At 72.1% G+C, this 54,993-nt stretch carries 57 protein-coding genes and 1 pseudogene (2 of these 58 cut by a window edge); 19 read left to right on the top strand and 39 right to left on the bottom strand.

Annotated elements, in window-relative coordinates; all coding sequences use genetic code 11:
* The 3 genes from AB0D01_RS02620 to AB0D01_RS02610 form a co-directional block, all read left to right on the top strand.
* Positions 1-599 carry the 3' portion of a TetR/AcrR family transcriptional regulator gene (locus AB0D01_RS02620; protein ID WP_363053151.1) on the top strand. It extends 55 nt beyond the left edge of the window, so only the last 599 of its 654 coding nucleotides appear in the window; its start codon lies beyond the left edge, outside the window; the stop codon is at positions 597-599.
* Positions 600-719: 120 nt separating this feature from the next.
* On the top strand, positions 720-947 hold the full coding sequence (locus tag AB0D01_RS02615) for a DUF3107 domain-containing protein (protein ID WP_363053150.1): 228 nt from the start codon (positions 720-722) through the stop codon (positions 945-947).
* Positions 948-1,063: 116 nt separating this feature from the next.
* Positions 1,064-1,366, top strand: coding sequence for a hypothetical protein (locus tag AB0D01_RS02610; protein WP_363053149.1), 303 nt, complete (start codon positions 1,064-1,066; stop codon positions 1,364-1,366).
* A gap of 119 nt (positions 1,367-1,485) precedes the next feature.
* Here the strand turns inward: AB0D01_RS02610 and AB0D01_RS02605 are convergent, their stop codons facing one another.
* Complete coding sequence (locus AB0D01_RS02605; protein WP_363053148.1) at positions 1,486-2,244, bottom strand: ferritin-like fold-containing protein; 759 nt, start codon at positions 2,242-2,244, stop codon at positions 1,486-1,488.
* Positions 2,245-2,714: 470 nt separating this feature from the next.
* On the opposite strand from AB0D01_RS02605, the gene AB0D01_RS02600 reads away from it, so the two are divergent.
* The 3 genes from AB0D01_RS02600 (at position 2,715) to AB0D01_RS02590 (ending at position 5,899) form a co-directional block, all read left to right on the top strand.
* Positions 2,715-4,691 carry a DEAD/DEAH box helicase gene (locus tag AB0D01_RS02600; protein ID WP_363053147.1) on the top strand — a complete coding sequence of 659 codons (1,977 nt, stop codon included), beginning with the start codon at positions 2,715-2,717 and terminating at the stop codon, positions 4,689-4,691.
* 99 nt (positions 4,692-4,790) lie between these two features.
* Complete coding sequence (locus AB0D01_RS02595; protein ID WP_363053146.1) at positions 4,791-5,651, top strand: alpha/beta fold hydrolase; 861 nt, start codon at positions 4,791-4,793, stop codon at positions 5,649-5,651.
* A 95-nt stretch (positions 5,652-5,746) separates the two neighbouring features.
* Positions 5,747-5,899, top strand: a complete 153-nt coding sequence (locus AB0D01_RS02590; protein WP_249767672.1) for a hypothetical protein — start codon at positions 5,747-5,749, stop codon at positions 5,897-5,899.
* Between the two features lie 68 nt (positions 5,900-5,967).
* On the opposite strand, the gene AB0D01_RS02585 is transcribed toward AB0D01_RS02590, so the two are convergent.
* The 4 genes from AB0D01_RS02585 to AB0D01_RS02570 form a co-directional block, all read right to left on the bottom strand.
* Positions 5,968-6,573 (bottom strand): MarC family protein, encoded by a 606-nt coding sequence (locus tag AB0D01_RS02585; protein WP_363053145.1) that lies wholly within the window; start codon positions 6,571-6,573, stop codon positions 5,968-5,970.
* Positions 6,574-6,660: 87 nt separating this feature from the next.
* Positions 6,661-7,527 (bottom strand): PHP domain-containing protein, encoded by an 867-nt coding sequence (locus tag AB0D01_RS02580; RefSeq protein WP_363053144.1) that lies wholly within the window; start codon positions 7,525-7,527, stop codon positions 6,661-6,663.
* Positions 7,528-7,630: 103 nt separating this feature from the next.
* Positions 7,631-8,287, bottom strand: coding sequence for a DUF6758 family protein (locus AB0D01_RS02575; RefSeq protein ID WP_363053143.1), 657 nt, complete (start codon positions 8,285-8,287; stop codon positions 7,631-7,633).
* A gap of 83 nt (positions 8,288-8,370) precedes the next feature.
* Positions 8,371-8,955: a suppressor of fused domain protein gene (locus AB0D01_RS02570; RefSeq protein ID WP_363053142.1), complete on the bottom strand. Its 585-nt coding sequence runs from the start codon at positions 8,953-8,955 to the stop codon at positions 8,371-8,373.
* 387 nt (positions 8,956-9,342) lie between these two features.
* On the opposite strand from AB0D01_RS02570, the gene AB0D01_RS02565 reads away from it, so the two are divergent.
* Positions 9,343-10,458 carry a magnesium and cobalt transport protein CorA gene (locus tag AB0D01_RS02565; protein ID WP_363053141.1) on the top strand — a complete coding sequence of 372 codons (1,116 nt, stop codon included), beginning with the start codon at positions 9,343-9,345 and terminating at the stop codon, positions 10,456-10,458.
* 32 nt (positions 10,459-10,490) lie between these two features.
* A complete protein-coding gene (locus tag AB0D01_RS02560; protein ID WP_363053140.1) occupies positions 10,491-11,003 on the top strand; it encodes a hypothetical protein in 513 nt (170 codons plus the stop codon).
* A 15-nt stretch (positions 11,004-11,018) separates the two neighbouring features.
* Here the strand turns inward: AB0D01_RS02560 and AB0D01_RS02555 are convergent, their stop codons facing one another.
* Entirely contained in the window at positions 11,019-11,894 is an 876-nt protein-coding gene (locus tag AB0D01_RS02555) for a hypothetical protein (RefSeq protein ID WP_363053139.1), read from the bottom strand.
* A 199-nt stretch (positions 11,895-12,093) separates the two neighbouring features.
* On the opposite strand from AB0D01_RS02555, the gene AB0D01_RS02550 reads away from it, so the two are divergent.
* From AB0D01_RS02550 to AB0D01_RS02540, 3 genes are all read left to right on the top strand, one after another.
* Positions 12,094-13,365, top strand: coding sequence for a CBS domain-containing protein (locus AB0D01_RS02550; RefSeq protein WP_363053138.1), 1,272 nt, complete (start codon positions 12,094-12,096; stop codon positions 13,363-13,365).
* Between the two features lie 166 nt (positions 13,366-13,531).
* Entirely contained in the window at positions 13,532-14,038 is a 507-nt protein-coding gene (locus tag AB0D01_RS02545) for a DUF1003 domain-containing protein (RefSeq protein ID WP_363053417.1), read from the top strand.
* 42 nt (positions 14,039-14,080) lie between these two features.
* Positions 14,081-15,241 carry an Mrp/NBP35 family ATP-binding protein gene (locus AB0D01_RS02540; protein WP_363053137.1) on the top strand — a complete coding sequence of 387 codons (1,161 nt, stop codon included), beginning with the start codon at positions 14,081-14,083 and terminating at the stop codon, positions 15,239-15,241.
* A gap of 90 nt (positions 15,242-15,331) precedes the next feature.
* On the opposite strand, the gene AB0D01_RS02535 is transcribed toward AB0D01_RS02540, so the two are convergent.
* The 5 genes and pseudogenes from AB0D01_RS02535 to sigE all read right to left on the bottom strand — a co-directional run bounded on the left by AB0D01_RS02535 (position 15,332) and on the right by sigE (position 19,868).
* Entirely contained in the window at positions 15,332-16,063 is a 732-nt protein-coding gene (locus AB0D01_RS02535) for a hypothetical protein (RefSeq protein WP_363053136.1), read from the bottom strand.
* A 140-nt stretch (positions 16,064-16,203) separates the two neighbouring features.
* Positions 16,204-16,662, bottom strand: coding sequence for a sec-independent translocase (locus AB0D01_RS02530; RefSeq protein ID WP_363053135.1), 459 nt, complete (start codon positions 16,660-16,662; stop codon positions 16,204-16,206).
* Between the two features lie 135 nt (positions 16,663-16,797).
* Positions 16,798-18,297 (bottom strand): trypsin-like peptidase domain-containing protein, encoded by a 1,500-nt coding sequence (locus tag AB0D01_RS02525; RefSeq protein WP_363053134.1) that lies wholly within the window; start codon positions 18,295-18,297, stop codon positions 16,798-16,800.
* A 375-nt stretch (positions 18,298-18,672) separates the two neighbouring features.
* A pseudogene (locus AB0D01_RS02520) lies at positions 18,673-19,092 on the bottom strand (zf-HC2 domain-containing protein); the annotation flags it as partial.
* On the bottom strand, positions 19,089-19,868 hold the full coding sequence (gene sigE, locus AB0D01_RS02515; protein ID WP_363053133.1) for an RNA polymerase sigma factor SigE: 780 nt from the start codon (positions 19,866-19,868) through the stop codon (positions 19,089-19,091). The gene sigE and the pseudogene AB0D01_RS02520, both read right to left, overlap by 4 nt.
* A gap of 167 nt (positions 19,869-20,035) precedes the next feature.
* On the opposite strand from sigE, the gene AB0D01_RS02510 reads away from it, so the two are divergent.
* Positions 20,036-20,698 (top strand): class I SAM-dependent methyltransferase, encoded by a 663-nt coding sequence (locus AB0D01_RS02510; RefSeq protein ID WP_363053132.1) that lies wholly within the window; start codon positions 20,036-20,038, stop codon positions 20,696-20,698.
* Between the two features lie 133 nt (positions 20,699-20,831).
* Here the strand turns inward: AB0D01_RS02510 and AB0D01_RS02505 are convergent, their stop codons facing one another.
* A complete protein-coding gene (locus AB0D01_RS02505) occupies positions 20,832-20,999 on the bottom strand; it encodes a DUF3117 domain-containing protein (protein WP_003966491.1) in 168 nt (55 codons plus the stop codon).
* A gap of 332 nt (positions 21,000-21,331) precedes the next feature.
* Here AB0D01_RS02505 and AB0D01_RS02500 point away from each other — a divergent pair, with 332 nt between their 5' ends.
* Positions 21,332-22,135, top strand: a complete 804-nt coding sequence (locus AB0D01_RS02500) for an enoyl-CoA hydratase-related protein (RefSeq protein ID WP_363053131.1) — start codon at positions 21,332-21,334, stop codon at positions 22,133-22,135.
* Here the strand turns inward: AB0D01_RS02500 and AB0D01_RS02495 are convergent.
* Positions 22,120-22,746 (bottom strand): DNA-3-methyladenine glycosylase I, encoded by a 627-nt coding sequence (locus tag AB0D01_RS02495; RefSeq protein ID WP_363053130.1) that lies wholly within the window; start codon positions 22,744-22,746, stop codon positions 22,120-22,122. The two genes, AB0D01_RS02500 and AB0D01_RS02495, sit on opposite strands and share 16 nt — an antisense overlap.
* Positions 22,743-23,126 (bottom strand): DivIVA domain-containing protein, encoded by a 384-nt coding sequence (locus AB0D01_RS02490; protein ID WP_363053129.1) that lies wholly within the window; start codon positions 23,124-23,126, stop codon positions 22,743-22,745. Before AB0D01_RS02490 ends, AB0D01_RS02495 begins: the two co-directional genes overlap by 4 nt.
* Before the next feature lie 76 nt (positions 23,127-23,202).
* Here AB0D01_RS02490 and folP point away from each other — a divergent pair, with 76 nt between their 5' ends.
* Entirely contained in the window at positions 23,203-24,063 is an 861-nt protein-coding gene (gene folP, locus AB0D01_RS02485; RefSeq protein ID WP_363053128.1) for a dihydropteroate synthase, read from the top strand.
* 55 nt (positions 24,064-24,118) lie between these two features.
* On the opposite strand, the gene AB0D01_RS02480 is transcribed toward folP, so the two are convergent.
* Both AB0D01_RS02480 and dapE read right to left on the bottom strand, forming a co-directional pair.
* Entirely contained in the window at positions 24,119-24,877 is a 759-nt protein-coding gene (locus tag AB0D01_RS02480) for a TIGR00730 family Rossman fold protein (RefSeq protein WP_363053127.1), read from the bottom strand.
* Between the two features lie 64 nt (positions 24,878-24,941).
* Positions 24,942-26,021: a succinyl-diaminopimelate desuccinylase gene (dapE, locus tag AB0D01_RS02475; RefSeq protein WP_363053126.1), complete on the bottom strand. Its 1,080-nt coding sequence runs from the start codon at positions 26,019-26,021 to the stop codon at positions 24,942-24,944.
* An 87-nt stretch (positions 26,022-26,108) separates the two neighbouring features.
* Here dapE and AB0D01_RS02470 point away from each other — a divergent pair, with 87 nt between their 5' ends.
* Both AB0D01_RS02470 and AB0D01_RS02465 read left to right on the top strand, forming a co-directional pair.
* Entirely contained in the window at positions 26,109-27,107 is a 999-nt protein-coding gene (locus AB0D01_RS02470; protein ID WP_363053125.1) for a hypothetical protein, read from the top strand.
* 250 nt (positions 27,108-27,357) lie between these two features.
* A complete protein-coding gene (locus AB0D01_RS02465) occupies positions 27,358-27,696 on the top strand; it encodes an ATP-binding protein (RefSeq protein ID WP_363053124.1) in 339 nt (112 codons plus the stop codon).
* A 92-nt stretch (positions 27,697-27,788) separates the two neighbouring features.
* Here the strand turns inward: AB0D01_RS02465 and dapC are convergent, their stop codons facing one another.
* Positions 27,789-28,883 carry a succinyldiaminopimelate transaminase gene (dapC, locus tag AB0D01_RS02460; RefSeq protein WP_363053123.1) on the bottom strand — a complete coding sequence of 365 codons (1,095 nt, stop codon included), beginning with the start codon at positions 28,881-28,883 and terminating at the stop codon, positions 27,789-27,791.
* Between the two features lie 96 nt (positions 28,884-28,979).
* On the bottom strand, positions 28,980-29,309 hold the full coding sequence (gene fdxA, locus AB0D01_RS02455) for a ferredoxin (RefSeq protein WP_249767649.1): 330 nt from the start codon (positions 29,307-29,309) through the stop codon (positions 28,980-28,982).
* Between the two features lie 116 nt (positions 29,310-29,425).
* On the opposite strand from fdxA, the gene AB0D01_RS02450 reads away from it, so the two are divergent.
* Together AB0D01_RS02450 and AB0D01_RS02445 are read left to right on the top strand one after the other, a co-directional pair.
* Positions 29,426-30,409, top strand: coding sequence for a GNAT family N-acetyltransferase (locus AB0D01_RS02450; protein ID WP_363053122.1), 984 nt, complete (start codon positions 29,426-29,428; stop codon positions 30,407-30,409).
* Positions 30,406-31,200 (top strand): transglutaminase-like domain-containing protein, encoded by a 795-nt coding sequence (locus AB0D01_RS02445; RefSeq protein ID WP_363053121.1) that lies wholly within the window; start codon positions 30,406-30,408, stop codon positions 31,198-31,200. Before AB0D01_RS02450 ends, AB0D01_RS02445 begins: the two co-directional genes overlap by 4 nt.
* 159 nt (positions 31,201-31,359) lie before the next feature.
* On the opposite strand, the gene AB0D01_RS02440 is transcribed toward AB0D01_RS02445, so the two are convergent.
* The 8 genes from AB0D01_RS02440 to AB0D01_RS02405 all read right to left on the bottom strand — a co-directional run bounded on the left by AB0D01_RS02440 (position 31,360) and on the right by AB0D01_RS02405 (position 38,822).
* The gene (locus tag AB0D01_RS02440; protein ID WP_363053120.1) at positions 31,360-31,980 is read right to left on the bottom strand and encodes a response regulator transcription factor; all 621 of its coding nucleotides are present in this window, start codon (positions 31,978-31,980) and stop codon (positions 31,360-31,362) included.
* A complete protein-coding gene (locus tag AB0D01_RS02435) occupies positions 31,977-33,140 on the bottom strand; it encodes a sensor histidine kinase (protein ID WP_363053416.1) in 1,164 nt (387 codons plus the stop codon). Before AB0D01_RS02435 ends, AB0D01_RS02440 begins: the two co-directional genes overlap by 4 nt.
* Positions 33,141-33,159: 19 nt before the next feature.
* Positions 33,160-33,924, bottom strand: coding sequence for an ABC transporter permease (locus AB0D01_RS02430; RefSeq protein WP_363053119.1), 765 nt, complete (start codon positions 33,922-33,924; stop codon positions 33,160-33,162).
* Positions 33,921-34,868: an ABC transporter ATP-binding protein gene (locus tag AB0D01_RS02425; protein WP_363053118.1), complete on the bottom strand. Its 948-nt coding sequence runs from the start codon at positions 34,866-34,868 to the stop codon at positions 33,921-33,923. The genes AB0D01_RS02430 and AB0D01_RS02425 overlap by 4 nt, the downstream gene beginning before the upstream one ends.
* Positions 34,869-35,034: 166 nt before the next feature.
* The gene (locus AB0D01_RS02420) at positions 35,035-36,963 is read right to left on the bottom strand and encodes a hypothetical protein (RefSeq protein WP_363053117.1); all 1,929 of its coding nucleotides are present in this window, start codon (positions 36,961-36,963) and stop codon (positions 35,035-35,037) included.
* Positions 36,964-37,333: 370 nt separating this feature from the next.
* Positions 37,334-37,705 carry a DUF6113 family protein gene (locus tag AB0D01_RS02415; RefSeq protein ID WP_363053116.1) on the bottom strand — a complete coding sequence of 124 codons (372 nt, stop codon included), beginning with the start codon at positions 37,703-37,705 and terminating at the stop codon, positions 37,334-37,336.
* Positions 37,702-38,604: an N-acetyl-1-D-myo-inositol-2-amino-2-deoxy-alpha-D-glucopyranoside deacetylase gene (gene mshB, locus AB0D01_RS02410; protein ID WP_363053115.1), complete on the bottom strand. Its 903-nt coding sequence runs from the start codon at positions 38,602-38,604 to the stop codon at positions 37,702-37,704. The genes AB0D01_RS02415 and mshB overlap by 4 nt, the downstream gene beginning before the upstream one ends.
* 23 nt (positions 38,605-38,627) lie before the next feature.
* Positions 38,628-38,822, bottom strand: a complete 195-nt coding sequence (locus tag AB0D01_RS02405) for a hypothetical protein (protein WP_045952243.1) — start codon at positions 38,820-38,822, stop codon at positions 38,628-38,630.
* A 335-nt stretch (positions 38,823-39,157) separates the two neighbouring features.
* On the opposite strand from AB0D01_RS02405, the gene AB0D01_RS02400 reads away from it, so the two are divergent.
* A complete protein-coding gene (locus tag AB0D01_RS02400; protein ID WP_363053114.1) occupies positions 39,158-39,685 on the top strand; it encodes a DinB family protein in 528 nt (175 codons plus the stop codon).
* On the opposite strand, the gene AB0D01_RS02395 is transcribed toward AB0D01_RS02400, so the two are convergent.
* The 13 genes from AB0D01_RS02395 to AB0D01_RS02335 form a co-directional block, all read right to left on the bottom strand.
* On the bottom strand, positions 39,682-40,719 hold the full coding sequence (locus AB0D01_RS02395) for a dipeptide ABC transporter ATP-binding protein (protein ID WP_363053113.1): 1,038 nt from the start codon (positions 40,717-40,719) through the stop codon (positions 39,682-39,684). The two genes, AB0D01_RS02400 and AB0D01_RS02395, sit on opposite strands and share 4 nt — an antisense overlap.
* Positions 40,712-41,686: an ABC transporter ATP-binding protein gene (locus tag AB0D01_RS02390; protein ID WP_363053112.1), complete on the bottom strand. Its 975-nt coding sequence runs from the start codon at positions 41,684-41,686 to the stop codon at positions 40,712-40,714. Before AB0D01_RS02390 ends, AB0D01_RS02395 begins: the two co-directional genes overlap by 8 nt.
* Positions 41,687-41,701: 15 nt before the next feature.
* Positions 41,702-42,715, bottom strand: a complete 1,014-nt coding sequence (locus AB0D01_RS02385; RefSeq protein ID WP_363053111.1) for an ABC transporter permease — start codon at positions 42,713-42,715, stop codon at positions 41,702-41,704.
* A complete protein-coding gene (locus AB0D01_RS02380) occupies positions 42,708-43,631 on the bottom strand; it encodes an ABC transporter permease (protein ID WP_363053110.1) in 924 nt (307 codons plus the stop codon). Before AB0D01_RS02380 ends, AB0D01_RS02385 begins: the two co-directional genes overlap by 8 nt.
* A gap of 31 nt (positions 43,632-43,662) precedes the next feature.
* Entirely contained in the window at positions 43,663-45,294 is a 1,632-nt protein-coding gene (locus AB0D01_RS02375) for an ABC transporter substrate-binding protein (protein WP_363053109.1), read from the bottom strand.
* Positions 45,295-45,399: 105 nt separating this feature from the next.
* Positions 45,400-46,338 (bottom strand): GNAT family N-acetyltransferase, encoded by a 939-nt coding sequence (locus AB0D01_RS02370; protein ID WP_363053108.1) that lies wholly within the window; start codon positions 46,336-46,338, stop codon positions 45,400-45,402.
* Positions 46,339-46,474: 136 nt separating this feature from the next.
* Positions 46,475-47,521: a dipeptide ABC transporter ATP-binding protein gene (locus tag AB0D01_RS02365; RefSeq protein ID WP_363053107.1), complete on the bottom strand. Its 1,047-nt coding sequence runs from the start codon at positions 47,519-47,521 to the stop codon at positions 46,475-46,477.
* Positions 47,514-48,569, bottom strand: coding sequence for an ABC transporter ATP-binding protein (locus AB0D01_RS02360; RefSeq protein ID WP_363053106.1), 1,056 nt, complete (start codon positions 48,567-48,569; stop codon positions 47,514-47,516). The genes AB0D01_RS02365 and AB0D01_RS02360 overlap by 8 nt, the downstream gene beginning before the upstream one ends.
* A 13-nt stretch (positions 48,570-48,582) precedes the next feature.
* The gene (locus AB0D01_RS02355) at positions 48,583-49,539 is read right to left on the bottom strand and encodes an ABC transporter permease (RefSeq protein ID WP_363053105.1); all 957 of its coding nucleotides are present in this window, start codon (positions 49,537-49,539) and stop codon (positions 48,583-48,585) included.
* A complete protein-coding gene (locus tag AB0D01_RS02350) occupies positions 49,532-50,479 on the bottom strand; it encodes an ABC transporter permease (protein ID WP_363053104.1) in 948 nt (315 codons plus the stop codon). The genes AB0D01_RS02355 and AB0D01_RS02350 overlap by 8 nt, the downstream gene beginning before the upstream one ends.
* 93 nt (positions 50,480-50,572) lie before the next feature.
* Positions 50,573-52,192: an ABC transporter substrate-binding protein gene (locus AB0D01_RS02345; RefSeq protein ID WP_363053103.1), complete on the bottom strand. Its 1,620-nt coding sequence runs from the start codon at positions 52,190-52,192 to the stop codon at positions 50,573-50,575.
* Positions 52,193-52,628: 436 nt separating this feature from the next.
* Entirely contained in the window at positions 52,629-54,533 is a 1,905-nt protein-coding gene (gene typA / locus AB0D01_RS02340; protein WP_363053102.1) for a translational GTPase TypA, read from the bottom strand.
* Positions 54,534-54,890: 357 nt separating this feature from the next.
* Positions 54,891-54,993: the 3' portion of an ABC transporter family substrate-binding protein gene (locus AB0D01_RS02335; RefSeq protein ID WP_363053101.1), read on the bottom strand. 2,327 nt of this gene lie beyond the right edge of the window; only the last 103 of its 2,430 coding nucleotides appear in the window; its start codon lies off the right edge, out of view; it ends in the stop codon at positions 54,891-54,893.

The following is a 54,993-nucleotide window of genomic DNA, read 5'->3' as shown; positions in this document are numbered from 1 at the left end:
GCCGTGCCCGGCGCAACCAGCTCCTGGGCGCGGCCCAGGAAGTCTTCGTGGCGCAGGGCTACCACGCGGCGGCGATGGACGACATCGCGGAGCGCGCCGGTGTCAGCAAGCCGGTGCTCTACCAGCACTTCCCGGGCAAGCTCGACCTCTACCTGGCCCTGCTGGACCAGCACTGCGAGGCCCTGCTGGTGGCGGTGCGCACGGCCCTGGAGTCGACCAACGACAACAAGCTCCGCGTGGCGGCGACGATGGACGCCTACTTCGCGTACGTCGAGGACGAGGGCGGCGCTTTCCGCCTGGTCTTCGAATCCGACCTCACGAACGAGCCGGCGGTGCGCGAGCGCGTCGACCGGGTCTCGCTCCAGTGCGCGGAGGCCATCTCGGACGTCATCGCCGAGGACACCGGCCTGTCGAAGGACGAGTCGATGCTGCTGGCCGTCGGTCTGGGCGGCGTCTCGCAGGTCGTGGCGCGGTACTGGCTCTCCAGCGAGAGCCCGGTGGCCCGGGACACGGCGGTGGGCCTGCTGACCTCGCTGGCCTGGCGCGGCATCGCGGGCTTCCCGCTGCACGGCACCGAGGGGCACGGCGCCGAGGCCTGAGGGAGCGCTGTTCGCTGCGAGCGTGTCCGCCGCGAGCCGATCGTGTCCCCTCTCCGGGCTAATGTGGACCGCGTACGGCGCGGCTGATCGCGCGAACCGGACCGTCGGAGGGACAAAGCCGTGGAGGTCAAGATCGGCGTGCAGCACGCACCCCGGGAGATCGTGCTGGAGAGCGACCTGAGCGCCGAGGAGCTGGAGAGCGTCGTCGCCGCCGCGCTGTCCGGCCAGTCGCCGCTGCTGAGCCTGACCGACAACAAGGGCCGCAAGGTCCTCGTGCCGTCGGACCGCCTGTCGTACGTCGACCTGGGCGAGCCGAGCGCGCGCAAGGTGGGCTTCGGGGCGCTCTGAGGCACCGAGAACGACGAGAAACGGCCCGGCGGTTGGTTCCGCCGGGCCGTTTCCCGTTCTTCCGCTTCGGGTAGGACGGCACTGACCCGGTTTGCCCGACGCATGGGAGTGACCAGATGGTGCTGATGGAGGCGCTCGGTTCCGGTCTGCTGGGCCTCGCTCTGGCGGGGGCCGCCGTCCGCGTACTCGCGAAGCGACTTCCGTCCACCAGAATCGTCCTGGTCAGCGGGGTGGTCGGCGCGTTGTTCGGGGCGTATCTGACCCACACGGCCCTCGGGCCGGGGCACAACACGCTCCTCGCGACCTTCCTCGGGAGCGTCGGCGTGTCGGCGGTGGTCCTGTCCCTGCTGCTGCGTCCGGCCGCCCGCTCCGGGAGGTCGCCCCGCCGCGCTCCGCTTTCGGTCGCGTCGCGGGGCTGAGTCCCGCTCGGGCGAGGCCGGAGCCGAACCCCCGTCGGGGTCCGGCCCCGAGCGCCCCGCCCGGTGACCGGCCGGCCCGCCTTCCGCCCCTCTCGGGCGCCGGGCGCGGGAGCCGTGGCTCAGGCGGCGAGGCCCAGTGCGGCCATCCGCTTGGTGTGCGCCTTCGTGATCCGGGTGAACATCTCGCCGACGGCGGCCAGGTCGAAGCCCGCGGCCATCCCGTCCACGCCGCCGACCAGCATCGTCGACAGGGCGTCGCGCTCGGCCACCACGCGCTGGGCCTGCGAGAGCGCCTCGCCCATCAGCCGGCGGGCCCACAGCGCGAGGCGACCGCCGACGCGCGGGTCGGCCTCGATCGCGGCGCGCACCTTCTCGACGGCGAAGCCGCCGTGGCCGGTGTCGTCGAGGACGCCGACGACCAGCGCGCGGGTGTCGGTGTCGAGGTGGGTGGCGACCTCGCGGTAGAAGTCACTGGCGATGGAGTCGCCGACGTAGGCCTTGACCAGGCCCTCCAGCCAGTCGGAGGGGGCGGTCTGGCGGTGGAAGTCGTCGACGCCCTTGGCGAAGGGCTCCATCGCGGCGGTGGGCTCGGCGTCGATCGCCGCGAGCCGGTCGCGCAGCCGCTCGAAGTGGTGGAACTCGGCGGAGGCCATTTTCGCGAGCTCCGCCTTGTCCCCGAGGGTGGGCGCGAGCTTGGCGTCCTCGGCGAGGCGCTCGAAGGCCGCGAGCTCTCCGTACGCCAGCGCGCCGAGCAGGTCCACGACGGCGGCCCGGTACTGCGGCGAGGCCGAGGCGGCGGCCCAGTCCTGGGCGGCGATACCGACCCCTTCGGCGGGGGTGTTGTCGTCGGCGGGAGATGCGTTTTCAACGGTCGACATGCTCCGCACAATAGCCGTCCGAAAGGCCGCGCCGACCACCCCACCTTTGCGCTGTCCGCGCACGTAAACACGCCTACCTGGTGAATTCACCCGACACACCTGCGCGATTCCGGGGTACAGTGGTAATGCGCCTGCCGAATACTCGGCGGGCCATCCGAATGAGGATGCCCGGTCGGTGGCCCGATCGGCTCCAACCCGACCGCCCTCGGTGTGGTGCGTACGTCCATGCGTACCGCCTCCGCACGAGGGGCCCCCTCAGCGGCATGAGCGCTTGAGCGAAGGCCAGTGGTCCCGCGCAGCTTCGCACGGCCCGCCCGAACCAGGGCGGGCGCACAACGGCAAGCCCGGCACGGTACGACCCCCCCTCGCCGCCTCGCGCCGCGTCTCACAGAAGAGGCAGCACCCTGACTACGTTCCGAGACCTCGGGATCTTTCCCGAGACGGCCGAGGCCCTTGAGGCCGTCGGCATCGTGTCCCCCTTCCCGATCCAGGAGATGACCCTCCCCGTCGCCCTTTCCGGCACGGACGTCATCGGCCAGGCCAAGACCGGAACCGGCAAGACCCTCGGTTTCGGCCTTCCCCTGCTGGAGCGGGTCGTCGTCCCCGCGGACGTCGAGGCCGGCCGGGCCCGCCCCGACCAGCTGACCGACTCCCCGCAGGCCCTCGTGGTGGTTCCGACCCGCGAGCTGTGCACCCAGGTCACCAACGACCTCCTGACCGCGGGCAAGGTCCGCAACGTCCGCGTCCTCGCCATATACGGCGGCCGCGCGTACGAGCCCCAGGTCGAGGCGCTCAAGAAGGGCGTCGACGTGATCGTCGGCACCCCGGGCCGTCTCCTGGACCTGGCCGGTCAGAAGAAGCTCGACCTGTCGCGCGTCAAGGCCCTCGTCCTGGACGAGGCCGACGAGATGCTCGACCTGGGCTTCCTGCCCGACGTCGAGAAGATCATCAACTACCTGCCGCCGAAGCGTCAGACCATGCTGTTCTCGGCGACCATGCCGGGCGCGGTCATCGGCCTGGCCCGCCGGTACATGTCCCAGCCGACGCACATCCGCGCCACCTCCCCCGAGGGCGAGGGCGTGACCGTCGCCAACATCAAGCAGCACGTCTTCCGTGCGCACAACATGGACAAGCCGGAGCTCGTGGCCCGCGTCCTGCAGGCCGAGGGCCGCGGACTCGCCATGATCTTCTGCCGCACCAAGCGCACCGCCGCCGACATCGCCGAGCAGCTGGAGCGGCGCGGCTTCGCCTCCGGCGCCGTCCACGGCGACCTCGGCCAGGGCGCGCGCGAGCAGGCGCTGCGCGCGTTCCGCAACGGCAAGGTCGACGTGCTGGTGTGCACCGACGTCGCCGCGCGCGGCATCGATGTCGAGGGCGTGACCCACGTCATCAACTACCAGACGCCGGAAGACGAGAAGACCTTCCTGCACCGCGTGGGCCGCACCGGCCGCGCGGGCAACAAGGGCACGGCCATCACCCTGGTCGACTGGGACGACATCCCGCGCTGGCAGCTGATCAACAAGGCGCTGGAGCTCGACTTCCACGAGCCCGAGGAGACGTACTCCACGTCCCCGCACCTGTACGAGCAGCTGAACATCCCCGCCGGCACCAAGGGCGTCCTGCCGCGCGCCGAACGCACGCGGGCCGGTCTGAAGGCCGAGGAGCTGGAGGACCTGGGCGAGACCGGCGGTCGCGGTGGCCGCGGCGGTCGTGGCCCGGCGCCCGCCGTCGCGACGGAGGAGCGTCCGGCCCGGACCCGTACGCCACGTCAGCGTCGTCGCACCCGCGGCGGCTCCGAGCTCGGCGCCCCGGCGGACGTGGCGGCGGCTCCGGTCGCCGAGGCCCCCGCCGTCGAGGCCCCCGCCGCCGACGAGCCGCGCAGGCCGCGCCGCCGCCGTACCCGCGTGGGTGCGCAGGCCGCGGCCGTGGTCGCCGAGGCGGCCGTGGTCGAGGCCCCGGTCGTGGTCGAGGCCCCCGCGGTCGAGGTCTCCGTGGTCGAGCCGGTGCAGGAGGCTCCGGTCGCCAAGCCGCGCCGGACCCGTACCCGCAAGGCCGCCGCCGCGCCGGTCGCCGAGGCCGTGGCCCCGGTCGTCGTGGTCGAGGCTCCCGCCGTGGTGGAGGAGGCTCCGGTCAAGCCGAAGCGGGCCCGCGTCCGCAGGGTCGTAGCGCCGGCCGTCGACGAGCCCGACTTCCAGACCCCGCCGCTGGTGGAGCCGGTCAGGGCCCGCCGGACCCGGCCTCGCAAGACGGTCGAGGCCGCCCCGGTGACCCCGGTCGCCGAGGCCCCGGTCGAGGCGGAGGCGCCGGCCAAGCCGAAGCGCACCCGGACCCGCAAGGCCGCCGCCGCCCCGGTGGCGGAGACCGCCGCTCCGGCCGAGGCCGAGGCCCCGGTCAAGCCGAAGCGCACCCGGACCCGCAAGGTCGCCGAGGCCGCGCCGGAGGCGTAGCCCGCGGGCATCGATCCCGTACGAGGACGGCCCCGATCCCCTGTTCAGGGGGTCGGGGCCGTTCTCGTGCGCGGGGCTACGGGCCGGTAGCCTCGGGGCATGAGCAAGCCGCCGCTTCTGGTCCTGCCGTCCGTGGCCCGCGCGTACCGCCTGAGCACCGCGCGCGGGGAGTTCGCCGTGCACGAGGCGGGGGAGGCCGCGCGCGGCACCGTCCTGCTGGTGCCCGGGTTCACCGGCAGCAAGGAGGACTTCATCGCCCTGCTGGAGCCGCTGGCCGCGGCCGGCTACCGGGTGGTGGCCGTCGACGGGCGGGGCCAGCACGAGAGCCCCGGGCCGCGCACGGAGGAGGCGTACGCGCTGGAGGAGCTGGCGGCCGACGTCCTGGCCCAGGCGGCGGCGGTCGACGGGGCCGGGCCCCTGCACCTGGTCGGGCACTCGCTGGGCGGTCTGGTGGCGCGGGCCGCCGTCCTGCGCGAGCCGGCGCGGTTCGCCTCCCTCACGCTGATGAGCAGTGGTCCGGCCGCGATCGCGCGGGCCCAGCAGGACCGTACGCGCCTGCTGGTCGCGGCGCTGGAGGAGCTGCGGGAGGACATGGCGACGGTCTGGGCGGCGATGCGCTCCCAGGACGCTCCGGACACCGAGCCGGACTCCCCCGAGCTGGCGCGGTTCCTGCGGGAGCGGTGGATGGCCACCGTCCCGGAGCAGCTGATCGCCACCGGGCGGGTGCTGGTCTCGGAGCCGGACCGGGTGGCGGAGCTGGCGGCGGTGCCGTTGCCGAAGCTGGTGCTGTCCGGCGAGGTGGACTACGCCTGGCCGGTGCCGTTGATGGACGACATGGCCGCGCGCTTGAGCGCGGCGCGGGTGGTCGTCGAGGGCGCGGAACACTCCCCCAACGCGGAGAATCCGCAGGTCACGGCGGGTGCTCTAGTGGCGTTCTGGGACGGCTCGACCGGGCAGTAGTTAGCTAAGGAAAAAATTTCCTTAGCGTAGGGAATGTTTGCGGTCTACACTTCGTTGATCCCTGTGCAAGGAGAACACTGACGAAGGGAGAAGCCATGCGCTTCGAGATTCTGCGCCTGGACGACGTCGACGGGACCGCCGTGGACAGCACCGTCGTGGACGCGGCCTCCGTCAACCGGATCGTGCAGCAGGCCGCCTCGATCGGCCAGCGCATTCTGATCCGACCGGCCGAGACGGCGTCCTCCTGACGCTTCCGAAACGCCCCCGCACCGGAACCCGGTGACGGGGGCGTTCGCATGCGCGCGGAAGGCGGCGGTCAGGCGCCGCGCACGACCTGGAGCACGCCGTTGATGATCTGCTGGACGGCGATGGCCGACAGCATCATGCCCGCGAGGCGGGTCACCAGGACGACGCCGCCGTCCTTGATGACGCGGATGATCACCAGCGAGTAGCGCATGGTCAGCCACAGCACGACGTGCATGGCGACGATCGCGCACCACACGGACACCTGGCCGGTGACCCCGTCGGCCTTCTGCACGGCCAGGATGACGGACACGATCGCACCGGGGCCGGCCAGCAGCGGCATGCCCAGCGGGACGAGGGCGACGTTCACGTCCTTGGTCTGCTTGGGCTCGTCGGTCTTGCCGGTGAGCAGGTCGAGGGCGATCAGGAGGAGCAGCAGACCACCGGCGATCATCAGGGCCGGCACGGAGACGTGCAGGTAGTCCAGGATCTGCTGGCCGCAGATGCCGAAGACGGCGATGACGCCGAAGGCCACGCAGACGGCCTGCCAGGCCATGCGGCGCTGGACCTTGGCGGGGCGCCCGGAGGTCAGGGCGAGGAAGATCGGCGTGATCCCCGGGGGGTCCATAATCACAAAAAGCGTGAGAAATAGGGATCCGAAGACGGCGAAATCAAACACAGTGATGCCTTGCAGGGAGAGGGGTGTGTCGAAAGAAGACGTGGGAGGGCGGGGCGGGCGCGACGCGGGGCCGAAGGGCCGCGGCGGTTACGCGCGGGCGTCTCCGCCGGCGCCGGGCACGGGGAAGGCCCCGAAGGCGCGGCGCGTGATCTCGCCGTAGATCTCGGGGTCGGTCGTGTACTCCCCGAGGCGGCAGGTCTTGCGGCTGCCGTGGTAGTCGCTGGATCCGGTCGTCAGCAGGTCCAGGTCCTTCGCGAGGCCGCGCAGGCGGTCGCGGGTGGGGGCGTCGTGGTCCATGTGGTCGACCTCGATGCCGTCGAGACCGGCGGCGGCCAGCGCGGCTATCGCGGACTCCGGGACGCACGTGCCGCGCTTGACCGCGGCGGGGTGCGCGAAGACGGTGACCCCGCCGGCCGCCTTGACCAGGCGGACGGCGTCGAAGGGGTCGAGCTCGTGCTTGTGCGCGAAGGCGCGACCGCCGTCGGCGAGCCACCGGGGCGTGAAGGCGTCGGAGACGGTGGGCACGACGCCGAGGTCCACGAGGGCGGTGGCGATGTGCGGGCGGCCGACGGAACCGTCGCCCGCGATCCGGGCGACCTGCTCCCAGGTGATGTCCACGCCGAGCTCGCGGAGCTTGCCGATCATGGCCTGGGCGCGCGGCACGCGGTCGTCGCGGACGAGCTCGCGCTCGCGCGAGAGCTCGGGCTCCTCGGGGTCGAAGAGGTACGCGAGCAGGTGCACGCCGATCCCGTCGAGGCGGCAGGAGAGCTCGGCGCCGGTCACCAGGGTGAGTCCGGCGGGCAGGGCGGCGATGGCCTCGGCGTGTCCCCCGACGGTGTCGTGGTCGGTCAGCGCGACCACGTCGAGCCCGGCGGCGGCGGCGTTGCGCACCAGCTCGGCCGGGGTGTCCGTACCGTCGGAGGCGGTGGAGTGCGCGTGCAGGTCGATGCGCACAGCCGGACTCCAGGGCTTCGGACGGACGGGGGGACACTCCAGGGTACCGCCGCCGCGGACCCCTCCGGGCCGCCCCCGCGCCGGTGACGGGGCGCGGGCACCGTCAGGGCGTACCGCCGTCGGGGCTCAGGATGCGGGGGCTGAGGGCGCCGCAGGGCAGGAGTTCCACCTCGGAGCCCGCGTCGCGCAGGTCGGTGAGGACCAGCTCGTCGTACATGAGGAGTCCCGACTGTTCGGGCCACACGATGGCCCACAACCACAGCCCTCGCGCCTCGCCCGCGAACACCGCCCGGTCGTCCGGGACCCCGGACAGGTGCCACAGCGGAGTCGGCCGCCCCGCCGCGACGACCTTCGTGTGCGGCGGCGCGGAGACGTTGATGTGGGGGCCCGGGTCGGGCGCGTCGATGCCGGCGAAGCGGGAGCCCAGTCCGACGCCCAGCTCCTCCGCGATCAGCAACAGCTCGCCGATGCCGCCCAGCGGGCCCGGGCCCGAACAGGCCACGGCGGTCGCCCGTCCCCCGCTGCGGTCGTCGCCGGCGGTCGCGATCCCGGTGAACAGCCAGCCCACCGGAAGCGGCCACGGCATCCACACCGGCACCTGCGCCCGGTTCACCACCACGCCCAGGCCCTCGACGCTGGGCGGGATGACAGGCTGTAGCGGATGGACCGGTCCGTGCACCGCGCACTGCCAGGAGTCGGCGAACAGGCCGGGCGCTCGGACCCGGCCACCGCACTTCGGGCAACTCGGTTCGCCCCTCATAAGAAGCACGCTCCTCCCAGCCCGGCGCGCCGTCAAGACGCGATCACCCGTCCGGATGTCATCCGTACCCGCGGGCGCGCGGCTCAGTCCAGCGCGACGGCCGTACGCAGAGGGTCCCGCAGATCGGTGCCGCGCGCGAGCCAGCGCTCCTGGAGCGCCGCGGCGCCGTGCACCCGCTTCCAGGCGGCCTCGTTCGCCGTCATCGGCAGCAGGGGCAGGAAGCGGACCGGGTCCATGGGCTCGTCCAGGGCCAGGTCCTCGACGAGCCCGCCCGGCTCCGCGACGAGGACCGAGCCGAACGGGGCCCCCTGCCAGAGCGGTTCGCCCACGTCCAGCGAGGCGCCGGGGGCGACGATCAGCCCCTCGACCACCGGCGAGGCCGCCAGCACCGCGAGGGGGCGCAGCAGTCCGTCGGTGGGGGCGAGGCCGGCCCGTACGGTCAGGACCAGCTCGGCGCGGGGGCCCCGTACGGGGTCCGCGACCATGTCGGTGGGGTCGGTCATCGGGTGAGCGGACATGCCGAGGGTCGCGTACCGGACGAGGTCGTCGGAGGCGAAGCGGAGGACCTCGATGCGGTCGGTGCCCAGGAAGGTGACGGCGGCGCGGGCGTCGGGTTCGCCGAACGCGCTGTGCAGCCGGGCTTCGACGAGGGCCAGAATTTCTGCCATGCACCGAGCATAGAACTCGTATCAGGCGGGTAAAGGCAGGCCCCTGACCATCCGTCGGCTGATAGTGTTGACAGCTGTTCGGGGCCGCATGCAGAAGCATGTTTCGGGGCACCGGCGAAGGACGTCCTCCACGGAGGACCGGCCGGAGGAGGTGGGGCTGCGATGGATCGAAGTCGATCGTGCAGTACCGATCGCTCTTCCGCTCCACCGGCGGGCGCCTCCCGCCCCCTGTGATCTTCGGATCAGCAGAGGACCAGTAGAAGAGCGACGGCGGAACTTCGTCCCCTCCCGTCCTGTCTCCTTCCGTACGTCCCGGGCCGTCCCGCCCCGGTCGCGGAAGGCCTCCCACCCGTACGGCCCGCAGCCGTGCGCGCGAAGGAGCCTGCCATGTCGATGCTGCCCTACCTCCGTGCCGCCGTCCGTCCTGCCCTGCGCAGGTCCACCCCCGTCCAGCCCGGCTACGACGCCACCCGCGACCCCTCCGCCAGCAGCGCGGTCGTCGACTGCGCCGTGTACCGCGACGGCGGACGCGTGGAGGGCACCGCCTGCCTGTCGCCGCGCGAGGCGATGCGGCGGGTGCGCGAGAGCGGCGGCTTCGCCTGGATCGGGCTGCACGAGCCGACCGAGGCCGAGTTCGCGGGCATCGCCGCCGAGTTCGGACTGCACCCGCTCGCCGTGGAGGACGCGGTCCACGCCCACCAGCGGCCGAAGCTGGAGCGCTACGACGACACCCTCTTCACGGTCTTCAAGACGATCCACTACGTCGAGCACGCCCAACTCACCGCGACCAGCGAGGTGGTGGAGACCGGCGAGGTGATGTGCTTCACCGGCACCGACTTCGTCATCACGGTCCGCCACGGCGGACAGGGCTCCCTCAAGGGGCTGCGCCACCGCCTCCAGGACGACCCCGAGCTGCTCTCGCGCGGCCCCTCGGCCGTGCTGCACTCCCTCGCCGACCACGTCGTCGACGGGTACATCGCGGTCGCGGCGGCCGTGCAGGACGACATCGACGAGGTGGAGAGCGAGGTGTTCGCCGCTCCCGCCAAGGGCGTCGGCCGGGGCGGCGACGCGGGCCGCATCTACCAGCTCAAGCGGGAGGTCCTGGAGTTCAAGCGGGCGGTGTCCCCGCTGCTGCGCCCGATGGAGCTGCTGAGCGAGCGGCCCATGCGCCTGGTGGACCCGGACATCCAGAAGTACTTCCGTGACGTCGCCGACCACCTCGCCCGGGTGCACGAGCAGGTCATCGGCTTCGACGAACTGCTGAACTCGATCCTCCAGGCCAACCTCGCGCAGGCGACCGTCGCCCAGAACGAGGACATGCGCAAGATCACCTCCTGGGCGGCCATCATCGCCGTGCCCACGATGATCTGCGGGGTGTACGGGATGAACTTCGAGCACATGCCGGAACTCCACTGGAAGTACGGCTACCCGATGGTGATGGCCTCGATCGTCGGGATCTGCTTCACCATCCACCGGGCCCTGCGGCGCCACGGCTGGCTGTAGGCCGCGCCCGGCCGGGTGGCTACCCTGTGCGCATGACTCTCAGCGCGCTCGACCTGGCCCTCGTCGAGGAGGCCTCCAAGAAGTCCGGCCTGATCTGGGTCCGCGGCGCGGGCGCCGACCGGGCCCTGTGGCACGCCTGGGTGGACGGCGCCGCGCACGTCCTCGGCGACGGGCCGGGCGAGCAGCCGTTCCCCGGGCTCGCCGACGGGTCGGCGGCCGAGGTGACCGTGCGCAGCAAGGACAAGGGCGGCCGGCTCGTCGCCTGGACGGCGGCCGTACGGGAACTGGCGCCCGGCAGCGAGCCCTGGGAGTCCGCCGTCGCCGAGCTGAAGGGCAAGCGGCTGAACGCGCCCGACTCCGAACTGATGACGCAGCGCTGGGCGCGCGAGTGCCGGCTGCTGCGCCTGGAGCCGGTCGCCGTCGCCGAGGAGCTGCCCACCGGCTCGCTGGTCTCGGCCCCGCTGCCCTCCCCCGCCCTCACCCGGCGGGCGATCCCGGCGGCGCTGCCGAAGCTGCTGCTGAAGCGGAAGAAGAACAGGCGCTGACCGCTTGAGGGGCGCTCAGCCCCCGGTCGGGTTCGCGCCCTGACCCGTGCCGGACCCGGTGCCCTTGGACGGCGCCGGGCCGCCCGTGCCCGTGCCGCCGCCGCCCGAGCCCGTGCCGGTGCCCGCGGCGGCGCCGTCCGTGCCGGTGCCCGGCTTTCCGTCCTTGGTGGTCGGCAGCTGGGAGCCGTAGTCCACGGTCTGGTCCTGCGTCGGCGGGTCCAGCGGGAAGGGCTTGCCCCACTCCGACAGCTCCACCCGGCCCGCGCCGCCCGCCCGCTCCATCAGCACCGGGTACGGGGTGCCGTCCAGGGACACCGAGACCTTGCCGCCCTTGCCGGCGTCCGCCGACACCGGTACCACCCGGGTCTGGCCGACCTTCGCGTACGCGCCCTTGGTGAGCTTGCCCTGGAGCCCGAGGAGCCCGTCGAGCAGGACCCGCATGTCGGTGAAACCGCGGAACTGCTTGTACGAGGGGTCGTTCTCGGGGACCTTCACGTACTTGTCGCCGAGCTTGCCCGCCGAGTCCGACGTCCCCCAGAAGGCCGCGCCCGCCTTCAGGTACAGCTCCTCCCCCACCCGCAGCAGCTGGAAGGTGGTGTCGTCCTGCGACTTCACCTCGCCGGAACCGCCGTCCGCCTTGAGCCGCATGTCGAGCGTGTAGGACTTGCCGCCCGTGACCAGGGTCCCCGACAGGTGGACCGAGGCGGCGCCGCCCGCGGCGGCCTTCGCCTGGGACTCGATCTTCTCGGCGCTGAGCTTGCCGACGCCGTTCGTGCCCTTGTCGGGGTCCTCCTTGGTCGCGCAGCCGGTGCCGGCGACGGCGAGGCCCGCGCACAGGGCGCCGATGGCCGTGGCCCGGCGCAGCCGTGCGGCGGGGGTGTGGGCGGTCACGGGCGGGGACCTCTCGTCGGTGGTCTGCGGGCAGCAGGCAGCGTACCCGGCGGCGCCACGGGCTCCACCGGGCCCCCGCGCCACCCTCACGCGCCCCCCGCCACCCCCGGGCGGACGGCCCCACCAGGACGCTTGCCCACCGCACGGGCTAGCCTGAGGCACGGCAGGACTGTTGATGGACGCTCTAGGAGGCGCTCGGATGGCTGCAGGCGCCCCGCGGATCTTCGTATCGCATCTGTCGGGTGTGCCCGTCTTCGATCCCAACGGCGACCAGGTCGGCCGGGTCCGCGACCTCGTCGCGATGCTGCGCGTCGGCGGGCGCCCGCCGCGGCTGCTGGGACTGGTCGTCGAGGTCGTCAGCCGGCGCCGGATCTTCCTGCCCATGACCCGGGTGACCGGGGTGGAGTCCGGACAGGTCATCACCACCGGCGTGGTCAACATGCGGCGCTTCGAACAGCGCCCCACCGAGCGACTGGTCCTCGGCGAACTCCTGGACCGCCGGGTCACGCTGGTCGCCACCGGCGAGGAGGTCACCGTCCTCGACGTGGCCATCCAGCAACTGCCGGCCCGCCGCGACTGGGAGATCGACCGGATCTTCGTCCGCAAGGGCAAGGGCGGCGCCCTGCGCCGCCGCGGCGAGACCCTGACCGTGGAGTGGTCGGCGGTCACCGGCTTCTCCCTGGAGGAGCACGGGCAGGGCGCCGAGAGCCTGGTCGCCACCTTCGAACAGATGCGCCCCGCCGACCTCGCGAACGTCCTGCACCACCTGACGCCCAAGCGGCGCGCGGAGGTCGCCAACGCCCTCGACGACGACCGGCTCGCGGACGTCCTGGAGGAGCTCCCCGAGGACGACCAGGTGGAGATCCTCGGCAAGCTGAAGGAGGAGCGCGCCGCGGACGTCCTGGAGGCGATGGACCCGGACGACGCGGCCGACCTGCTGTCCGAACTGCCCGAGGACGACAAGGAACGGCTGCTCACCCTGATGCGGCCCGACGACGCGGCCGACGTGCGCCGCCTGCTCTCCTACGAGGAGCGCACCGCGGGCGGCCTGATGACCACCGAACCGATCGTGCTGCGGCCCGACGCGACCGTCGCCGACGCGCTGGCCCGCGTACGCCAGTCGGACCTGTCGCCGGCGCTGGCCGCGCAGGTCTACGTGTGCCGGCCGCCGGACGAGACCCCGACGGGCAAGTACCTGGGCACGGTGCACTTCCAGCGGCTGCTGCGGGACCCCCCGTTCACCCTCGTCAGCTCGATCGTGGACACGGACCTGCCCCCGCTGCGCCCGGACGCCTCGCTGCCCGTGGTGACCAGCTACCTGGCCGCGTACAACATGGTCGCGGTGCCCGTCGTCGACGAGAGCGGCTCGCTGCTGGGCGCGGTCACCGTGGACGACGTACTGGACCACCTGCTGCCGGACGACTGGCGGGAGACGGACTTCCACTCCGAGGAGGCCGTACGTGGCCACTGAGCGGGGCCGTGGAGAGGCGGCGCGCGAGCGGCGCCGCGAGCGGCGCGAGCACGCCCGGGAGGGCCTGTCGGAGCGGCTGGAGGAGGCGGCGGACCGGCTGCGCGCCGACCGGCCGGAACGTTCCGCCGAACGGGCGCGGGCCGGCGGCGGCGCCGGGTCGAGCGCGCTGTCGCGCCCGCGCGTACGGCTGGACCTGCCGCGCGCCGGACGGCGCAGGCTGCTGCCGGAGTACGACCCCGAGGCCTTCGGCCGGCTGTCCGAGCGGGTCGCCCGCTTCCTGGGCACGGGCCGGTTCATCGTCTGGATGACCCTGGTCATCGTGGTGTGGGTGCTGTGGAACATCTTCGCCCCGGACCACCTGCGCTTCGACCAGTACCCCTTCATCTTCCTGACGCTGATGCTGTCCCTCCAGGCCTCCTACGCCGCCCCGCTGATCCTCCTCGCGCAGAACCGCCAGGACGACCGGGACCGCGTCACCCACGAGCAGGACCGCAAGCAGAACGAGCGCTCCATCGCGGACACCGAGTACCTGACGCGGGAGATCGCGGCCCTGCGGATGGGCCTGGGCGAGGTCGCCACCCGCGACTGGATCAGGTCGGAGTTCCAGGACCTGATCAAGGAGATGGACGAGCGTCGCCTATTCCCGTCGGAGAGTGACGAAGGCGACCGCTAGCGGGCTTTCCTCGGGCACGCTACCGAGCCGTACCATCGGGACATGGCTACCGACACAAGCTCCGCCGCCGTGCCCGAGCAGGACGCGATCCTGGACGCGCTGGCGACGGTGAACGACCCCGAGATCCACCGGCCGATCACCGAGCTCGGCATGGTCAAATCGGTGGAGATCGGCGAGGGCGGCGCCGTCGCCGTCACGGTCTACCTCACGGTGTCGGGCTGCCCCATGCGCGAGACCATCACCAAGAACGTCACCGAGGCCGTCGAGAAGGTCCCCGGCGTCACCGCGGTCGCCGTCAGCCTCGACGTGATGAGCGACGAGCAGCGCAAGGAGCTGGCGGCCACCCTGCGCGGCGGCACCGCCGAGCGCGAGGTGCCCTTCGCCAAGCCGGGCTCCCTGACCCGCGTCTACGCGGTGGCCTCCGGCAAGGGCGGCGTCGGCAAGTCCTCCGTGACGGTCAACCTGGCCGCGGCGATGGCGGCCGACGGGCTGAAGGTCGGCGTGGTCGACGCGGACATCTACGGCCACAGCGTGCCGCGCATGCTCGGCGTCGAGGGCCGTCCGACCCAGGTCGAGAACATGATCATGCCGCCGTCCGCGAACGGCGTGAAGGTCATCTCCATCGGCATGTTCACCCCGGGCAACGCCCCGGTGGTCTGGCGCGGCCCGATGCTGCACCGGGCGCTCCAGCAGTTCCTCGCGGACGTGTTCTGGGGCGACCTGGACGTGCTGCTGCTGGACCTGCCGCCGGGCACCGGCGACATCGCGATCTCCGTGGCGCAGCTCGTGCCGAACGCCGAGATCCTCGTCGTGACCACCCCGCAGCAGGCGGCGGCCGAGGTCGCCGAGCGGGCCGGGTCGATCGCCGTGCAGACCCACCAGAAGATCGTCGGCGTCGTCGAGAACATGTCGGGGCTGCCGTGCCCGCACTGCGACGAGATGGTCGACGTGTTCGGCTCGGGCGGCGGCCAGAAGGTCGCGGACGGGCTGACCAAGACCGTCGGCGCGTCCGTGCCGGTGCTCGGGACCATCCCGATCGACGTGCGCCTGCGCGAGGGCGGCGACGACGGCAAGCCGGTCGTGCTGTCCGACCCGGACTCCCCGGCGGGCGCCGCGCTGCGCGCGATCGCGGGCAAGCTGGGCGGCCGGGCCCGCGGCCTGTCGGGCATGTCGCTGGGGATCACCCCGCGCAACAAGTTCTAGTCGACGCACGCGCCCCCTCGGCGGGGCGCTCCGCGTGAAGGGCACCGTCGGTCGGCGGTGCCCTTTCCCGTTCCCGTACGGGGCCGCCGGCTACTCGTAGGTCGCGAGGTCCGTGATCGCGCAGAAGCCGAGGCCGTACGCGCTCATGCCGCGCCCGTACGCGCCCAGGTGGACGCCGCGGCCGGTGGTCCCGGCGAGCACCCAGCCGAACTCGGACTCGCGGTAGTGGAAGGGCGTCGGCTCCCCGTCCACGGGCAGCGACAGCGTCGACCAGTCGGGGCCGGTCAGGTCGTCGGCGAGTTCCCAGGCCGCCTCGGTCTGCTGGTCGAGCCAGTGGTCGCGCAGGCCGTGGTCCATCTGCTGCGGCCAGCTGTAGGAGAGCAGCCCGGAGCCGGCGAGCCAGGCGGCGGAGGAGACCGAGGTGGCCTCCAGGACGCCGGTGCCGTCGCCGCTGCGGCGGTTCGGGTTGCCGGCGACGGTGACCACCACCGCGAAGCGTTCCTTCTCGCCGGTGGCGATCTCGCCCCGGGCGGTGGGCTCGTCGCCGTGGCCGACGGAGCCGTGCTCGACGGAGCCGTCGGCGCCGGTGCCGACCTGCATGAGCCGGCGGGGACCGGTGAAGGCGCCGTCGAGGCCGTACCAGGGGAAGTCGGCCGCCAGGAACCGCTCGGCCGCCCGGCGGGCCGCCGGGACGGGCGCGGCGCCCTCCTGGGACGACCCCGGGGGCGTCGCCTGCGGGTTCTGCTCGGACTGCGGGGGTTCGGCGGCGGCCGGGTTGTCGGCGGGCTGTGCGCCCACCCGGCTACTGCTCGTCGTCTCCATCAGGGCGGCCTCTCGTTCCGTGGGTCCGGAACGGCCCTCCCCCTCGCCTCGCTGGGGGGACCCCCTCCCTCGGGCGTCCTCGGTCCGGACAACAGATGGAGGATAGCCATCCGACCGCGGATCGCCGGGCAGGCAGGGGATCAGGTGGCGTCGGCGTCGAAGGGGGTGCGGGACTCGGCGGCGGGGGTCGCGGGCTTCTTCAGCAGGTCGGGGCCGGTTCCGGCGGCGGGAGCGGCGGGCGTGGCGGCCGGTGCGGCGGCGGCCGGTGCGGCCGCCTCCTCCTTGCTGTTGACGGCGTCGGTGACGTCGTTCAGCTCCTTGCGGAGGTCGAAGCTCGTGCGGATCTCCTTGAGGTCCTCGTTCTCCGTGAGCTGCTTGCGGATGAAGGTCTTCGGGTTGAGGTCCTCGAACTCGAAGTCCTTGAACTCCGGGCCCAGTTCGGAGCGGATGTCCTGCTTGGCGCTGTCGGAGAACGACCTGATCTTGCGGATCACTCCGCTGACGTCCTGGATCACCTTCGGGAGCTTGTCCGGCCCGAAGATCAGGATGGCGAGCACCACGATCGTGACCAGCTCGAGTGCGCCTATGTCGTTGAACACCTTGCCGCTCCTCGGCTCTCTGCAGTCGGGCCCGGTCAACGGTACCCGGCCCTGCCCTCCGTCCCCTACGCCGGTGCTATCCCGGTTCGGGATTCACCCCGCCGTCACGTGCCATTCGTGTCGTGATCCCTCCGGTCACGATCCGTCGGCGGAACCGAGCACCACTTCCAGGGTGCGCTCGCGGCCCTCGCGGAGCACGGTCAGGGTGAGGCGGTCACCGGGGCGGTGGGCCCTGATCTTGATGATCAGCTCGTCGCCGCCGTGGACGCGGACCCCGTCGACCTTGGTGATCACGTCGTCGGGCCTGATCCCGGCGCGGGCGCCGGGGCCGTCCGCCACCACGGAGGGCTTGCCGTCCTCGCCCTTGGTGCCGACCCGGGCTCCGTCTCCCGTGTACTGCATGTCGAGGGTGACTCCGATCACCGGGTGGGTGGCGTGACCGGTGCGGATGAGCTCCTCGGCGACGCGCTTGCCCTGGTTGACCGGGATGGCGAAGCCGAGGCCGATGCTGCCGCTCTGGCGGCCGCCGTCGCCGTCCTCGCCCTTGTCCGCGCCGCGGATCGCGCTGTTGATGCCGATGACGTGGGCGCGGGAGTCGAGGAGGGGGCCGCCGGAGTTGCCCGGGTTGATGGGGGCGTCCGTCTGGAGGGCGTCGACGTAGCTGATGTCGCTGCCGTCGCCCTTGTCCCCGCCCGCGGTGATGGGGCGTCCGGTGGCGCTGATGATGCCGGCGGTGACGGTGTTGGAGAGGTCGAAGGGGGCGCCGATGGCCACCACCGGGTCGCCGACGCGGACGTTCTCGGAGTTGCCGAGCGCCAGGGGACGCAGGCCCCGCACGCCCGAGACCTTCACGACGGCCAGGTCGTAGCCGCTGTCGCGGCCGACGAGCTCGGCGACGGCGCTCTCGCCGGTGCTGAAGGTGACCGTTATGTCCTTGGCGTCGGCGACGACGTGGTTGTTGGTCAGGATGTGGCCCTGGTCGTCGAGGACGAATCCGGTGCCGGTGCCTCCGCCCGCGCCGCCGCGCACGTGCAGGGTGACCACGCCGGGCAGGGCGGTGGCGGCGATGCCGGCCACGCTGTCGGGGGACCGGTTCTTGCTCTCGGCGGCGGCCTGGGGCAGCTCCAGGCGGGTGTTGGCGGCGCGCTCGGTGAGGATGCCCAGGTAGCCGCCGACCCCGCCCGCGAGGAGGCCCACGAGGACGACGAGGGCCACCGCCCGGCCGACGGGGGCGCGGCGGCGCCGGCCGGTGTCTGCCTGCTGGAGCGGGCCCGCGGCCCAGGGGTCGTAGCGGGGGACGGACGCCGGCGCGGCGCCTTCCGGCGCGAAGGTGTCGGGGTCGGTACGGACCGACGCGCCGTCTGCGGCGGAGGCCTCGGCGGGCGACTCGGTGGCGACCCCGGCAGAGGCTCCGGGGCCGGTCGCGGCGGGCGACTCGACAGGGGCTTCGGGGCCGGTGGCGGCAGGCGGCTCGGCGGGGGCCTCGGGGCCGGTCGTGTCCGCGGAGGGGATCCGGTCCGGGCCCGCCCCGTCGGCCGGGGCGTCGGGCGCGGGAGCGGCGGGCGGCGCGTCCGCCGGGGGCCGCGGTCGACTCCACCACGACGGAGCCGGATCGGTCTGCTGACTGTCGGACATGGACGCTCCCCGCGGGCCTGCCTGTCGCGCCGCACGCGGCGCACCTGCCGCCGATTCAACCAGGTACCGGGCCCCCGGGGTGCCAGGGGCCCGTCACCCGCGGGGCCCGCGGGCGCCCGGCGGGCCCGGTCGCCCGCGCCGGGCCCCGGGCGCTCAGCGCGACAGCGACACGGGCCGCGCGGTCGTCGGCGCGGTGGAGGCGGAGGCCGAGACGGCGGCGGTGGGGAACTGTCCGGCGGGCCCCAGGGTGGGCAGCACCCCCGGACTGGGCAGCCGGTCGCGGACGACCGCGTCGGTCAACGGGAGCGAGGGTCCGGGGCGGGCCGCGGGGGCGTCACCGCGGGCGTTCGGCTCGATGGCCTCCAGCGGGAGGGAACCGCCGAGCGCGATCGCCGCCAGGGACACGGCTCCCGCCGCGACGAAGGCGAAGCGGCGCCGGGGGCGGCCCACCTCGTGGATGCGGAACCCCTCGCGCGCGCCGGGCGACACGGCCGGCGGGACGTATCCGAACGTCGTCGGCAGCTCGGTCGTGGGCGGCCCGGTCGGGCCCTCGGGACCACCGGCCGGCAGCCCCTGGAGCCGGGCGAGCAGCCCGGCGGACAGCGGCGGCGGCGCGCTCTCCACGAACATGCTCTTGAGCCGGCGCTGCGCGTCGGCCTCGGCCTTGCACCTGGCGCAGGTCGCCAGGTGGGCCAGTACCCGCTCGCGGGCATCGTGTTCGAGCTCCCCGTCCACCAGCGCCGCGAGCCGGTCGCCCAGGTGTTGTTCGGCGGGGGACGGACTGACGCCGCTCACTCGGCTCCGCCCTCTCCCCCGGCGCCCGGAGCGCCCACCGCCACCCCTGCGAGGGCGCGCTGCTCGGCGCGGGCTTCGGGGGACCGGTGCTTGAGCGCCTTGCGCAGGTGCGACCGGCCCCGGTGGATGCGGCTGCGGACGGTGCCGAGCTTCACGCCGAGGGTGGCGGCGATCTCCTCGTAGGACAGGCCCTCGATGTCGCAGAGCACCACGGCGGCGCGGAACTCGGGCGCGAGGGTGTCCAGCGCCTGCTGCACGTCCGCGTCGAAGTGGGTGTCGTGGAGGACCTGCTGGGGGGACGGCTCACGGCTCGGGAGCCGCTCGGCGGCGTCGTCGGCGAGGGCGTCGAAGCGGATGCGCTGCTTGCGGCGCACCATGTCCAGGAAGAGGTTGGTCGTGATGCGGTGGAGCCAACCCTCGAAGGTGCCCGGCGTGTAGGTCGACAGCGAGCGGAAGACGCGGACGAAGACCTCCTGGGTCAGGTCCTCGGCGTCGTGCTGATTGCCCGTCAGGCGGTAGGCGAGACGGTAGACGCGCGCGCTGTGCGTGCTGACGATCTCCTCCCACGTGGGAGGGGTCCACGCCTGCGGGCCCGCCTCGGCGGTGAAGGTCGCGGTGGTCGCGGCGGTGGCGGTGTGGAAGCGGTCAGCAATGTCGGTCACGGATTTCGGCTCACCCGCCGACCAGAAGAGGCGTCTGAACACGCCCCCACGATCCACAGGCGCAGCCGCACCTCCCCTATCGGCTCTGGTGGTGTCCAGTGGAGCCCCTACCATAACCACCCCTCCCGTCAGCTCTGGATAAGCCTTTTTGCATTAACTTTGCACGGGCCTCGGGTCCCGGGCCGTCGATCTGCCCGGTGCCGTCCCCTCTATCCCGCCTCCACCCCTCCCAACGCCCGGTCCCATCTGCGGGTTCCCGACGTCAGCGGATACAGTCACCGTTGCGCCAACTATGGGGACAGGAGAGGGTCATTAGCGGCAACCGGCAGACGAGCTTGGCGTTCGCCGACGCGTTTGTCGCCGAGGACGACGCTCTGCGATGGGCCCGCGACCGGTCCAGGGAAGCGGGCCTGCGGTCCGTGTCCCCCGGCACCGGGGCCGCGCTGCGTCTGCTCGCCGCCACGGCGGACGCGAAGGCGGTCGCCGAGATCGGCACCGGCACCGGGGTCTCCGGCATCCACCTGCTGCACGGGATGCGCCCCGACGGCGTGCTCACCACGGTGGATCCCGAGGCCGACCGGCAGGCCTTCGCCCGGCAGGCGTTCCGCGCGGCGGGCTTCGCGGGCAACCGGGCCCGCTTCATCCCCGGCCGTGCCCTGGACGTGCTGCCGCGGCTAGCCGACGGCGGATACGACCTGGTCTTCTGCGACGGGGACCCGGCCGAGTCCCTCGACTACCTCGCCGAATCGTTGCGGCTGCTGCGCCCGGGCGGGCTGGTGTGCTTCGAGGGGGTCTTCTCCGACGGTCGCACCGTCGACTCCGCGGCCCAGCCGGTGGAGGTGATCCGGGTCCGCGAGCTGCTGCGCAGCGTCCGCGAGAGCCCCGCCCTGGAGGCGGCCCTGCTCCCGGTCGGCGACGGCCTGCTCTGCGCGGTCCGCCGGTAGGGCCTGTCGTCCGGACGACCGGTCCCGCGCGACCCGATCCGGGGCGGGACGGGTCGGACCGGGCCCGGACGCAACACCGCCCCGGGCGCCAGGGGCGACCGGGGCGGTGCAGAGTTGCCTGGGTGCCGGCGCTTCAGCCGACGACCTTCTTCAGGGCGTCACCCAGGGCGTCCGCCTCGTCCGGAGTCAGCTCGACGACAAGCCGACCGCCGCCCTCGAGCGGTACGCGCATGACGATGCCCCGCCCCTCCTTGGTGACCTCGAGCGGGCCGTCGCCCGTCCGCGGCTTCATGGCCGCCATGCTCGTTCCCCTTCCTGAAACCAGCTCATCGTCAGCCGACGGCCCCGTTCAGGCGCCTAGTACCCGGCATCGAACACATTGCTTCCCGGCCATTATCCCGCATGTCAGGACCCGATGACCAACATCGGATGGGAACGCTTGCGCAACGCGCTCGACCAAAACCACTCATTTCGGGGACCGGCCTGCGATACTTCGCCGCCGCCCCCTGAAGACTCCGTCCGTTCCGTTTGACGCACATCACATGCCCGGCCGTCGCCCCGTCCGCCATGCTGACCCTTGGACCGGCCGGTACCGGCCGGTAGCCAAGCCCGCGACGAAGGGGGACCCCCGCCATGGCCGACAGCGTGCTCTACGAAGTGACCGACGGACTCGCCACCATCACGATCAACCGGCCCGACGCGATGAACGCCATGAACACCGAGGCCAAGGTCGCGCTCCGCGACGCGGTCGCGGCCGCGGCGGCCGACGCGGCGGTTCGGGCGGTCCTGCTCACCGCCTCCGGCAACCGGGCCTTCTGCGTGGGCCAGGACCTCAAGGAGCACATCGGCAACCTCGCGGCGGACCGCGAGAACGGCTCCACCCTGACCATGCGCACCGTCGCCGAGCACTACAACCCGATCGTCCGGGCCCTCACCGAGATGCCCAAGCCCGTGGTGGCGGGCGTGAACGGGGTCGCGGCCGGCGCCGGCTTCGGCTTCGCGCTGGCGGCGGACTTCCGGGTCGTCGCCGACACGGCGTCCTTCAACACCTCCTTCGCCGGCGTGGCGCTGACGGCCGACTCCGGGGTGTCCTGGACCCTCCCCCGCCTGATCGGCGCCTCCCGCGCCTCGGACCTGCTGCTCTTCCCGCGCTCGGTCAAGGCGCAGGAGGCGTACGAGCTGGGCATCGTGAACCGCCTGGTGCCCTCGGAGTCGCTGCGCGCGGAGGCCGAGAAGGTGGCCCGCGCCCTCGCCGCCGGTCCGACGGTGGCCTACGCCGCGATCAAGGAGTCCCTGGCCTACGGGACCTCGCACCCGCTCTCCGAGGCCCTGGAGCGCGAGGACGTCCTCCAGGCCCGCGCCGGCGCCTCCGAGGACCACGCCATCGCGGTCCAGGCCTTCCTGGAGAAGCGGCCGCCGGTCTACCTGGGTCGCTGACCCGGGGCGGGCGAGGGCCCGTAGACGGCCTGCGCCTCGCGGGCGACGCAGCCCGCGAGGTGGTCGTTGACCAGGCCGCACGCCTGCATCAGGGCGTAGGCGGTGGTCGGTCCCACGAAGCGGATGCCGGCCTTCTTCAGGGCCTTGGCCAGGGCCGTGGACTCGTCGGTGACGGCCGGTACGTCGGCCAGGCGCTTCGGGGCCCGGCCCCGTCGGCGCGGGGCGTGGGACCAGATCAGCGCGTCCAGCTCCCCCGGCTTCCACCCGGCCAGCACCCGCGCGTTGGCGAGGGTGGCCTCGATCTTGGCCCGGTTGCGGATGATCCCCTCGTCCGCGAGGAGCCGTTCGACGTCCGCCTCGCCGAACTCCGCCACGGCCGCGATCTCGAACCCGGCGAAGGCGCTGCGGAAGCCCTCGCGGCGGCGCAGGATCGTCAGCCAGGACAGCCCGGACTGGAAGGCCTCCAGGCACAGCCGCTCGTACAGCGCGTCGTCGCCGTGGACCGGGCGGCCCCACTCCGTGTCGTGGTAGGCGACGTAGTCCTCGGTGGCCAGGCCCCACGCGCAGCGCGGCTCGCCGTCCGGTCCGGGGAGCAGGCCGAGGTCGCTCATCGCCCGTCCTTCCCGAGGTCGACGCGGGGCGCCTCGTCCGGCTGCCGGTCGGCGGCCGGCGCCGGGGTCGTGCTCCCGGCGGCGGCCGGGGTCACGAGGGCGGACAGTTCGGCGATGCGGGCGTCGCGCTCGGCGAGCTCCGCGGCGAGCCGGTCGAGCACGTCGTCCACCTCCGCCATCCGGTAGCCGCGCGGCGCGACCGGCAGGCGCAGGGCGTCGATGTCGGCCCGTTCGACGGGGCGGGTCTCCGGGAGGGCGTCGACGACCCGGTCCGGCTCCGCCTCGGGCAGAACGGCCTCGGACCCGCCGCCGACCACCGCGAGGGTGACCGCGGCCACGACCACGACCAGCGCGATCAGCAAGAACCAGAACACGATCAACTCCCCTGAGAGACTCCGGCCACCAGGTTAAGGTCGCAGACGAGGCGCGAGGGTCGCCGAAGGAGGAAAGAGCGGGATGCTGCGACTGGGCAGGCGCGAGTTCGACACCCACGAGCCGGTGATCATGGCCATCGTGAACCGGACTCCTGACTCCTTCTACGACCAGGGCGCGACCTTCCGCGACGAGCCCGCGTTGGAGCGGGTCGAGCGGGCGGTGGCCGAGGGCGCCGCCATCATCGACATCGGCGGGGTCAAGGCCGGGCCGGGCGAGCACGTGGACGCGGCCGAGGAGGCCCGGCGCACGGTCGGCTTCGTGGCGGAGGTGCGCCGCCGGCACCCGGACGTGGTGATCAGCGTGGACACCTGGCGCCACGAGGTCGGCGAGGCCGTGTGCGAGGCCGGGGCCGACCTCCTGAACGACGCGTGGGGCGGTGTGGACCCGAAGCTCGCCGAGGTCGCTGCCCGTCACCGCGTCGGGCTGGTGTGCACCCACGCGGGCGGGGTCGAACCGCGGACGCGGCCGCACCGCACGACGTACGAGGACGTCATGGAGGACATCCTGCGCGTCACGGTCGGGCTGGCCGAGCGGGCGGCGGCCCTCGGCGTGCCGCGGGAGTCGATCATGATCGACCCGGGGCACGACTTCGGGAAGAACACCCGCCACTCCCTGGAGGCCACCCGGCGGCTCGCGGAGATGGCGGACACCGGCTGGCCGGTGCTGGTGTCGCTGTCCAACAAGGACTTCGTCGGGGAGACCCTCGACAAGCCGGTCAAGGAGCGCCTGCTGGGCACCCTGGCGACCACGGCCGTCTCGGCCTGGCTGGGCGCGCGGGTCTACCGCGTCCACGAGGTCGCCGAGACCCGGCAGGTGCTGGACATGGTGGCGTCCATCCGGGGGCACCGCCCGCCGGCGGTCGCCCGCCGGGGTCTGGCCTGACCGTCCCGCCACCGCCCGACCCGCCGGGGCGGCGCCCCGGCGGGTCGGGCGCCCGCTACTTGCCGGCTTCCTTCGTGACCAGGGCGATCGCCTCGTCCACGTCGTCGGTGACGTGGAAGAGGTAGAGGTCCTTCTCCGAGGCCTTGCCCTGGGCGATCACCGTGTCGCGCAGCCAGTCGATCAGCCCGCGCCAGTACTCCGTGCCGAACAGCACGATCGGGAAGCGGGTGATCTTCTGCGTCTGCACCAGCGTCAGCGCCTCGAACATCTCGTCCAGCGTGCCGAGCCCACCGGGCAGGACGACGAAGCCCTGGCTGTACTTCACGAACATCGTCTTGCGGACGAAGAAGTACCGGAAGTTCAGCCCGAGGTCGACGTGCTGGTTGAGGCCCTGCTCGAAGGGCAGCTCGATGCCCAGCCCGACGGAGATCCCGTTCGCCTCGCGCGCGCCCTTGTTGGCGGCCTCCATCGCGCCCGGGCCGCCGCCGGTGATGACGGCGAAGCCGGCGTCGACGAGCGCGCGCCCGATCCGTACGCCCGCCTCGTACTCCGGCGAGTCCACCGGGGTGCGGGCCGAACCGAACACGCTGATCGCCGGCGGCAGCTCCGCCAGCGTGCCGAAGCCCTCGATGAACTCCGACTGGATGCGCAGGACCCTCCAGGGATCGGTGTGCACCCACTCGGAGGGCCCGGCCGAATCCAGCAGCCGCTGGTCCGTCGTGCTGCCCGCCTGCACCTGGCCCCGCCTGCGCAACACCGGCCCGAGCTGCTGCTCCTCGGGCCGACGACGAGCGGTGCCTTCGGGGTTGCCCATGATGTGCTCCCTCCTGCTGATCGTTGGATCAGGGTAGGCGCACGAAGGTGACGACAAGCGGAATTCAGGAGGTCAGCCAGGCGCGGAGTCGTTCCTCGCAGTGGAGGATCGCCTTCGTGTCGACCCGCTCGTCGACCTTGTGCGCCAGCAGGGCGTCGCCCGGGCCGTAGTTGACCGCCGGTACGCCGAGGGCGCTGAAGCGGGCGACGTCCGTCCAGCCGAACTTGGGCATGGCGCGACCGCCGACCGCCTCCATGAAGGCCGCCGCGGCCGGGTGGGCCAGGCCCGGCAGGGCCCCGCCGGAGAAGTCGTCGATGACGAACTCGTCGACGCCGCAGCCCTCGAAGACCTCCTCCACGTGGGCGATGGCCTCCTCCACGCTGCGGTCGGGGGCGTAGCGGAAGTTGACCGTCACCGTGCACGCGTCGGGGATGACGTTGTTGGCGACGCCGCCCTCGATGCGGACGGCGTTGAGGCCCTCGTGGTACTCCAGGCCGTCGATGACGGGCTTGCGCGGTTCGTAGGCGGCCAGCCGCTCCAGGATCGGGCTCGCCGCGTGGATGGCGTTGGAGCCCATCCAGCTGCGGGCGGAGTGCGCGCGCTCGCCGCGGGTGCGCAGCAGGACGCGCAGGGTGCCCTGGCAGCCGCCCTCGACCTCGGCGTTGGAGGGCTCCAGCAGGACGGCGAAGTCGCCGGCCAGCCAGTCGGGGTGGGCTTCGGCGACCTTGCCGAGGCCGTTGAGGTCGGCGGCCACCTCCTCCTGGTCGTAGAAGACGAAGGTGAGGTCGCGGTTGGGCTCGGGGACGGTCGCGGCGATCCTCAGCTGTACGGCGACCCCGGACTTCATGTCCGTGGTGCCGCAGCCCCACAGGACGCCGTTCTCGTCCAGGCGGGAGGGGACGTTGTCGGCGATGGGCACGGTGTCGAGGTGCCCGGCGAGGACGACGCGCTCGGCGCGGCCGAGGGCCGTGCGGGCCACGACGTTGTTGCCGTGGCGGTCGACCGTGAGGTGCGGCAGGGCGCGCAGGGCGTCCTCCACGAGGTCGGCGAGGACCTTCTCGTCGCCGCTCACGGAAGGGATGTCGACGAGCCGGGCGGTCAGCTCGGCAGCGTCCAGGGTGAGGTCCAGCTCGGATTCGGACATGGAGCTGACCCTAACGCCCCGGGATGGGCGGGAACCGGGTGCGTCCGGCCCATGGACGCGTCATATGACTGAAGTACGGTGGGCCGCGTGTCCGAGACCGATCGCTCCCGTCCTCGCCGTCGCCGACCCCTGCGCAGGGTCGCGGGCGGTCTGCTCGTGTTGTGTGCCGTGATCGGCTACTGCGTCGCCCAGCGCGATTCCAGCGGGGGCGGCGCCCCGTACTGCACGGCCTCTGCCCCGGGGACGGCCGTCGGGTCGTCGGACGGGGACGCGGTGCGGACGTACGAGATGACCCCGGAGCAGGCGGCGAACGCGGCGACGATAGCGGCCGTCGGGATCTCCAAGGGGCTGCCGGACCGGGCGGTGACGATCGCGTTGGCCACGGCCATGCAGGAGTCGGCGCTGCGCAACCTGGACCACGGCGACCGGGATTCGCTGGGCCTGTTCCAGCAGCGGCCCTCGCAGGGCTGGGGCACCCCGGCGCAGATCCAGGACCCCGTGTACTCGGCGGGGATCTTCTACGACCGGCTCGTCGAGGTGAAGGGGTACACGCGCCTGCCGCTGACCGTGGCGGCGCAGCGCGTGCAGTTGAGCGGTTTCCCGCAGGCCTACGCGAAGCACGAGCCGGACGCGACGGTGCTGACGGCCGCCTTCGGCGAGGGTGCCACGGGCGCCACCCTGTCCTGCTCCGGACCGGCTCCGAAGCCGGGTGACCCGGAGAAGGTCCGGGCCGCGCTGGCCCGGGACTTCGGCAAGGAGGCGACGGTGGCGGCGGTGGCGGCGGGGCAGTCGGGAGCGCAGGCGGGCGCACGGGCCGGAGCGGGTTCGGACGCGCGGGCCGGCGGCGCGGGCGACGTCCTGGTGGTGCGGCCGAAGGCGGACGGCGGGCCGGGGCGCGAGCGCCGGGCCCGGGCGGTGGCGCACTGGGCGGTGGCCCGGTCCTCGCAGCTCGGGATCTCCGGGGTGGCGTACGACCGCGCGGACTGGACGGCCGGCAAGGACCGGGGCCGGTGGAAGCAGCGCGAGGCGAAGGCGGACGTCCCGGGTGCGGCGCCCGGCGAGGTGCGGATCTCCGTGGGCCGCTGAACGCGCCCCCTCGGAGTGCCGCTCCGTCACCGGTCGCGCGTACGAGTGCTCACCCGTCCGGGGGGTGCCGCGGGATCGCGGCGGGGCCGTGACGGGCGACAGACGCCCTGGTGGGCGCGTGTCCGGTGCGTTTGTCGCGGAAGCCGATTAAACGATGCGTTACCGATCCTTTACCCGGGGGGTCCGCAACTCCACCCACCCCGGGAGCGGTTGTACACGGCGTACTCAGCCGCTACCGCTTAGGAGCATCATGTCCCTCCCCCTGACCCGTCGGATCGCCCGTGCCGCGCTGCTCGTCGCAGCCGGGACCGCGCCCGTGGTCGGTGCGGCCGGCGCCGCGGGCGCCGCGGAGCTGCCGCAGTTGGGCACGCTCACCGCCCCGGACGCCTCCGACGCGGCCGCCGCACCCACCGCCGCCGCGACCGACGTCGCGGGCACCGCCACGCAGGCCCTGCCGGCCGCCGCTCCCGCCGCCGAGGTGGCGGGCGGCGCGGGACAGCTGCTGGGCGGTCTGCCGGTCTCGCAGCTCCCGGTCTCCGAGCTGCCGGTGTCGCAGCTCCCGGTGGGCTCCCTGCCGCTGGGCGGCTGATCCGCCGTCCCCGCGGAAGCCGAAGGGGGCCGGGAGTGCGAACTCCCGGCCCCCTTCGGGCCGTTCCGGTCCGGCCGGACCGGCCGCAGGAACTAGCCCAGGCGCTTGACCGCGGCGGCGACCCGTTCGTCGGTGGCGGTGAAGGCCACGCGGACGAAGGAGGCGCCGGCTTCCCCGTAGAAGTCGCCCGGTGCGACGAGGATGCCGAGGGACGCGAGGTGGGCGACGGTGTCCCAGCAGGGCTCGTCGCGGGTGACCCACAGGTAGAGGCTGGCCTCGCTGTGCTCGACGCGGAAGCCGTGGGCCTCCAGGGCCGTGCGCAGCGCGTCGCGGCGGGCGGCGTAGCGGGCGCGCTGTTCGTGGACGTGCTCGTCGTCGCCGAGGGCGGCGACGACGGCGGCCTGGACGGGGGCGGGGGTCATCATGCCGCCGTGCTTGCGGATCTCCAGGAGTTCGCCGAGGACGTCGGCGTCGCCCGCGATGAAGGCGGCGCGGTATCCGGCCAGGTTGGAGCGCTTGGAGAGCGAGTGGACGGCGACGATGCCCTCGTAGGAGCCGCCGCAGACGTCGTCGTGGAGGACGGAGACCGGTTCGGCCTCCCAGCCCAGTTCGAGGTAGCACTCGTCGCTGAACAGCAGGATGCCGTGCTCGCGCGCCCAGGCCACGACACGGATCAGTTCCTCCTTGGGGAGGACCTTCCCGGTGGGGTTGGACGGGGAGTTGAGCCACAACAGCCGGACGCCGGTCGGGTCGAGCCCGGTCGGGTCGTCGTAGACGACGGGCTCGGCGCCGCACAGCCGGGCGCCGACCTCGTACGTCGGGTAGGCCAGGCGCGGGTAGGCCACCTTGTCGCCGGCGCCGAGGCCGAGCTGGGTGGGCAGCCAGGCGACCAGTTCCTTGGAGCCGACGACGGGCAGGACGTTGCGGTGGCCGGCGGCGCTCGCGCCGAGGCGGTCGCGCAGCCAGCCGGTGATCGCGTCGCGCAGCGCGGGCGTGCCCCATACCGTCGGGTAGCCCGGGGAGTCCGCCGCGTCGGTCAGGGCCCGCCGGACGAGGGCGGGCACCGGGTCCACGGGCGTGCCGACGGAGAGGTCGACGATGCCGTCCGCGTGGGCCGCCGCCGTGGCCTTGTACGGCTCCAGCTTGTCCCAGGGGAAGGCGGGAAGACGGTCGGAAACTGCGGCCACGGTTGTCTGCTCTCTGTGCGCTGGGTGGGTGAAACGGCTCGGTCCCGCGCGGCGTGAGTGCCGTACGGGACCGAGGGACGCGTCAGCCGGGGACGGTCAGTGCCCGGCGTTGATGTCGGCGGGCTGGCCGGCGACGAAGGGGTGGTCGCGCTCGATCAGGCCGAGCTTGGAGGCACCACCGGGCGAACCGAGCTCGTCGAAGAACTCGACGTTCGCCTTGTAGTACTCCTTCCACTCCTCCGGGGTGTCATCTTCGTAGAAGATGGCCTCGACCGGGCAGACCGGCTCACAGGCGCCGCAGTCGACGCACTCGTCCGGGTGGATGTACAAGGACCGCTGGCCCTCGTAGATGCAGTCGACGGGGCACTCTTCGATGCATGCCTTGTCCTTGACGTCGACACAAGGCTCCGCGATGACGTAGGTCACGCTCTCGTTCCTCCTCGGTAGGGCTGTCCATTCGCGCGGGAGCGCGGCGTCGTCGATGCCCGCACCTAGTATCTCCGTTCCCGGGCACGATCCGAACAGGAGGGGCGGGCAGAGCTGTGGAAATCACTGCCGGAGGGCTGCTGGAGATCCGTATCACCCCGGCTGACGTGGGTAAACGAGTCTCTGTACGACGGGTGGAGGGCGGGCGGAGCGATGCCCCGGCCTTCCTCGACACGGTCGGGGTGCTCACATCCTGGACCGGGGGTGTGCTGACGATCACACGCAAGGACGGCGTGTCCGTCCACATCTCGGAATCCTCGCTGGTCGCGGGCAAGACGGTGCCGCCGGCGCCGGCCCGGCGGCGGGGTCCGGCCGCCTCCTTCGAGGAGCTGACGAGGGTCGGCGCGCGGGCCTGGACACCGCTGGAGAGCGAGTCGCTGGGCGGTTGGACGCTACGGGCGGCCGGTGGGTTCACCCGGCGGGCGAATTCCGTGCTACCGCTCGGGGACCCCGGGATACCCCTGGACGAAGCACTCGCGCGAGTGACCGCCTGGTACGCGGAGCGTGGGCTTCCGGCGTACGCGCAGGCGGCGACGGGCGCGCTCGGCACGCAGGAGGTGCTCTGCGCGGAGCTGGAGGCGCGCGGCTGGGTCAACGAGGTCTCGGCGGAGGTCCGCGTCGGGGCGCTCGCGCCGGTCGGGGACGTGGACGCGGACGTGTCGGCCGTACGGCTGACACGCGAGCCGGACGAGGACTGGTTGGGCCGCTACGGGCGGGTACGGGACCCCGGGCTCGCCCGGCGCGTGCTCGTGGAGGGGCCGTCGGTGTGGTTCGCCTCGCTGGACTCGGGTCGGGCGATCGGGCGGTGCGTGGTGGACGGCCGTTGGGCGGGGTTCGCCGCGGTGACGGTGGACCCGGAGCACCGGCGGCGGGGGCTCGCGACGGCGGTCATGACGGCGCTGGCCCGGCGGGCGCTGGAGGAGGGCGCCTCGGCGGCCTGGCTCCAGGTGGAGGCGGACAACCCCGGGGCGCGGACGCTGTACGACGGCATGGGCTTCGTGACGCACCACTCCTACCACCACTTCCGGGCGGCCCCGTGAGCGCCGGGTCGCGGGAGCTGTTCGCGGCGGAGGCCCGCTCGGAGCGGCCGGACCTGGCGCTGCTGTGCCTGCTGCTGGCGGCGGAGGCGGATCCGCAGCTCGACGACGAGCGGGGCAGGGACTGGGCGCAGATCGAGCTGGACCGGCTCGCCGGGATGCTGCCGTACGGGCTGCGGGGCGCGCGGGCGTGGGCCTCGGCGGTGACGGAGCTGTTGGGGGGCCGGATGGGCTTCCACGGCACCCCGGGGGACTACGAGCGGCTGTCGTCCTCGCTGCTGCACGAGGTGCTGCGGCGTCGGCGGGGGCTGCCGATCCTGCTGTCGGTGGTGTGGATGGAGGTGGCCCGGCGGGCGGGGGCGCCGGTGTACGGCCTGGGTCTGCCGGGACACTTCGTGGTCGGCTTCGGGGATCCGGAGGAGGGCGTCGTCGCGGATCCGTTCGCGGGCGGGGCCTCGCTCGGGGCGGGCCCGGCGGAGCTGGCGCGGGGGCCGAGGACGCCGGCGCGGACCCTGGACATCGTGCTGCGGATCCTGCGGAACATCCGGGCCTGGGCGGCGTCGCGGCCGGAGCAGTCGGGGGTGGCGCTGTGGGCGCTGGACCTGGCGCTGCTGCTGCCGTCGCATCCGGCGGCGCTGCGCTGCGAGCGGGCGCGACTGCTGGTGGAGCGGGGCGCGTTCCGCGAGGGCGCGCGCGAGTTGGAGTCGTACGCGGAGGTCATGGACGCGGTGGACAAGGACGAGGCCGCCCGCATCCGCGCCGAGGCCGTCTCGGCCCGGGCCCTGCTGAACTGACCCCCGCTCCCCCGGCGCCCCGCCGGGCGCCGGGCTGCGGGGCGGGCACGCTGGACCGTCGGTGCGCCGGGGCGGGCACGCCCCGGCGTCGGTGCGTCGAGCCGCCGGTGCGCCGGGCGGCGGGTGCCCCGGGGGCGGTGCGCCGGGCTGCGGGGCGGGTCAGAGCCAGCCCTTGTCGCGGGCCACGCGCACCGCTTCGGCGCGGTTGCGGGCGGCCAGCTTCTGGATCGCCGTGGACAGGTAGTTGCGCACCGTGCCCTGGGAGAGGTGCAGGCGGGCCGCCAGTTCGGCGTTGGTCGCGCCGGACTCCGCCTCCCGCAGGACCTCCCGCTCGCGCTCGGTCAGCGGGTTCGCGCCATCGGCGAGGGCGGCGGCGGCCAGCGTGGGGTCGATGACGCGCTCGCCCGCCAGCACCTTGCGCACGGCGGCGGCCAGTTGGGCGGCCGGGGCGTCCTTGACGAGGAACGCCGAGGCGCCGGCCTCCATCGCCCCGCGCAGGTATCCGGGGCGGCCGAAGGTGGTCAGGATGACGATCTTGAGGGCGGGGAGGGCGGCGCGCAGGGCGGCGGCGGCCTCGATGCCCGTCATGCCCGGCATCTCGATGTCCAGGAGCGCGACGTTCACGTCGTGGGTCCGGGCGGCCGGTACGACCTCGTCCCCCCGGGCGACCTGGGCCAGTACCTCGATGTCGGGCTCCAGCCCGAGCAGGGCGGCCAGGGCCTCGCGGACCATCGACTGGTCCTCGGCCAGCAGGATGCGGATGGGCGCGGGTTCGGTCATGAGGGGGATCCTAGGGGGTGTCCGGCCAGGGGTACGCGGGCCAGCAGGCGGAAGCCGGACCTCGCGACGGGGCCCGCCCACAGGGTGCCGCCGACCGCCTCCAGACGTTCCGTCAGGCCGGTGAGGCCGTTGCCGGGGGCGCTCGCCGCGCCGGGAGCGCCGTCGTCGGTGACCGACAGTTCCAGGACGGCCCCGGCGAGGGTCTGGGCGGTCCGCAGGGTCACCGTGCAGCGCCGGGCGCCGCTGTGCCGGACGACGTTCGTGACGGCCTCGCGCAGCGCCCAGGCCAGCGCGGTCTCCGCCTCCTGCGGCAGGTCCTCGGGGGCGTCGACCGGCAGGTCGGCCGCCACGCCGGCGGCGGTCAGGGCGGTGCGGGCGCCGGCGAGTTCGCCGGGCAGGGTGGGTCTGCGGTAGCCGCTCACGGCCTCCCGTACGTCGGCCAGGGCCTGCCGTCCGACCTGCTCGATGTCCGCGACCTGTTGGGCCGCCCGGTCGGGGTGGTCGGGCAGCATGCGGCCCGCCAGCTCGCTCTTGAGCGTGATGAGCGAGAGCGAGTGGCCCAGCAGGTCGTGCAGGTCGCGGGCCATCCGCAGGCGTTCCTCGTTCGCGGCGAGCTGGGCGACGGTGGCCCGGGCCTCCCGCAGTTCGACGGTGGTCCGGATCATGGCGCGGACCCCGATCATGGCGAAGCCGCCCATCAGGGCCGGGATGAGCAGCCCGAGGAGGTAGGCGGTGCCGTCGGGTACCGCGTTGGCGACGACGGCCAGCAGGGCCGTGGTGCCGGGGACCGTCCAGCGGGCGATCGGGCCGGGCAGCGCGGCTCCGGAGGCGATGGCGACGTAGACGAACAGCACGAGCCATTCGCGGCCCAGGGTCAGGGACAGGAGCGTGGCCTGCGCGGCGAGCACGCCCAGGGAGAGCAGGACGCGCGAGGTCTCCCTCTCCGGTCCCGTGCGCAGGACCAGGACCAGGTACCAGGCGACGAAGGCGGCGAGGCCGAGGGCGCCCAGCACCCGGGCGCCGGTGCCGTGGCCGCCGCCGATCAGATCGGCGACGGGGGCGCCGAGGTAGAACAGCCAGATGCCGGTCCACACGACGCGCGCCGTCCGGTGGCGGGCGTCGTCCGCCGCGCGGGCGGGCCGGTCCGCGCCCCCGGCCAGTTTCCTCAGCGCCACGGGTTCACGCCTTCAGTGAGTCCTTGCGGTACAGCCAGGCGGCCGCACCGGTGAACAGTACGAAGTACCCGGCGAGGAGCGCCACGTCCTCTACGCGCGGCGCCCCGCCGAGTTCGATGGCCTGGCCGAGTCCGGCGTAGGCGCGGGTGGGCAGCCATTCGCACAGGGCGCTCAGCCACTGCGGGAAGTTGGCGGTGGGCATCCACAGGCCGCCGAGGATCGACAGGCCGAAGTAGAACAGCATGCTGATCGGGCGGACGGTGTCGCCGCTCGCCAGGTAGCCGATGGCCACGCCGAGCGCGGCGAAGACGAGGCTGCCGGCCCAGATGGCGCCGGTCAGGGCGAGCCACTGCCAGGCCTCGAACCGTACGCCCTTCACGCCGGCGGCCACCGCGAAGACGACGAGGATCGAGGGGAGGGACAGGACGCCGGCGCTCGCGGTCTTGGCGAGGACGTAGCCGTGTCCCGGCAGGGCGGTCAGCCGCAGCTGGCGGACCCAGCCCTGCTCGCGCTCCTTGGCGATGCGTTCGCTGTTGCCCATGAGGACGGCGGTCAGGGCTCCGAAGGAGGCCATGGCGACCATGTAGAAGGCAGGCATGCCCAGTTCGGTGCCGAGGACCTCGGTGTCGCCGGGGATGGTGCCGCCCAGCATCAGGAACAGGGCGGCCGGGTAGAGGACGTTGAAGAACAGGTACTTCTTGTTGCGCCGGGCGCGGGTGATCTCCAGGCGGACCAGGCTCAGGGTCCCGGCGGTGGACGCGTGCGTCATCGGGCGGCCTCCTCGGCCTCGGTGAGGGCGATGAAGGCCTGCTCCAGGCCCAGGCCCGCGACCTCCAGGTTGCGGGGGTACAGGCCGAGCCCGTACACGGCGTGGACGGTGGCGTCGGCGTCGCGGGACTGGAGGCGGACGGTGGTGCCGGTGCGCTCGTAGGCGGTCAGGGCGGGCAGGGCGCGCAGGGCCGCCTCCTCGACGGGGGCGTCGAGGTCGAAGGCGATCCTGCGGGCGCCGGCCTTGGCCTTGATCTCGGCGGCGGTGCCGTCGGCGAGGAGCCGGCCCCTGGAGAGGACCAGCACCCGGTCGGCGATGGCGTCCGCCTCCTCCAGGTAGTGGGTGGCGAACAGGACGGTGCGGCCCCGGTCGGCCTGTTCGCGCATGGTGGCCCAGAAGGCCTGGCGGGAGGTGACGTCCATGCCGGTGGTCGGCTCGTCGAGGACGATCAGGTCGTTCTCGCCGGCGGTGGCGAGCGCGAAGCGGACCCGCTGTTCCTGGCCGCCGGAGAGCTTGTTGACCACGCGGCCGGCGATCTCGGTGATCCCGGCGCGGTGCAGGACCTCGTCCACGGGGTGCGGGCGGGGGTGCAGGGCGCAGCCGAGGGTGACGAGTTCGCGTACGGTCACCTCCTCCATCAGGCCGCCGCTCTGGAGCATGGCCCCGACGCGGCCGGCCGCGAGGGCCTCGCGGGGGGTGGTGCCGAAGAGGCTGACGGTGCCGGAGTCGGCGGGGCGCAGCCCGAGCAGGAGGTCGAGGGTGGAGGACTTGCCGGCGCCGTTGGGGCCCAGGAGGGCGACGGTCTCGCCCGGGTGGAGTTCGAGGGAGAGGCCGTCCACGGCCCGGACCCCGCCGTAGCTCTTGGTCACGTTCCGGAAGCTCACCACCGGGCCGTGGGCGGCGGCGGGAGCGCTCGCGGGGTGTGTCGCGGTCGTCGTCGTCATGGGTCGAGGATCGCCCGGACGGGGGTGCGGGCGGTAGTGTCGGCCGTCGTGGGGGCGGCATGACGGATGTCATGCCGTGGAGGTGACGCCCGGGGCCGCTCCGGGGTCCGGGTACGCCACGGCCCCTCCCCGGGGCGGGAAGGGGCCGTGGGCGGACGGGCGGGTGTCAGCCCGCGTTGGTGTCGATGGTGACGGTCCGTTCGGCGGGGGTCTTGCCGATGAGGGCCTTGCCGAGGGCGCCCGCGACGTCCTGCGGGGTGACGGGGGTCTTGGCGCCGGTGCCGCGCGTGATCAGGACCCCGTCGAAGGTGTTGCCGTAGGTGGCCTTGAGGGCTTCCAGGTCGTACTTCTCGACGAGGCGGCCGTCCACGGGGTGCATGGTGAGGATCTTCGGCAGGGACTTGGCGCCGAAGGGCAGGGACTTGCCGCCGGCCTTGACGGTGGCGGGGGCGGACATCGCCGGTTCGGCGAACTCCTTCATCGCCCGGTCCAGTTCGGCCTGGGTGATGGTGGGTTCCTTGGTGGCGGTGGGCAGTTCGACGCTGGGGGCCTTGCCGGTCGCGACGAACTCCCGGAAGGCCTTGATGACCCGGTCGACGGAGCCGTCGACGTCGAGGCCGGTGCCGGCCTTGCCGGGGACGGCGACGGCCTTGCCCGTGTCGAACCTGATCGTGCCCTCGGAGGAGGAGCCGGAGGTGCCGGCCGCCTCCTGGAGCGCGACGCGCAGCTTCTCCTCGTCGACCGGCATGACGGCCTCGGCGGTGCGCTCGCCGCCGAACAGCGAGCCGATGACGGTGACGGGGTTGTAGTCGCTGCCGGCCGCGTTGCGCACGGTGGTCTGGCTGTCGAGGGTCAGGCCCGCCTTGTCGGGCTTCAGCTCGACCTGCTTGCCGCCCACGGTCAGCGGCAGCGGCGCGGAGGCGCGGGTGCCGAAGGCCTTCTGCAGCTCGGCGACGGCCTCCTCGCGGGTGCCGCCGATGTCGACGCCGAGGACGGAGGTGCCCTTGGGGACGTCGGAGTGGTTCATGAGCAGGCCGGCGCCGTAGGCGACGGCGACGAGGGCGATCAGGCCGCCGCCGAGGAGGACCACCTTGGAGCGGCCCTTCTTGGCGGGCTTGCCCGTCGTGGCCGCCTTGGCGGGCTTGGCGGGCTTGCCCGGCTTCGCGGGCCTGGCGGGCTTCGCGGGCTTCGCGTCGCCCTTGGGCCCCTTGGATCCCTTCGCGCCCTTGCCGGCGGGGGCCGGCGGGGCCGGGACCGTACGGCTCTGCCGGTCGGGCTGCGGGCCGGGGGCCGGGACCTTCGGGGTGGTGGCGAGGGGCGGGAACGCGTCGGCGCCGGGCGGGTACGCGGCGGCGGCGCCCTGCCCGGAGGGGGCCTGGGGGCCGGGCCAGCCGGAGGGCTCGTCGGCTCCCACCGGTACGGTGCCCAGCGCGGGCCCGCCGGTCGGCCCGGCGGGGTCGGAGAAGGCCGGGAAGGCCTCCGTCGAGGGGCCCGCGTCGTAGCCGTCGAAGGTGTCGTAGGCCGGGGGCGGCGGCGGGGTGTCCTGCCGGCCGCCGACGCCGGGGCCGCCGACGGTCGGCGGGGCGAAGCCGGCTCCGGTGCCGTAGGCGGCCTGCGGCTGCTGCTGTCCGGGGGCGGCCGGGGGCGCGAAGCCCGCGCCGGTGCCGCCGGGGGGCGTGGCGGAGCCGTAGCCGGCGCCGGCCGGCGGCGCGGGGGCCGGGGCGGGGGCGGGGGCGGGCGGCGGGGTCGCCTTGCGCGGGGCGAACCAGCCGCCGGCCGGCGGCTCGGAGCCGGAGCCGCCCGCGGGACCGGCGGCGGGTGCCGGGGCGGCCGGGGGCGGGGTCCGGTCGGTGGGACGCGCGGGCAGGGCGGCCCGTACGGGCGCGGGGGCGGGCGCCGGCGCCGGGGTCGGCGCGGGGCCCGGCTCGGGCTCGGCGTTCCCCGGGGCTCCGGCCGAGGCGCCGCCCTTGACGGGCTTGCGCACGACCACGGGCGGGATCGGCCGCGAACCCGGAATGTTGATCCGGATCCGGGTCGTCAGGGTGGTCTCGGTCTTCGGCCCGTCGTTGTCGGGCGTGGACGGGTTCGAGGTCACAGGATTCTCCTCCGGGGCGGTCTCCGCGTCAGGCCGAGGTGACACGGCCGTGGACGGATACTGGCCGGTTCCGTACGGCGGCGTACCCGAGGGGTACGCGGCTCCGCCGTGGCCGTGGGGCCCGGGGGACGAACTGTCAGTTTCACGACTCAAGGCAGGTTCTCCCGGTTGGCTCCGCCGCCCGTCATACCGTGCGCGGGCAGCTCGGCGGCGCGTCCACCATACTGGCCGCGACCCGGGCGCAACTGTCCACCGGGAATCCCAGGTTCCTCTTGACGTCCGGTACGGCCCGTTCCGAGGGCCCGTCAAACCCCCTCAAGCCGTCCCTGATCGGAGGACGGCCAGGGACGACGGAGCGCTGTCAGCGGGCTCACGGGGCCGAAACGGGCCGATCGACGGGACCGCGCATCGTGGCACAGATCACAGCGACGATACTTCCCCCCAAAAGGTATGCGTACATACCGATTCCGGAGGAACCGAGCAGGAAGTCCCCTTCGGGGCGCGGCACCCCGAGCAGTACGTACGACAGGAACCAGCCGGCCGCCGCCACGCCCACGCCGAGGCCGCCCCCGGTGAGGAGCCGCGCGCCGAGGAACAGCCCGAAGAGGGCGAGCAGGGCGAGCAGCAGCCCGGCCGGCAGCCACAGGTCGACGACGAGCCACCCGGCCCCGCCGGCCAGGACGCCCAGCACCAGCAGGCCCAGCAGGACGGCGATCCGCCCGGGGGTCAGCGCCGTGGTCACGCCTCCACCCCCGCGAAGAGGTCCCGCTCGCGGGTGCCCGCGGGGGCGCCCGGGGTCCCGTGGACCAACTCGTAGTACTCCCGGGCGAAGAGGGGCTGCGCCAGGTCGTTCGAGAGGGCGAAGAAGGGGCCGTCCACGGCGATCTGCGTGGCGTGCGCCCGCATGGCGGCCGCCTTGGCCGCGGCCAGGCCCGCCTGCGCGTCGTCGCCGATCTCGGCGGTGATCCGCTCGTCGGCGACCACCCCCGGCACGTCGTCGGGGCTCGCGAGCCCGGGGAAGGGCAGCGTGGCACCGGCCTCGCGCAGCCGCTCGAAGCCCGCCTCGACCACCGAGCGCGGCACGCGGTTCCAGTAGATCTTCCCGATGGCGTGCGGGGCGCCGAGCTCGGGGCGCCACGCGGCGTCGGCGGCGAGCACCGCGGCGCGCGTCGCGACGCGGTGGGCCTGGATGTGGTCGGGGTGGCCGTAGCCGCCGTCCGGGTCGTAGGTGACGAGGACCTGCGGGCGCAGCTCCCGGATCACCTCGACGAGGTACCCGGCGGCCTCGTCCACGTCGGCCGCCCAGAACGCGCCGGGGCGGTCGTTCTGCGGGACGCCCATCATCCCGGAGTCGCGGAAGCGGCCGGGGCCGCCCAGGAACCGGTGGTCGGTGACCCCCAGCTCCTTCATGGCGGCGGCGAGCTCCCCGACCCGGTGGGGGCCGAGGGCGTCGTCGCGGTCGGGCGCGAGGTGGGCCAGCCCGGCGGGGATGACCTCGCCCTCCTCGCCGAGCGTGCAGGTCACCAACGCGACGTGGGCGCCCTCGGCCGCGTACTTGGCCATGGTGACGCCGTTGTTGATCGACTCGTCGTCCGGGTGCGCGTGCACGAGGAGCAGACGACGGGCGGGAAGACCGTTCATAAGGGTCAGCCTACGAGCAGGACCTACAGCTTGAGGCCACTGATCATGCTCGCCACGTTGGACGTGAGCTGGCTGAGGGTGGGCGCGACCGTCGAGCTCGCCAGGTAGAACCCGAGCAGCACGCAGACGAACGCGTGCCCCGCCTTCAGTCCCGACCTCCGGACCAGAAGGAAGACGACGATCGCCAGCAGCACCACGGCCGAGATCGATAGTGCCACGGCGTTTCACCTCCACGTCGAGCGGACATCGGTACGCGTACTCGTGCTCGGCGGAGTCATACCCACCGTGCGCTACGGATCATAACTATCCGTACCAGCGCATCGATCGAATTCCGGCAGCACGAGGGGCGCATGCCGCGCACGCCCGGGGGCACACGGGGACCGGCCGGGGAGGCTCCACGCCTCCCCGGCCGGTTGTGGGCACCCGCACGGCCGCACCGACTCCAGGCTGCCGGGCCCGGAAGTCGGGGCAGAAACGGTCAAGTTGCCTTCACGTTACGGGCGTTAGGGTGTCGGCGGCAGGTACGGGACCGCACCGACGGGGGTGGCTTGAAATGATCGGTCGACTGGGGCTGGCGAGACGGATGTTCCACGCGGCGCACGAGGAACTGGCCGCGGCGATCCGCTCCGCCGACGCCCGGGACCTCGGTCGCGCCCGGATCCCCGGAGCCAACACCCCGGCCTGGCTGCTCTGGCACGTCGCGCGCGGCGAGGACCGCAACCTCTCCGAGATCGCGGGTCTGCCGCAGCTCTGGGTGGCCGACGGTTGGGCGGATCGTTTCGGCCGTCCGGCGGACCCCCACGACACCGGCTACGGACACACCCCGGCGCAGGCCGCGGCCTTCGCCGGCCCCGGCGCCCCGGGGGCGACCCCGCTCCTGGAGTACCTGGACGCCGTGTTCGAGGAGCGGGTCGAACGCCACCTCGCCGCCGCCCCGGACGAGGACCTCGACCGGATCGCCCCGAGCCCGACCCTGGGCACCGCCGAGACGGTCGAGGCCCGCCTGGCCTCGCAGCTCGCGGACACCCTGGCCCACCTGGGCCAGCTCGGCCTGCTCCTCCCGCGACGCGGGGACTCCTAGGGGGTCTCCCCCGGGCCCGGCGGGACCACCTGCTTCTCGGCGGCGAAGTGGCAGGCCGAGGGGTGGGCGGCCGGTCCCGTCGGGAAGGCCTTCGGGACGGCCAGGAGGGGGACCTCCGTCGTGCAGCGCTCCTCGGCCTTCCAGCAGCGGGTGCGGAAGCGGCAGCCCGAGGGCGGGTTGGCCGGGGAGGGGACGTCGCCGGTGAGGATGATCCGCTCGCGGTGCGCGCGGGCCTCGGGGTCCGGGACGGGCACCGCGGACAGCAGGGCCTGCGTGTACGGGTGGGTGGGGTGGTCGTAGATCTGGGTGTCGGTGCCGATCTCGACGATCCGGCCCAGGTACATGACGCCGACCCGGTCGGAGATGTGCCGGACGATCGAGAGGTCGTGCGCGATGAACACGTAGGACAGGTCGAACTCGTCCTGGAGGCGCTCCAGGAGGTTGACGACCTGGGCCTGGACGGAGACGTCCAGGGCGGAGACGGGTTCGTCGGCGACGATGATCTCGGGCTTCAGGGCAAGGCCGCGGGCGATGCCGATGCGTTGGCGCTGGCCGCCGGAGAACTGGTGCGGGTAGCGGTTGATGTACTCCGGGTTCAGACCCACGACGTCCAGGAGCTCCTGGACCTTGCGGCGCCGGTCGCCCTTGGGAGCCACCTCGGGGTGGATCTCGAAGGGCTCGCCGATGATGTCGCCGACCGTCATGCGCGGGTTGAGCGAGGTGTACGGGTCCTGGAAGACCATCTGGATGTTGCGGCGGACGGCCTTGAGGGCCTTGCCCGACAGCTTGGTGACGTCCTCGCCCTTGTACGCGATGGCGCCGGCGGTCGGCCGTTCGAGGTGGACCAGCATCCTGGCGACGGTGGACTTGCCGCAGCCGGACTCGCCGACGATGCCGAGGGTCTCGCCGGCGGCGAGGTCGAAGGAGACCCCGTCGACGGCCTTGACCGCGCCGACCTGCTTCTTGAAGAGGATGCCCTGGGTCAGCGGGTAGTGCTTGACCAGGTCGCGGACCTCCAGGAGGGGTTCAGCCACCGAGGCACTCCTTCCAGAAGAAGCAGGCGCTGGTGCGGTCCGGGCCCACGTCCGCGAGGGGCGGGACCTCGGCCCGACAGGCGGCCCGGGCCATGGGACAGCGCGGGTTGAAGGCGCAACCGGGCGGGATGGCCAGCAGGTTGGGCGGCAGCCCCTTGATGGCGTAGAGCTCCTGGCCCTTCTGGTCCAGGCGCGGGATCGAGTCGAGCAGGCCGCGGGTGTAGGGGTGCGCGGGCTCCTTGTAGATCGCGTGCACGGGGGCGGCCTCGACGATCCGGCCCGCGTACATGACGGCGATCTTGTCGGCGACGTCGGCGACGACGCCGAGGTCGTGGGTGATCAGGATCAGACCCATGTTGAGCTCGCGCTGGAGCTCCGCGAGCAGGTCCATGACCTGGGCCTGGACCGTCACGTCGAGGGCCGTGGTCGGCTCGTCGGCGATGATCAGGGAGGGTTCCAGGGCCAACGCCATGGCGATCATGATGCGCTGGCGCATACCGCCCGAGAACTGGTGCGGGTAGTCGCCGACGCGTTCGCGCGCGGCCGGGATCCTGACCCGGTCCATCAGCTCCACGGCCTTGGCGCGGGAGTCCTTGCGGGACATGCCGCGGTGGACCTCGTACATCTCGCCGAGCTGGGCGCCGACGGTCAGGACGGGGTTGAGTGAGGACAGGGCGTCCTGGAAGATCATGGCCATCTCGGCGCCGCGGATCCTGCGGCGGTCCTCCTCCTTGGTCTTGAGGAGGTCGCGGCCCTTGAAGAGGATCTCGCCGCCGGTGATGCGGCCGGGAGGGCTGTCGAGGATCCCCATCACGGCCTGGGCGGTGACGGACTTGCCGGAGCCGGACTCGCCGAGCACGGCCAGCGTCTCGCCCTCGTCGACCGAGTAGTTCACCCCGTTGACGGCCTTCGCGACCCCGTCGCGGGTCTTGAACTCCACGTGCAGGTCGCGGACTTCGAGCAGCATCTGCCGACTCACTCCTCAGCGCAGCTTGGGGTCGAGGGCGTCGCGCACCGCGTCGCCGAGCATGATGAAGGCGAGCACGGTCAGGCTCAGGGCTCCCGCCGGCCACAGCAGCATGTGCGGGGCGTTGCGGATCTGGGAGGCGGCGTTGGAGATGTCGATGCCCCAGGAGACCGTCGGCGGGCGCAGGCCGACGCCGAGGAAGGACAGGGTGGCCTCCAGCGCGATGTACGTGCCGAGGGCGATGGTGGCGACGACGATGACGGGGGCGACGGCGTTGGGGGCGACGTGGCGGATCAGCATCCGGCCGTTGCCGGCGCCGAGGGCGCGGGCCGCCTGGACGTAGTCGTTCTGCTTGGCGGTGATCACCGAGCCGCGGGCGATGCGGGCGAGCTGCGGCCAGCCCAGGAGCACGATGAAGCCGACGACGGGCCACACGGTGGTGCTGGTGACGACGGACAGGAAGACCAGGCCGCCGAGGATGACCGGGATGCCGAAGAAGATGTCGGCGACCCGGGAGAGCAGGGAGTCGCCCCAGCCGCCGAAGAAGCCCGCGAGGCCGCCGAGGGCGGAACCGAGGAGGGCCGCGCCGAGGGTGGCGCAGACGCCGACGGTGATGGAGGCGCGGGCGCCGTAGACGGTGCGGGTGTAGACGTCGCAGCCCTGGGTGTCGTAGCCGAAGGGGTGGCCGGGCTGGGAGCCCTCCTGGGACTTGGACAGGTCGCACTGGAGGGGGTCCCCGCTCGCGATGAGCTGCGGCCAGATCGCGATGACCACGAGGAAGAGGATGAGCAGGCCGGAGACGATGAAGACGGGGTTGCGGCGCAGCTGGTGCCAGGCGTCGGACCACAGGCTGCGGGCCTTCTCGCTCGGCCCGGGGCCCGGGCCGCCGGTGACCCCTTCGAGGCTCTCGGCCTCCTCCAGGGCGAGGTCCATGGCACCTCCCTGGCCGGTGGGCGCGACGGCCTCGTGGGGGCGGGGACCGACCGGGTCGTAGCCGCCGGGGCCTTCGGGGCGCTCGGGATCAGGCATAACGGATCCTCGGGTCCAGGACCGCGTAGAGCAGGTCGACGAGCAGGTTCGCCAGCAGGAAGACGATGACGAGGATGGTCACGAAGCCGACGACGGTGGGGGCGTTGTTGCGCAGGATGCCCTGGTAGAGCTGGTAGCCGACGCCGTGGATGTTGAAGATCCGCTCGGTGACGATGGCGCCGCCCATCAGGGCGCCGATGTCGGTGCCGATGAAGGTGACGACGGGGATGAGGGAGTTGCGCAGCAGGTGTCGGGTGACGACGCGGCGGCGCGGCAGGCCCTTGGCGGTGGCGGTGCGGACGTAGTCGGCCTTGACGTTCTCGGCGATGGAGGTCCGCGACAGGCGGGTGACGTAGGCGAGGGAGACCAGGGCGAGGACGATGCCGGGCAGGATCAGCTGGCCGAAGGGGGCGTCCGCCGAGACGGTGGGCCTGACCCAGCCCCATTTGACGCCGAAGAGGAACTGGAGCAGGTAGCCCGTCACGAAGGTGGGCACGGAGATGACGACCAGCGTGAGGACCAGCACGGTGGTGTCGACGGCCCTGCCTCGGCGCAGGCCGCTGATGACGCCGAGGGTGATGCCGATGACGATCTCGAAGAAGATCGCGACGCAGGTCAGGCGCAGGGTGACGGGGAAGGCGCTCGCCATCAGCTCGGTGACCTTCTGGCCGTTGAAGGCGGTGCCGAAGTCGCCCTGGAAGATCTGGCCCATGTAGTGCAGGTACTGCTTCCACAGGGGCTGGTCGAGGTAGAGGTCCTTGCGGATGCGGGCGGCGGTGGCCGGGTCGGGCGCCTTGTCGCCGAAGAGGGCGGCGACCGGGTCGCCGAGGGCGTACACCATGAAGAAGATCAGGAACGTGCTGCCGATGAACACCGGGATCATCTGGAGCAGCCGCCGGATCACATAACGTCCCATGGACTGCTCCGGGTTCGATCCCCCGCGGGGGTCAGCTGACCTTGATCTGGTTGTAGACGGGGACGCTGAACTGGTTCAGGGTCACGTCGGAGATGCGCTCGGAGTAGCCGGCGCTGCCGTTCTGGTACCACAGCGGGATCGAGGGCATCTGCTCGGCGAGGATCTTCTCGGCGTCCTGGAACGAGGCGATGGCCTTGGCGGTGTCGCTCTCGCGGTTGGCCTCGTCGACGAGCCGGTCGAAGTCCGGGTTGCTGAACTTGCCGTAGTTGGAGGAGGCGCCGGTGTAGTAGAGCGGCTCCAGGAAGTTCTGGATCAGCGGGTAGTCGGCCTGCCAGCCCGAGCGGAAGGGGCCGGTGAGCTTGTAGGAGCTCTGCTGGTTGCGGAAGTCGGCGAAGGTGCCGATCGGGTTGACGGTGCAGACCGGGCCCTCGCCGAGGGCGTTGTTGACGCTGTTGCAGACGGCGTCCATCCAGTCGCGGTGCGAGCCCGTGTCCACGTTCGAGGTCAGCGTGACCTTGCCGCCGGGCAGGCCGCCGCCCTCCTGGATGAGCTTCTTCGCGGCGGCCGGATCGAAGGTGCAGGCCTCGCCGCACAGGGTGGCGTTGAAGCCGCCCTTGGTCCCCAGGGCCGGGGAGGTCCAGTCCTTGGCCGGGGTGCGGGTCTCGCGGAAGATCTGCTGGGTGATCTCGTCGCGGTTGATGGCCATGGAGATGCCCCGGCGGACCTTCTCCATGCCCTCCTTGTTCCACTGCGGGTCGTACAGCGGGAAGGTGAGGGTCTGGATGATGAGGGCCGGCTGGTTGATGTAGCGGTCGCCGAGGTCGTTCTTGACGTTCTTCAGCTGCTGCGCGGGGATGTCGTCGACCAGGTCGAGGTTGCCGGAGATCAGGTCGGTGTAGGCGGTGTTGTTGTCGGTGTAGACCTTGAGGTCGACGCCGTTGTTCTGCGCCTTGTCCTCGCCCGGGTAGCCGTCCCACTTGCGCAGCTTCATCGCGGTGCCCTTGGTGTACGAGTCCACCGTGTACGGGCCGTTGCCGACCGGCTTGGCGAGCCAGGCGGTGTGGTCGGTGAAGAAGGACTGGGGCAGCGGGCTGAAGGCCTGGTAGCCGAGGGTCTGCGGCCAGGTGGAGAACTTCTCCTTGAGGGCGACGGTGAAGGTCTTGTCGTCCTTGACGACCAGCCCGGACATGGTCTTCGTCTTGGGGTCGCCGGTGGCCGGGTGCAGGTCCGCGTAGCCGACGATGTCGGAGAAGAAGGGCGAGTTGTTCTGCTTGTTGCGGACGTCCGCCGCGTAGTTCCAGGCGTCGACGAAGGACTTCGCGGTGACGGGCTCGTCGTTGCTGAACTTCCAGCCGTCCTTCAGGGTGATCGTGAAGTTCTGGCTGTCGGTGGTCTCGATCTTCTCGGCGAGCATGTTCACGGCCTCGCCGGTCTTCGGGTCGTAGCGCATGAGGCCCCGGAAGAGCATGTCGAGGACCTTGCCGCCCTGCACCTCGTTGGTGTTGGCGGGCTCCAGCGGGTTCTGGGGGTCCCCCCAGGAGGAGCTGACGATGCCCGCGCCGCCACCGCCGTCGCCGCTGTCGCTTCCGCCGCCGCAGGCCGTCGCCGCGAGGGCGACGGCCACCGCACATGCGGCCCACTGGGCGTGGGTGGCTCCGCGCATGGAGTGCCTCCTAGGGTCCCGAGACTCGTCAGGGCCCAATGTCACCCCATGTGGGGGCCGTCACACTCCTGGTTGGACCGATTGCACCCCCGCGTCCCACCCCTGTCACCCCTGCGAGTGCAAACTCAGCTCCCAGGTGTCGACCGCGTAGTGCGGACCCATGCCGTGCGCCTCGTAGAGCGCCAGTGCGCCGGTCTCGTTGTGCGTGTCCACGCCGAGGCCCACCGTCTCGCGGCCCCGGGCGGCGTACGCGGCGAATCCGTGGCGCAGCAGGAAGCCGCCGATGCCGCGGCCGCGCTGGTCCTCGCGTACGCCGAGGTGGCTGATCCAGCCCATGCTGGTGCGGTCGTCGCGGGTGAGCAGGACGCCGACGTCGCCCTCGGCGGGCAGGCTCGCGATCCACACGAGGGACCAGTCGAGGCGGCGGGCGTCCAGGTGGTCGAGCCAGGTCTCGTACGGGCGGTCCACATGGCCGAAGTGGGCGGCGAAGGTCGTCTCGATCAGGCGGTGGGCCCGCTCGCGGTCGGCCTCGTCGGCGGCGCAGTCGCGCAGGGCGAGGCCGGTGGGCGGCGGGGGCGGCGTACGGTCGGCGCGGCCGAGCCGGCGGGTCAGCACCTGGTAGCCGCGCACGGTGCGGTAGCCGCGGCCGGTCAGCAGGGACAGGTCGAGGGTGGGGGCCACGTTGAGCTGGATGCGCAGGCGGGCCGGGCGGGCGCCGGCGGCGAGCTCGCGGGCGCGGGCCTCCATGAGCTCCAGCAGGCGCAGCGCGGCCGGTGCGTGGCCGGGCAGGACGTAGTGGTCACCGTCGACGCGGCCCGGTCCCGAGTCGGCCCACACCAGGGCGTAGGCGACGAGGCGGCCGCCCTGGAAGGCGAGCCAGGAGTCGGTGGCGAGGTCCACGTCGGGGTGGTTCAGGTCGGCCTCGACGGTGCCGAGGTCGGTCTCGGGTCTGCCGATCTCGATGACGTCGACGGCGTTGAGCAGGGCGCAGATGTCGGGCGCGTCCCCGGGCCCGGCCGGACGGACGGTCAGCGTGTCGCTCATCCGCCCACTCTCGAAGGCGCGGGCGTGCGGGCGCAACCGGCTTTCCCCGGGCGCTCCCGTGCGGGCGGAACGCGCCGGGGCGCCCGGGACCGGACGGATCCGGTCCCGGGCGCCCCGGGTACGCCTGCGCGGGAGGTCAGACGGCCAGTACGGCCTTCTCTTCCGCGAAGTGGCACGCCGACTCGTGCGCGGCCGGGGTGTTCAGCCCCGTGAAGCGCGTCGGGATCGCCAGCACCGGCTCCTCCGTGGAGCAGCGCTCCTCGGCCTTCCAGCAGCGGGTGCGGAAGCGGCAGCCCGAGGGCGGGTTGGCCGGGGAGGGGACGTCGCCGGTGAGGATGATCCGCTCGCGGTGCGCGCGGGCCTCGGGGTCCGGGACGGGCACCGCGGACAGCAGGGCCTGCGTGTACGGGTGGGTGGGGTGGTCGTAGATCTGGGTGTCGGTGCCGATCTCCGCCATCTTGCCCAGGTACATGACGCCCACGCGGTCCGAGATGTGCCGGACGATCGAGAGGTCGTGCGCGATGAACACGTAGGACAGGTCGAACTCGTCCTGGAGCTTGCCCATCAGGTTGATGACCTGCGCCTGCACCGACACGTCGAGCGCGGAGACCGGCTCGTCGCAGATGATGATCTCCGGGTTGAGCGCGAGGCCGCGGGCGATGCCGATGCGCTGGCGCTGGCCGCCGGAGAACTGGTGCGGGTAGCGGTTGATGTACTCCGGGTTCAGACCCACGACGTCCAGGAGCTCCTGGACCTTGCGGCGCCGGTCGCCCTTGGGAGCCACCTCGGGGTGGATCTCGAAGGGCTCGCCGATGATGTCGCCGACCGTCATGCGCGGGTTGAGCGAGGTGTACGGGTCCTGGAACACCATCTGGATGTTGCGGCGGACGGCCTTGAGGGCCTTGCCCGACAGCTTGGTGATGTCCTGGCCCTTGTAGAACACCTCGCCGGCCGTGGCCTTCTCCAGGCTCATCAGCAGCTTGGCGACGGTGGACTTGCCACAGCCGGACTCGCCGACGATGCCCAGGGTCTCGCCCCGGTAGAGGTCGAAGGAGACCCCGTCGACGGCCTTGACCGCGCCGACCTGCTTCTTGAAGAGGATGCCCTGGGTCAGCGGGAAGTGCTTGACCAGGTTGCGCACCTGGAGGATCGGCTCGCCCTCGGGATTGGTCAGGTCAGCCATGGATCTGCTCCTTCCAGAAGTGGCACGCGCTGCCGCGACCGGCGAGCGCGGTGCCGTCCTGCTCGGTCACCTGGTGCAGGACCGGGACGTCGGTGCGGCAGACGTCCTGCGCCTTGGGGCAGCGCGGGTTGAAGGCGCAGCCGGAGGGGATGTTGAGCAGGTTGGGCGGCAGGCCCTTGATCGCGTAGAGCTCCTGGCCCTTCTGGTCCAGGCGCGGGATCGAGTCGAGCAGGCCGCGGGTGTACGGGTGCGCCGGGCGGCTGTAGATCTCGTGGACCGGGGCGGTCTCGACGATCCGGCCGCCGTACATGACGGCGATCTTGTCGGCGACGTCGGCGACGACGCCGAGGTCGTGGGTGATCAGGATCAGACCCATGTTCATCTCGCGCTGGAGCTCCGCGAGCAGGTCCATGACCTGGGCCTGGACCGTCACGTCGAGGGCCGTGGTCGGCTCGTCGGCGATGATCAGGTCGGGCTCCAGGGCCATCGCCATGGCGATCATGATGCGCTGGCGCATACCGCCCGAGAACTGGTGCGGGTAGTCGCTCACGCGCGCCTTGGCGGCGGGGATCTTCACGCGGTCCATGAGCTCGACGGCCTTGACCAGCGAGTCCTTCTTGGACATCCCGCGGTGGACGCGGAACATCTCGCCGAGCTGGGCGCCCACGGTGTGCACCGGGTTCAGCGAGGACAGCGCGTCCTGGAAGATCATGGCGATCTTCGAGCCGCGGATCTTGCGGTACTCCTCGGCCGGGAGCTTGAGCAGGTCCTGGCCCTGGAAGAGGATCTCGCCGGACGGGATCTTGCCGGGCGGCATGTCGAGGATGCCCATGATGGCCTGCGCCGTCACGGACTTGCCCGAGCCGGACTCGCCGAGCACCGCGAGGGTCTCGCCGGAGTTCACCGAGTACGAGACGCCGTTGACGGCCTTGGCGACACCGTCGCGGGTGTGGAACTCGACGTGCAGGTCGCGCACTTCGAGGAGGGGGGAGGTCTCCGGGGCCGGGCGGGGCGCCGGGACGTTCGAGGTCATGTCGATGGTGGTCAACGTACGCCCTTCCTCAGCGCAGCTTCGGGTCGAGGGCGTCACGTACCGCGTCGCCGACCATGATGAACGCGAGCACGGTGATGCTCAGCGCCAGCGACGGGAACAGCAGTACGTGCGGAGCCTGGAGCCAGCGGACGGAGGCGTCGCTGACCATCAGGCCCCAGGAGATCTCCGGCGGCTGGACGCCGATGCCGAGGTACGACAGGGCCGCCTCGGCGGAGATGTACACACCCAGGCTGATCGCGCCGACCACGATGACGGGGGCGACGGCGTTCGGCAGGATGTGGCGGATCGTGATGCGCATGGTGCCGGCGCCGAGGGCGCGGGCGGCCACCACGTAGTCGTTGTTCTTGTTCTGCAGGACCGAGGACCGCATGATGCGGAAGATCTGCGGCCAGCCGAGGATGGCGAGCACCAGGGAGACGGTCCAGGCGTTGCCCGGCAGCGAGGACATGATCAGCATGCCGCCGAGGAGCAGCGGGATGGCGAAGAAGATCTCGGTGAAGCGGGACAGGACGCTGTCGACGACGCCGCCGACCCAACCGGCGACGAGGCCGAGGCCACCGCCGACGATCAGCACGAGCGAGGTGGTGACGATGCCGACGATCACCGAGTTGCGGGCGGCCCACACCGTGCGGATGTAGACGTCGCAGCCCTGGATGTCGTAGCCGAACCAGTGGGCGGCGCTCGGGGTCTTGAGCGAGTCCTCCAGCTTGCACGCGGCGGAGTCGAACGGGCTGCCGTCGGTGAAGAGCTGCGGCACGGCGGCCACGATCAGCAGGAACAGGACGAGGACGCCACCGATGATGAAGATCGGGTTGCGGCGCAGGTCGCGCAGGGCGTCGGACCAGAGGCTGGCCTCGCGCTCCTTCTTGTTGCCGTCGCCCTGACCGGGCGCCGCGCCGGTGGAGGTGGCTCCGGCGATCTGGGTGTCGGTCATCGAGCCCTCCACCGTAGTTGTCTCACGCATAGCGGATCCTCGGGTCGAGCACGGCGTACAGCAGGTCCACCAGGAGGTTGGCGACGAGGTAGATGAGGACCAGGAGGGTCACACCACCGACCACGACGGCACCCTGCTTCAGGTACACGGACTGGGCGAGCAGGCCACCGAGGCCGTGGATGTTGAAGATGCGCTCGGTGATGACCGCGCCGCCCATGAGGCCACCGAGGTCGGCACCGAGGAAGGTGACGATCGGGATCAGCGCGTTGCGCAGGGCGTGGTTGACCACGACGCGACGGCGGGGCAGGCCCTTGGCCGTGGCGGTGCGCACGTAGTCGGCGCGCATGGTCTCCATGAGGCTGGTACGGGTCAGTCGGGCCACGTACGCGAGCGAGGTGGAGGCGAGGACCCACGCCGGGAGGAGGTAGGCGCGCAGTCCGTCGTTCTCGTTGAAGGAGACGGAGAAGAGCTCGATGCCCCAGTTGTTCTTGAGCTGCACGCCCAGGGTCAGCTGGAGGACGAAGCCGGTGACGAAGACCGGGATCGAGATGACCATCAGCGTGGAGATCAGGACCAGCTGGTCCAGGAACTTGCCGCGGCGCAGGGCGGCCATGATGCCGGCCGCGACGCCGACGATCGCCTCGATGACGAAGGCGAAGATGGCGAGGTTCACCGTGTAGGGGAAGGCTTCGCCGATCATGTCGGCGACCTTGCGACCGGTGAGGGTCTCGCCGAGGTCTCCCTGGAACACGCCGGAGATGTAGTTCCAGTACTGGAGCAGGAACGGGTCGTCGAGGTGGTACTTCTCGCGCAGCATCGCCGCGACGAGGGGGTCTGCCTTCTTCTCGCCTGCCAGGAGCTGGATCGGGTCAGCGCCGGGCATCGCGAAGGTCAGCAGGTAGATCAGGAACGTGGCACCGAGCAGTACAGGGATCGCCTGTATGAGTCGGCGGATGAGGTAGCGGCCCATCAGACCTCCAACAAGAACAGGGGGAAAGGGCGGGCTGACGGAAACCTGATTCCGTCAGCCCGCCCCCTGGATTCCCCTAAGTGAAGAGGGGTGTTAGTTGAGCTCGACGTTCGCCAGGTCCATGCGGCCCTGGGCGTCGACCTCGACGTTCTTCACGGACTTGGAGTAGGCCGAAGAAGACATGTACGTGAACACCGGGATGTACGGAAGGTCCTTGATGATGATGTCATCGGCCTTCTGGTACAGCTTCAGACCCTCGGCGGCGTCGGTGGCACGGTCGGCCTCCGCCATGGTCTTCTCGAACTCTTCGTTCTTGTAGTGACCGTAGTTGGAGCCCTGCTCGATGGCGACCTTCGAGAAGATCGGACGCAGGTAGTTCTCCGCCGCCGGGTAGTCCATGGACCACGCCATGCGGAACGCGCCCTTGTACTTCGAGGCGCCCAGGTCGTCCAGCATGTCGCCGAACTTGGCGTACGGCTTGGCCGTGACCTCGATGCCGAGGTTCGACTTCAGCTGGTTCGCGACGGCCTCGATCCACTCCTTGTGGCCGCCGTCGGCGTTGTAGCCGAGCTCCAGCTTGTTGCCCGGGACACCGCCGGCCTTCTCGAAGAGCTCCTTGGCCTTCGTCGGGTTGTAGGTGCCGATCTCGCCCAGCGCGCCCTTGCGGTAGCCCGGGATGATCGGGCTGATGAAGTCGTCGGCCGGCTTGCGGGTGCCGTTGAAGATGGTCTTCGTGATGGCTTCCCGGTCGATGGCCATGGAGATGGCCTGTCGGATCTCCAGCTTGCCGAAGGTCTCCGGGTTCTGCTCCAGCGGGAGGCCGAGGTAACCGACGCCCGACTCCGGCTTGTAGATGTAGCGGTCGCCGAACTCCTGGGAGACGGTGGCCATCGCCGAGACGGGGAGCTTGTCGACGATCTGGATGTTGTCGGCGCGCAGGTCGTTGTACGCCGTGTCCAGGTTGTCGTAGATCTTGAAGGTGACGCCCGCGAGCTTGGCGCGACCCTCGGCCGGGTACTTGTCGTACCGCTTGATCTTGATCTGCTTGTTGTGGTCCCAGGCGCCGTCCATCTGGAAGGGGCCGTTACCGATGGGGGCCTCGCCGAACTTCTTCGGGTCCGCCTCGAACGCCTTCGGCAGCGGGTAGAAGGCGTTGTAGCCCAGCATGGTCTTGAACTGGGAGAAGGGCTCCTTCAGCGTGACGGTGAAGGTCTTCTCGTCAACGACCTTGAGGCCCTTGAGCTCCTTGGAGGTGGGCTTCTTGTCCTTGCCCGGCGCGAGCTCCTCGGAGCCCTCGATCTTCGCGAAGAAGGGCATGCCCTCGGCGGCGTTGTCCTGGTTGGCGCCCCAGTTCCAGGCACGGACGAAGGACTGCGCGTCCAGCTTCTCACCGTTGTGGAAGGTGAAGCCGTCCTTGACCTTGATGGTCCAGGTCTTCGAGTCCGTGGTCTCGATGGACTCGGCGGCGGCCAGCTTCGGCTCGTTGGTCTTGTTGTCGTACTTGACCAGACCGACGAAGAGCGCGTTGAGGACCTCGGCGCCCTCGGACTCGGCGGTGTTCTGGCCGATCAGACCGTGCTGCGGCTCGCCGAGCACAACGGTGATCTTGCCGCCGGCGGCGCCGGCGTCGTCCTTGCTGGTGCTGCATGCCGTAGCGGCCATCGCCACGATGACGGCACCGGCGACCCACTTGGCGCTCGTTGCTCCGCGCATGGGTGTTTGCCTCCTCAGGAGTCACTGTCGATTCGTGAAGGACCCGGTTCCCGCTGACACCCCTGACAGCGAAATCCGGTCCCATCGTGTGTGCTCGTGAGTCGACGCTCCCCACAGCGTGTGACCCATTGACCCGAGCTCAATGGAGCCATCCTCAGGGACACCCCGACCGTAAACCACACTTAAGTGGTCTCGTTTTCACAACATCACCGCACGGCGAAAACCCGAAATCCGGACAAACGGATAGGAGACAGACACGTGCGAAACGGACGGTTAGCTCACCTTCCGGAGTGTCACGGTCGGTATGCGGACACTCGAACCGTTAAATCCGCTTGACAAACGCGAACGGCCCCTTCCCTCACCGCGAGCGGTGTGGGAAGGGGCCGTTTTCGGCCGTACCAGTCTCAGACAGACGACAACAAGGTGCTAGGGACCGCTACTTGGCGGACTTGGCACGCGAGGCGGTGCGCGAACGCTCCTTCTGGTCCAGGACGACCTTGCGGATGCGGACCGCCTCCGGGGTCACCTCGACGCACTCGTCGTCGCGGCAGAACTCCAGGGACTGCTCCAGGGAGAGCTTGCGCGGCGGGATCACGTTCTCCGTGTTGTCCGCGGAAGCCGCACGCATGTTGGTGAGCTTCTTCTCCTTGGTGATGTTCACGTCCATGTCGTCGGAACGCGAGTTCTCGCCGACGATCATGCCCTCGTACACCTCGGTGCCGGGCTCGGTGAACAGGACGCCGCGCTCCTGGAGGTTGATCATCGCGAACGGCGTGACCGCACCGGAGCGGTCGGCGACCAGCGAACCGTTGTTGCGGGTCACCAGCTGGCCGAACCACGGCTCGTGGCCCTCGTGGATCGAGTGGGCGATGCCCGTGCCGCGGGTGTTGGTCAGGAACTCCGTACGGAAGCCGATCAGGCCGCGCGACGGGACGACGAACTCCATGCGGACCCAGCCGGAGCCGTGGTTCGACATGTTGTCCATGCGGCCCTTGCGGACGCCCATGAGCTGCGTGACCGCGCCCATGTGCTCCTCGGGGACGTCGATCGTCATGCGCTCGACCGGCTCGTGGACCTTGCCGTCGATCTCCTGGGTGACGACCTGCGGCTTGCCGATGGTCAGCTCGAAGCCCTCGCGGCGCATCTGCTCGACCAGGATGGCGAGCGCGAGCTCACCGCGGCCCTGGACCTCCCAGGCGTCCGGACGCTCGGTGTCGAGGACGCGCAGCGAGACGTTACCGATCAGCTCGCGGTCGAGGCGGTCCTTGACCTGGCGGGCGGTGACCTTGCGGTCCTTGACCGCGGCCTTGGCGTCCGCGCCCTTGCCGGTGCCGCCGCGGCCGACCATCGGGGAGGTGTTCGTACCGATGGTCATGGAGATCGCCGGCTCGTCGACCGAGATCAGCGGCAGCGCCACCGGGTTCTCCGGGTCGGCCAGGGTCTCGCCGATCATGATGTCCGGGATGCCGGCGACGGCGCAGATGTCACCGGGGCCCGCGACCTCGGCCGGCTTGCGGGTGAGCGCCTCGGTCATCATCAGCTCGGTGATGCGGACGTTGGAGATCGAACCGTCACGCTTGATCCACGCGACCGTCTGGCCCTTGCGCAGCTCGCCCTGCTCGACGCGGAGCAGCGCGATGCGGCCGAGGAAGTTGTCGGCGTCCAGGTTGGTGACGTGGGCCTGGAGGGGGGCCTCCTCGTCGTACACCGGGGCCGGGACGTGCTCCAGGATGGCCGAGAAGAACGGCTCCAGGTTGTCGCTGTCCGCGGGGACGGTGCCGTCCTCCGGCTTGGTCAGCGAGGCGACGCCGTCACGGCCGCAGGCGTAGACGATCGGGAACTCGATCTGGTCCTCGTCGGCGTCCAGGTCGAGGAAGAGGTCGTAGGTCTCGTTGACGACCTCGTCGATCCGGGAGTCCGGGCGGTCCGTCTTGTTGATGCAGAGGATGACGGGCTTGCGCTGCTGGAGCGCCTTGCGCAGCACGAAGCGGGTCTGGGGCAGCGGACCCTCGGAGGCGTCCACCAGCAGGACGACGGCGTCCACCATCGACAGACCGCGCTCGACCTCACCACCGAAGTCGGCGTGGCCGGGGGTGTCGATGATGTTGATCGTGATGGGCGCCCCGCCGTCCTTGGGGTGGTACTTCACCGCCGTGTTCTTGGCGAGGATCGTGATGCCCTTCTCACGCTCCAGGTCGTTCGAGTCCATCATGCGGTCGTCGAGCTGCTGGTGGGCGGCGAAGGCACCGGCCTGCTTGAGCATGGCATCGACGATGGTCGTCTTGCCATGGTCGACGTGGGCGACGATGGCGACGTTACGGATGTCGTGGCGCGTGGGCACTTCGGCGCTTCTCCCGGGATCGTGGATGGCGTCGCGTACGGTCCGGCACGCGCGCCTCGACCGGGCGGAAAACCTGCCACGGCCTTACCCCATCGTACGTCGGATGGCGGGAACCGCCTGCCGGGGGGTCTGTCAAGAGGCCGGACGACTGAGCACAGCCCGCTCCCGGACGGGGCCCGGGCGGGGGGTGGGGGCTGTGGGTGGAGCCTTGTCACTACGGGGTTGCACGCGGGTCAACGGGTACACACGACCTTGCCCGCCGGGTCAACGGCGGGCAAGGGAATTGAGTCACTTCTGAGGTTGTGACCCGCGGGTCAACCTGTTCGGCACCGCTTTGTCACCACTTCTTCTTCGCGACTACTTCTTCTTCGCGTCCTTGGCCGTGGGCGGCTTCTTCCACCCGATGTCCTGGTAGCGGGGGGTTCCGAGGCCGAAGGCGCCCGCGTTGACCAGGCCCGGC

This window comes from Streptomyces sp. NPDC048606, assembly GCF_040650855.1.
Taxonomy (GTDB): domain Bacteria; phylum Actinomycetota; class Actinomycetes; order Streptomycetales; family Streptomycetaceae; genus Streptomyces.
This window is presented reverse-complemented; position numbering and strand designations above follow the sequence as displayed.

Bases quoted from the DNA above. Each gene is read 5' to 3' on its own strand.
- AB0D01_RS02390 (WP_363053112.1), bottom strand. From the start codon at position 41,686: ATGCTGCTCGAAGTCCGCGACCTGCACGTGGAGTTCAAGACCCGCGAC.
- AB0D01_RS02350 (WP_363053104.1), bottom strand. From the start codon at position 50,479: ATGGGCCGCTACCTCATCCGCCGACTCATACAGGCGATCCCTGTACTG.
- AB0D01_RS02425 (WP_363053118.1), bottom strand. From the start codon at position 34,868: ATGACGACGACGACCGCGACACACCCCGCGAGCGCTCCCGCCGCCGCC.
- AB0D01_RS02500 (WP_363053131.1), top strand. From the start codon at position 21,332: ATGGCCGACAGCGTGCTCTACGAAGTGACCGACGGACTCGCCACCATC.
- AB0D01_RS02570 (WP_363053142.1), bottom strand. From the start codon at position 8,955: ATGGCAGAAATTCTGGCCCTCGTCGAAGCCCGGCTGCACAGCGCGTTC.
- AB0D01_RS02595 (WP_363053146.1), top strand. From the start codon at position 4,791: ATGAGCAAGCCGCCGCTTCTGGTCCTGCCGTCCGTGGCCCGCGCGTAC.
- AB0D01_RS02550 (WP_363053138.1), top strand. From the start codon at position 12,094: ATGGCTGCAGGCGCCCCGCGGATCTTCGTATCGCATCTGTCGGGTGTG.
- sigE (WP_363053133.1), bottom strand. From the start codon at position 19,868: ATGGTAGGGGCTCCACTGGACACCACCAGAGCCGATAGGGGAGGTGCG.
- AB0D01_RS02385 (WP_363053111.1), bottom strand. From the start codon at position 42,715: ATGCCTGATCCCGAGCGCCCCGAAGGCCCCGGCGGCTACGACCCGGTC.
- mshB (WP_363053115.1), bottom strand. From the start codon at position 38,604: ATGAACGGTCTTCCCGCCCGTCGTCTGCTCCTCGTGCACGCGCACCCG.
- AB0D01_RS02380 (WP_363053110.1), bottom strand. From the start codon at position 43,631: ATGGGACGTTATGTGATCCGGCGGCTGCTCCAGATGATCCCGGTGTTC.
- AB0D01_RS02365 (WP_363053107.1), bottom strand. From the start codon at position 47,521: ATGGCTGACCTGACCAATCCCGAGGGCGAGCCGATCCTCCAGGTGCGC.
- AB0D01_RS02465 (WP_363053124.1), top strand. From the start codon at position 27,358: ATGTCCCTCCCCCTGACCCGTCGGATCGCCCGTGCCGCGCTGCTCGTC.
- AB0D01_RS02375 (WP_363053109.1), bottom strand. From the start codon at position 45,294: ATGCGCGGAGCCACCCACGCCCAGTGGGCCGCATGTGCGGTGGCCGTC.
- AB0D01_RS02480 (WP_363053127.1), bottom strand. From the start codon at position 24,877: ATGGGCAACCCCGAAGGCACCGCTCGTCGTCGGCCCGAGGAGCAGCAG.
- AB0D01_RS02430 (WP_363053119.1), bottom strand. From the start codon at position 33,924: ATGACGCACGCGTCCACCGCCGGGACCCTGAGCCTGGTCCGCCTGGAG.
- AB0D01_RS02370 (WP_363053108.1), bottom strand. From the start codon at position 46,338: ATGAGCGACACGCTGACCGTCCGTCCGGCCGGGCCCGGGGACGCGCCC.
- AB0D01_RS02535 (WP_363053136.1), bottom strand. From the start codon at position 16,063: ATGGAGACGACGAGCAGTAGCCGGGTGGGCGCACAGCCCGCCGACAAC.
- folP (WP_363053128.1), top strand. From the start codon at position 23,203: ATGCTGCGACTGGGCAGGCGCGAGTTCGACACCCACGAGCCGGTGATC.
- AB0D01_RS02605 (WP_363053148.1), bottom strand. From the start codon at position 2,244: ATGTCGACCGTTGAAAACGCATCTCCCGCCGACGACAACACCCCCGCC.
- AB0D01_RS02575 (WP_363053143.1), bottom strand. From the start codon at position 8,287: ATGAGGGGCGAACCGAGTTGCCCGAAGTGCGGTGGCCGGGTCCGAGCG.
- AB0D01_RS02525 (WP_363053134.1), bottom strand. From the start codon at position 18,297: ATGTCCGACAGTCAGCAGACCGATCCGGCTCCGTCGTGGTGGAGTCGA.
- AB0D01_RS02610 (WP_363053149.1), top strand. From the start codon at position 1,064: ATGGTGCTGATGGAGGCGCTCGGTTCCGGTCTGCTGGGCCTCGCTCTG.
- AB0D01_RS02495 (WP_363053130.1), bottom strand. From the start codon at position 22,746: ATGAGCGACCTCGGCCTGCTCCCCGGACCGGACGGCGAGCCGCGCTGC.
- dapE (WP_363053126.1), bottom strand. From the start codon at position 26,021: ATGTCCGAATCCGAGCTGGACCTCACCCTGGACGCTGCCGAGCTGACC.
- AB0D01_RS02560 (WP_363053140.1), top strand. From the start codon at position 10,491: ATGACTCTCAGCGCGCTCGACCTGGCCCTCGTCGAGGAGGCCTCCAAG.
- AB0D01_RS02400 (WP_363053114.1), top strand. From the start codon at position 39,158: ATGATCGGTCGACTGGGGCTGGCGAGACGGATGTTCCACGCGGCGCAC.
- AB0D01_RS02540 (WP_363053137.1), top strand. From the start codon at position 14,081: ATGGCTACCGACACAAGCTCCGCCGCCGTGCCCGAGCAGGACGCGATC.
- AB0D01_RS02440 (WP_363053120.1), bottom strand. From the start codon at position 31,980: ATGACCGAACCCGCGCCCATCCGCATCCTGCTGGCCGAGGACCAGTCG.
- AB0D01_RS02565 (WP_363053141.1), top strand. From the start codon at position 9,343: ATGTCGATGCTGCCCTACCTCCGTGCCGCCGTCCGTCCTGCCCTGCGC.
- AB0D01_RS02345 (WP_363053103.1), bottom strand. From the start codon at position 52,192: ATGCGCGGAGCAACGAGCGCCAAGTGGGTCGCCGGTGCCGTCATCGTG.
- AB0D01_RS02355 (WP_363053105.1), bottom strand. From the start codon at position 49,539: ATGCGTGAGACAACTACGGTGGAGGGCTCGATGACCGACACCCAGATC.
- AB0D01_RS02505 (WP_003966491.1), bottom strand. From the start codon at position 20,999: ATGGCGGCCATGAAGCCGCGGACGGGCGACGGCCCGCTCGAGGTCACC.
- AB0D01_RS02590 (WP_249767672.1), top strand. From the start codon at position 5,747: ATGCGCTTCGAGATTCTGCGCCTGGACGACGTCGACGGGACCGCCGTG.